At 43.1% G+C, this 57,671-nt stretch carries 40 protein-coding genes and 1 other RNA gene (1 of these 41 only partly in view); 28 read left to right on the plus strand and 13 right to left on the minus strand.

Going from position 1 to position 57,671, the window contains the following annotated elements; genetic code table 11:
* The 5 genes from AB6811_RS09460 to AB6811_RS09480 all read left to right on the plus strand — a co-directional run.
* Window positions 1-42 carry the final stretch of a TonB-dependent receptor gene (locus AB6811_RS09460; protein WP_369490211.1) on the plus strand. 2,412 nt of this gene lie to the left of the window's left edge, so 42 of the gene's 2,454 nt are visible here — the last part of the coding sequence; the start codon falls outside the window, past its left edge; it ends in the stop codon at window positions 40-42.
* 137 nt (window positions 43-179) lie between these two features.
* On the plus strand, window positions 180-773 hold the full coding sequence (pnuC, locus tag AB6811_RS09465) for a nicotinamide riboside transporter PnuC (protein ID WP_369490212.1): 594 nt from the start codon (window positions 180-182) through the stop codon (window positions 771-773).
* Window positions 774-805: 32 nt separating this feature from the next.
* The gene (locus tag AB6811_RS09470) at window positions 806-1,420 is read left to right on the plus strand and encodes a thiamine diphosphokinase (protein ID WP_369490213.1); all 615 of its coding nucleotides are present in this window, start codon (window positions 806-808) and stop codon (window positions 1,418-1,420) included.
* Between the two features lie 127 nt (window positions 1,421-1,547).
* Window positions 1,548-2,624 (plus strand): 3-oxoacyl-ACP synthase III family protein, encoded by a 1,077-nt coding sequence (locus tag AB6811_RS09475; RefSeq protein WP_369490214.1) that lies wholly within the window; start codon window positions 1,548-1,550, stop codon window positions 2,622-2,624.
* Window positions 2,625-3,107: 483 nt separating this feature from the next.
* Window positions 3,108-3,347 carry a hypothetical protein gene (locus tag AB6811_RS09480; protein WP_369490215.1) on the plus strand — a complete coding sequence of 80 codons (240 nt, stop codon included), beginning with the start codon at window positions 3,108-3,110 and terminating at the stop codon, window positions 3,345-3,347.
* A gap of 441 nt (window positions 3,348-3,788) precedes the next feature.
* Here AB6811_RS09480 and AB6811_RS09485 read toward each other — a convergent pair whose 3' ends face one another.
* Together AB6811_RS09485 and AB6811_RS09490 are read right to left on the minus strand one after the other, a co-directional pair.
* Window positions 3,789-4,853, minus strand: coding sequence for an endonuclease/exonuclease/phosphatase family protein (locus tag AB6811_RS09485; RefSeq protein WP_369490216.1), 1,065 nt, complete (start codon window positions 4,851-4,853; stop codon window positions 3,789-3,791).
* An 11-nt stretch (window positions 4,854-4,864) separates the two neighbouring features.
* Window positions 4,865-6,307 (minus strand): hypothetical protein, encoded by a 1,443-nt coding sequence (locus tag AB6811_RS09490; protein WP_369490217.1) that lies wholly within the window; start codon window positions 6,305-6,307, stop codon window positions 4,865-4,867.
* A 108-nt stretch (window positions 6,308-6,415) separates the two neighbouring features.
* On the opposite strand from AB6811_RS09490, the gene AB6811_RS09495 reads away from it, so the two are divergent.
* Both AB6811_RS09495 and AB6811_RS09500 read left to right on the plus strand, forming a co-directional pair.
* Window positions 6,416-8,008 (plus strand): amidohydrolase, encoded by a 1,593-nt coding sequence (locus tag AB6811_RS09495; protein ID WP_369490218.1) that lies wholly within the window; start codon window positions 6,416-6,418, stop codon window positions 8,006-8,008.
* Window positions 8,005-8,475 (plus strand): GNAT family N-acetyltransferase, encoded by a 471-nt coding sequence (locus AB6811_RS09500; protein WP_369490219.1) that lies wholly within the window; start codon window positions 8,005-8,007, stop codon window positions 8,473-8,475. Before AB6811_RS09495 ends, AB6811_RS09500 begins: the two co-directional genes overlap by 4 nt.
* Before the next feature lie 68 nt (window positions 8,476-8,543).
* Here AB6811_RS09500 and AB6811_RS09505 read toward each other — a convergent pair whose 3' ends face one another.
* The gene (locus AB6811_RS09505; protein WP_369490220.1) at window positions 8,544-9,527 is read right to left on the minus strand and encodes a PorP/SprF family type IX secretion system membrane protein; all 984 of its coding nucleotides are present in this window, start codon (window positions 9,525-9,527) and stop codon (window positions 8,544-8,546) included.
* Window positions 9,528-9,534: 7 nt separating this feature from the next.
* Window positions 9,535-16,800, minus strand: a complete 7,266-nt coding sequence (locus tag AB6811_RS09510; protein ID WP_369490221.1) for a PKD domain-containing protein — start codon at window positions 16,798-16,800, stop codon at window positions 9,535-9,537.
* Window positions 16,801-17,013: 213 nt separating this feature from the next.
* Here AB6811_RS09510 and AB6811_RS09515 point away from each other — a divergent pair, with 213 nt between their 5' ends.
* Together AB6811_RS09515 and AB6811_RS09520 are read left to right on the plus strand one after the other, a co-directional pair.
* Window positions 17,014-23,463: a T9SS type A sorting domain-containing protein gene (locus AB6811_RS09515; RefSeq protein WP_369490222.1), complete on the plus strand. Its 6,450-nt coding sequence runs from the start codon at window positions 17,014-17,016 to the stop codon at window positions 23,461-23,463.
* 164 nt (window positions 23,464-23,627) lie between these two features.
* Complete coding sequence (locus tag AB6811_RS09520; RefSeq protein ID WP_369490223.1) at window positions 23,628-26,861, plus strand: FAD-dependent oxidoreductase; 3,234 nt, start codon at window positions 23,628-23,630, stop codon at window positions 26,859-26,861.
* A 62-nt stretch (window positions 26,862-26,923) separates the two neighbouring features.
* Here the strand turns inward: AB6811_RS09520 and AB6811_RS09525 are convergent, their stop codons facing one another.
* Window positions 26,924-27,595 carry a hypothetical protein gene (locus tag AB6811_RS09525; protein ID WP_369490224.1) on the minus strand — a complete coding sequence of 224 codons (672 nt, stop codon included), beginning with the start codon at window positions 27,593-27,595 and terminating at the stop codon, window positions 26,924-26,926.
* Window positions 27,596-27,768: 173 nt separating this feature from the next.
* Here AB6811_RS09525 and AB6811_RS09530 point away from each other — a divergent pair, with 173 nt between their 5' ends.
* On the plus strand, window positions 27,769-29,145 hold the full coding sequence (locus AB6811_RS09530; RefSeq protein ID WP_369490225.1) for a DNA/RNA non-specific endonuclease: 1,377 nt from the start codon (window positions 27,769-27,771) through the stop codon (window positions 29,143-29,145).
* Between the two features lie 71 nt (window positions 29,146-29,216).
* Here the strand turns inward: AB6811_RS09530 and AB6811_RS09535 are convergent, their stop codons facing one another.
* From AB6811_RS09535 to AB6811_RS09545, 3 genes are all read right to left on the minus strand, one after another.
* A complete protein-coding gene (locus tag AB6811_RS09535) occupies window positions 29,217-29,972 on the minus strand; it encodes a nitroreductase family protein (protein WP_369490226.1) in 756 nt (251 codons plus the stop codon).
* A gap of 96 nt (window positions 29,973-30,068) precedes the next feature.
* A complete protein-coding gene (locus AB6811_RS09540) occupies window positions 30,069-31,022 on the minus strand; it encodes a glycosyltransferase family 2 protein (protein WP_369490227.1) in 954 nt (317 codons plus the stop codon).
* Between the two features lie 15 nt (window positions 31,023-31,037).
* Window positions 31,038-31,583 carry a DUF4199 domain-containing protein gene (locus AB6811_RS09545; protein WP_369490228.1) on the minus strand — a complete coding sequence of 182 codons (546 nt, stop codon included), beginning with the start codon at window positions 31,581-31,583 and terminating at the stop codon, window positions 31,038-31,040.
* A 97-nt stretch (window positions 31,584-31,680) separates the two neighbouring features.
* On the opposite strand from AB6811_RS09545, the gene ffs reads away from it, so the two are divergent.
* The 13 genes from ffs to AB6811_RS09610 all read left to right on the plus strand — a co-directional run bounded on the left by ffs (window position 31,681) and on the right by AB6811_RS09610 (window position 47,302).
* Window positions 31,681-31,780, plus strand: an RNA gene (gene ffs, locus AB6811_RS09550) — signal recognition particle sRNA small type.
* 57 nt (window positions 31,781-31,837) lie between these two features.
* Window positions 31,838-32,623, plus strand: a complete 786-nt coding sequence (gene truA, locus AB6811_RS09555; protein ID WP_369490229.1) for a tRNA pseudouridine(38-40) synthase TruA — start codon at window positions 31,838-31,840, stop codon at window positions 32,621-32,623.
* Window positions 32,624-32,714: 91 nt separating this feature from the next.
* Window positions 32,715-33,845 (plus strand): tRNA guanosine(34) transglycosylase Tgt, encoded by a 1,131-nt coding sequence (tgt, locus tag AB6811_RS09560; protein ID WP_369490230.1) that lies wholly within the window; start codon window positions 32,715-32,717, stop codon window positions 33,843-33,845.
* 9 nt (window positions 33,846-33,854) lie between these two features.
* The gene (locus tag AB6811_RS09565; protein WP_369490231.1) at window positions 33,855-34,931 is read left to right on the plus strand and encodes an LptF/LptG family permease; all 1,077 of its coding nucleotides are present in this window, start codon (window positions 33,855-33,857) and stop codon (window positions 34,929-34,931) included.
* Window positions 34,932-35,105: 174 nt separating this feature from the next.
* Window positions 35,106-36,650 carry an acyl-CoA carboxylase subunit beta gene (locus tag AB6811_RS09570; protein WP_369490232.1) on the plus strand — a complete coding sequence of 515 codons (1,545 nt, stop codon included), beginning with the start codon at window positions 35,106-35,108 and terminating at the stop codon, window positions 36,648-36,650.
* 41 nt (window positions 36,651-36,691) lie between these two features.
* Complete coding sequence (locus tag AB6811_RS09575; RefSeq protein WP_369490233.1) at window positions 36,692-36,925, plus strand: biotin/lipoyl-containing protein; 234 nt, start codon at window positions 36,692-36,694, stop codon at window positions 36,923-36,925.
* A 422-nt stretch (window positions 36,926-37,347) separates the two neighbouring features.
* Window positions 37,348-40,431 (plus strand): type I restriction endonuclease subunit R, encoded by a 3,084-nt coding sequence (locus AB6811_RS09580; RefSeq protein ID WP_369490234.1) that lies wholly within the window; start codon window positions 37,348-37,350, stop codon window positions 40,429-40,431.
* 2 nt (window positions 40,432-40,433) lie between these two features.
* Window positions 40,434-40,895, plus strand: a complete 462-nt coding sequence (tnpA, locus tag AB6811_RS09585) for an IS200/IS605 family transposase (protein ID WP_369490235.1) — start codon at window positions 40,434-40,436, stop codon at window positions 40,893-40,895.
* A gap of 407 nt (window positions 40,896-41,302) precedes the next feature.
* Window positions 41,303-42,946 (plus strand): HsdM family class I SAM-dependent methyltransferase, encoded by a 1,644-nt coding sequence (locus AB6811_RS09590; protein WP_369490236.1) that lies wholly within the window; start codon window positions 41,303-41,305, stop codon window positions 42,944-42,946.
* Window positions 42,943-44,157, plus strand: a complete 1,215-nt coding sequence (locus AB6811_RS09595) for a restriction endonuclease subunit S (protein WP_369490237.1) — start codon at window positions 42,943-42,945, stop codon at window positions 44,155-44,157. The genes AB6811_RS09590 and AB6811_RS09595 overlap by 4 nt, the downstream gene beginning before the upstream one ends.
* A complete protein-coding gene (locus tag AB6811_RS09600) occupies window positions 44,154-45,656 on the plus strand; it encodes an ATP-dependent nuclease (RefSeq protein ID WP_369490238.1) in 1,503 nt (500 codons plus the stop codon). The genes AB6811_RS09595 and AB6811_RS09600 overlap by 4 nt, the downstream gene beginning before the upstream one ends.
* Before the next feature lie 9 nt (window positions 45,657-45,665).
* Window positions 45,666-46,796 carry an ImmA/IrrE family metallo-endopeptidase gene (locus tag AB6811_RS09605; RefSeq protein WP_369490239.1) on the plus strand — a complete coding sequence of 377 codons (1,131 nt, stop codon included), beginning with the start codon at window positions 45,666-45,668 and terminating at the stop codon, window positions 46,794-46,796.
* 5 nt (window positions 46,797-46,801) lie between these two features.
* Window positions 46,802-47,302 carry a DUF4411 family protein gene (locus AB6811_RS09610; RefSeq protein WP_369490240.1) on the plus strand — a complete coding sequence of 167 codons (501 nt, stop codon included), beginning with the start codon at window positions 46,802-46,804 and terminating at the stop codon, window positions 47,300-47,302.
* A 130-nt stretch (window positions 47,303-47,432) separates the two neighbouring features.
* Here the strand turns inward: AB6811_RS09610 and ispE are convergent, their stop codons facing one another.
* Window positions 47,433-48,254, minus strand: coding sequence for a 4-(cytidine 5'-diphospho)-2-C-methyl-D-erythritol kinase (gene ispE, locus AB6811_RS09615; RefSeq protein WP_369490241.1), 822 nt, complete (start codon window positions 48,252-48,254; stop codon window positions 47,433-47,435).
* A gap of 165 nt (window positions 48,255-48,419) precedes the next feature.
* On the opposite strand from ispE, the gene AB6811_RS09620 reads away from it, so the two are divergent.
* The 3 genes from AB6811_RS09620 to AB6811_RS09630 all read left to right on the plus strand — a co-directional run bounded on the left by AB6811_RS09620 (window position 48,420) and on the right by AB6811_RS09630 (window position 51,571).
* A complete protein-coding gene (locus AB6811_RS09620) occupies window positions 48,420-49,085 on the plus strand; it encodes a porin family protein (protein WP_369490242.1) in 666 nt (221 codons plus the stop codon).
* A 16-nt stretch (window positions 49,086-49,101) separates the two neighbouring features.
* Window positions 49,102-50,769, plus strand: coding sequence for an NAD+ synthase (locus tag AB6811_RS09625; protein WP_369490243.1), 1,668 nt, complete (start codon window positions 49,102-49,104; stop codon window positions 50,767-50,769).
* Between the two features lie 94 nt (window positions 50,770-50,863).
* Complete coding sequence (locus tag AB6811_RS09630; protein ID WP_369490244.1) at window positions 50,864-51,571, plus strand: Crp/Fnr family transcriptional regulator; 708 nt, start codon at window positions 50,864-50,866, stop codon at window positions 51,569-51,571.
* Window position 51,572: 1 nt separating this feature from the next.
* Here AB6811_RS09630 and AB6811_RS09635 read toward each other — a convergent pair whose 3' ends face one another.
* From AB6811_RS09635 to AB6811_RS09650, 4 genes are read right to left on the minus strand one after another with little or no spacing between them, the layout of a single operon-like run.
* Entirely contained in the window at window positions 51,573-54,041 is a 2,469-nt protein-coding gene (locus AB6811_RS09635) for a bifunctional UDP-N-acetylmuramoyl-tripeptide:D-alanyl-D-alanine ligase/alanine racemase (protein WP_369490245.1), read from the minus strand.
* A 49-nt stretch (window positions 54,042-54,090) separates the two neighbouring features.
* Window positions 54,091-54,513 (minus strand): DUF3592 domain-containing protein, encoded by a 423-nt coding sequence (locus AB6811_RS09640; protein WP_369490246.1) that lies wholly within the window; start codon window positions 54,511-54,513, stop codon window positions 54,091-54,093.
* A 23-nt stretch (window positions 54,514-54,536) separates the two neighbouring features.
* Entirely contained in the window at window positions 54,537-55,007 is a 471-nt protein-coding gene (locus AB6811_RS09645) for a hypothetical protein (protein ID WP_369490247.1), read from the minus strand.
* A 32-nt stretch (window positions 55,008-55,039) separates the two neighbouring features.
* Window positions 55,040-55,627, minus strand: coding sequence for a thymidine kinase (locus tag AB6811_RS09650; RefSeq protein ID WP_369490248.1), 588 nt, complete (start codon window positions 55,625-55,627; stop codon window positions 55,040-55,042).
* A gap of 86 nt (window positions 55,628-55,713) precedes the next feature.
* On the opposite strand from AB6811_RS09650, the gene AB6811_RS09655 reads away from it, so the two are divergent.
* Entirely contained in the window at window positions 55,714-56,433 is a 720-nt protein-coding gene (locus AB6811_RS09655) for a DUF8457 domain-containing protein (protein WP_369490249.1), read from the plus strand.
* A gap of 12 nt (window positions 56,434-56,445) precedes the next feature.
* Window positions 56,446-57,138: a 16S rRNA (cytidine(1402)-2'-O)-methyltransferase gene (gene rsmI, locus AB6811_RS09660; protein ID WP_369490250.1), complete on the plus strand. Its 693-nt coding sequence runs from the start codon at window positions 56,446-56,448 to the stop codon at window positions 57,136-57,138.
* The last annotated feature ends 533 nt before the right edge of the window (window positions 57,139-57,671 follow it).

Below are 57,671 nucleotides of genomic sequence, written 5' to 3' on the forward strand. Positions count from 1 at the left end.
GCCGAAAGACATATTATGGTTAGGGTTGGCATTGAGTTTTAATTGGAAAATATGATTACCGGGAAATGCAAACGTTATAAGATAGGGATTTGGTTTTGGCATTCCGGAACTAAGGTATTCAAAATCCTGAACTCTAAAACCAAACTCCCTATATTTGCCCTTTAACCTTTATCATTAAAATGAACTGGCTACAAAACAACTACATAGAGCTAATTGGTGCAATCACCGGTCTCATATACCTATACCTGGAGATTAAGCAAAGGGTATGGCTCTGGCCGCTGGGCATAATAACCTCGGCATTCTACATCTACATTTTTTACGAGTCGAAGTTTTATGCCGATATGGGCCTGCAGTTCTACTACCTTTTCATAAGTATTTACGGCTGGTACCACTGGTTGTTTGGCGGAGCCGTAAAGGCTAAAAACTCATTACCTGTTACAAACACTCCAAAAAGCAACTACTTACCTTTACTTGCGGCAAGTGTTGCTTTCTTTGTAATAATCCGGTACATACTAGTTCACTACACCGACTCACCAGTTCCCACAGGCGACGCGTTTACCACAGCGCTTAGCATTATTGCAACCTGGATGCTTGCCCGGAAATACATTGAGCATTGGTGGTTATGGGTTGTAGTCAATTCCGTATCGCTAGCGCTATACCTTTACAAGGGACTCTACCCAACATCGGTGCTGTTTGTTTTTTACACCACCATGTCAGTTGTAGGGTATTACCAGTGGAAACAGGAGAAATCCAAAACCATTGCTCAACCATAAGAACAAATCTTACTCATTTAAAAAACAATATTATGAAAGCAGTTATACTGGCCAACGGAGAATTTCCCTCGCATCCAAAACCACTCAATGAGCTGCTAAATGCCCCATTGCTGGTATGCTGCGATGGCGCCATCGATAGGCTTGAAAATCTTGCCATAACACCCAACGCCTTGGTAGGCGACCTTGATTCCGTTAAGGAGCATCTCAAGCGCAAGTACGAAAGCATACTCTACTACGATCCCGACCAAAACACCAACGACCTTACAAAAGCCGTTAAATGGTGTTTGAACCATAGGATAAAAAACATTGTAATAGTTGGCGCAACCGGAAAGCGTGAGGATCACACGTTGGGAAATATCGGATTGCTATGTAACTACGCCCGAATGGGAGTTAATGTTACCATGCTTACCGATACTGGCATGCTACTACCCTTACTGGCATCTAGCAGAATTGACAGCTATGCAGGCCAACAGGTGTCAATCTTTTCGCCAAACAATCAAACTGTAATTTACACCAAGAACCTAAAATATCCGATTGTAAACCAAACTTTGCCGGAACTATGGATGGGAACGCTGAACGAGAGTTTAGGCGACTGGTTTGAGTTAACCTTTTCACCCGGCCCAGTAATAATTTACAAGAAATACTAAATTTTAATTTATAACCATCCTATCATTCTATATATCATTATATTAGTAATTTTAATCTTTAATTAATTTTGATTTTAGTTTCATTTTATTATTTTTACAGCGGGACTAATCAAACGTTTATTGTATTATGAAACACTTAAATTCCGTAATCACCGGAACGGGTAGTTATGTGCCAACCGTTCGGGTTAGTAACCGTGAGTTCGCCCGCCATACATTTTACAACAAGGACGAAACCGCCATTGAAACGCTGGTGGACGAGGTAATTTCAAAGTTCAAAGACATTACCGGCATTGAGGAGCGACGCTGGGTAACCGACGATTTATGTGCATCGCACATAGGCGCCATAGCAGCTGAGCAGGCAATTGCCGCAGCCGGAATCGACCGTGAAACCATTGACCAAATTATTGTGGCCCACAACTTTGGCGATGTAATGCATGGAACCATTCAAACCGACATACTGCCAAGCTTGGCGTCCAGAATAAAGCACCATTTGGGTATTAAAAACCCAGCGTGTATCCCATACGATATACTTTTCGGCTGCCCGGGATGGGTGCAGGGCGTTATTCAGGCCGATTCCTACATTAAATCGGGGCTGGCCAAACGCTGCCTGGTAATTGGAGCCGAAACCCTATCGAGGGTGATTGACAAGCACGACCGCGATTGTATGATATTTGCCGATGGAGCTGGCGCCACCATTGTTGAAGCACTGGAGGAGGATGAAAAAAGAGGCGTTATATCAACAGCAATGATGTCGCATACGGTTAATGAGGCATTTTACCTTTACCTGGGCAAATCGTACCACCCAGAGGCCGACCCTACTATACGCTATATCAAAATGGAAGGCCGAAAAATATACGAGTACTCGCTTGTTAACGTACCAGTAGCCATGAAAGTGGCTATGGATAAATCGGGGATTGATCCCAAGGAACTTAAAAAGGTAATTATCCACCAGGCAAACGAAAAAATGGACGAAGCCATTGTTCAACGTTTTATCCGCCAGTGCAAGATTGACAAAACCACAACCGAGCTCATGCCTATGATGATAAAGGAATTGGGCAACAGCTCAGTGGCCACGGTTCCCACCCTTTACGACCTAATCCTGCGAGGGGAACTACCCGAACATAGAATAGGGAAAGGTGATGTCATAATGTTTGCATCGGTTGGCGCAGGAATGAATATTAACGCAATAGTTTACAAACAGTAATAAGTATTACAGCCGGGCTAATTGCTAGAGGAATGAGGCGGAATAAGTGGAATGTGATGGAGTTAGAGGAAGTTTTAATCCGTTAGACGTGAACCGTGAACCGTGAACCGTTAAACGGGATAGAAAAATATGTAATACCCACAGTTATTCCGAAGGATAAAGGATAAAGGATAAAGGTTAAAGGTTCTTTTACGAACAATGGTTTACGAACAACGGTTCACGAACAACGATCAACTAATCCCCTCATCCCCTCTTTTGGCGAATCACCTTCATGTAACTTGCGACCAGCCCCGTAGGGGCGTAATATTTGTAACACCTAGATTATTCTTAAATGTATAGCGATGCACGCAATACATATGCCAAAGAGCAAGGGTGAGGCTTTGCATCGCAAAGGAAAAGCATTGCAAAGAGCCGTTTACACGTTCTTTCTTGTCTTGATACAAGATAGAACCAAAGAAAATCAAGGCTGAAAAGCCCAACCCGATGGGTGCTCCGTGGGTGGAACTGCCACGTGATACAATTCGCCACGCCTTCGGCGTGACTCATGTGGTATCGCTTACTAGACCCACCGCCACGTTCCACCCCCGACCCATTGTCGGGCCGGGCTTTTATGCCAATGCTTTTAGCATTCCTTTTTGGATGAGGAATCCTATTAATGAAAAGCTGAAGAAACACAGAGATGCTTCGGCAAAGTCTATCCCGAAATATCGGGACTCAGCATAACAAAGAGCGTAATTATACAAGGGGTAGTGTCATTCCGAGCTAGTCGAGGAATCTTCTTCAAGTATACCACGTCCAGCCCCGTAGGGGCTAAACTTTTGTAACCCCATGGCTACTCCCACTAGCATAGCGATGCACGCAATACCTTTTCCAAAGAACAACCCTGAAACGTTGCATCGCATTGCGAAAGTATCCCGAAGAACAATAAAGAATAAGGTAATGAAAGTACAAAGGGATGCTTCGGCTAGCTCAGCATGACAATGGGAGTAAGGAAAAAAGGAGATTGTCATTCCGAGCATATCGAGGAATCTCTTTTGCTAGGGAAAGTTTGAGGAATAGTGAAAAGTGAACAGTTAAACCCAAGTACAATGAATTAACAGATTTTTTCTATTGATTTACCTAGGTTAAAAGAGAGAGGAAGCACGCAGCACTGGCGTGCTTTTCTTATGGCTGATTCTCGAGCAGGTCGATATAAACTGGGAGGTGATCACTAAAACCGCCATGGTATCGGAACCCAATGAATGTTCGGAAAGGCCTATTTCCACTGTACTGCTTATCGGGTTCAAGCAGATGATCGCTTTCAAAAACCGCCGCCTTTTGCGGCGTGGTGTATAACCCATGTTTTCCGCTTAAAAGGCTTTGCGACACAATAATTTGATCAATAATTCCCCATGTACCCTGATACTTATAGCTTCCAAAACCACGGCTTTTGAGAATAGCAGCAATGTTAATTAAGCCCGATGGGCAGTTGGGGTCGTTCCGTTCACATGCTCCCAAGCCTTCAACCACCGGGGCGCTTTCTGGCTCATCGTTCAGGTCGCCCATTACAAGTATTCGGGCTTGAGGGTAGAAAACCCTTATTGAGTCGATCTTGCTCTTGAGAGTACTTGCAGCGGCAAACCTGCCACTTTCCGATTCCAGCTCGCCACCATACTTGGATGGCCAATGGTTTACAAAAACATGTAGAGTATCGCCTCCCAGCATACCGCTTACATAGAGAATCTCACGCGTTTTACGAGCCGAATCATCAGGAAAAATAACTGGGACAAACTCACGCTCCTGAATCTTGAATCTATCGGGGCGATAAAGCAGGGCCACGTCGATTCCGCGAGGGTCAGGCGACTCACGGTGAACCACTCTGTACTCAAACTTGCTGAGCGGGGTGTCGTTTACAAGCTTGTGGAGCACAAAACCATTTTCAACCTCGCAAAGGCCAACCAGCACAGGAGGATCGAGTTCACCAACGGCCATTATCACCTTGTAAATACCATTGATTTTTGTCTCCATCTTGTTCCATGTCCAATAGCGCTGGCCAGTGGGGGTGAATTCATCGTCGCGGGTTAGCGAGTCGTCGAATGGGTCAAAAAGATTCTCGACATTATAGAACATCACCCTATGCCTTGATGCTGCCTGGTTTTGAGCAAGCATTAAAACGGGCAAGCCTGCCAAACAGACTAAAAAAACAAGCCTAAACAGGCAAAAAGCTCGGTGTTGTAGGCTGCGTTTCATTCTCCAGAGGTTTACTCAACACGTTCAAAGGCTCCCAAATCGGGTTTACCATCGGCAAGTCGGTTAACACCCTTTAAGTCGACTGGAAAACCTGTGGCAATAGTAATGTCACCTATATCCTTTGCTGGGCTAAGGGTATCGAGCTCAAAATTCCACCTGACAATATCCTTGAACCTGGGGTCTTCGCGAATAACCCGGGTAAAATGCTCAGGGTCATTCAAGTTGTAGGTTGAAGGCACCCTAAGGATACAGTCCGAGAAAGAATAATTGAAATTAGCATTAACCGGTTGGCCATTATACTTATAATCCAGTCCTAACTCATTGGATATGCTACCATAAATAATAGAATTAAAGAATGATGCCTCGTTCAAATCGCGGGGTTCAACCAGAACCGGCCCACCAGGAACAAGTTGGTATGTATAGTAGTTGTTGAGCAGGAGCGCAGGCCCTTTCCGGAACATGTAGTCGCCCCAGTAGTTAGATATTGTGGTATGGTAAAACCGGTAAGCCCCCCCAAGGGTAAGAGCCACACTTGAGTAGGCAGCATTGTAAAAAAGGCAGTTGTCAACCTCCAACTTTGCCCCACGGGCAAGCAGGTTAACGTAACTGGAATTGCCTATTTTGGAGTGTGAGAGCACAAGGGTTGGCACACCCGGTGTAAAGCAGGTATCAACCATCAACCCAATAATGGCATTCCTAATATCAGCCCAAGCAATTGAGTTATTCCGGGAACCTGCACTCAACCACACCCCACCCCATTGTCCGCCTTTGTCGGTGTAATACTTTTCCAGTCTATCGCCCTGCATGGTTACTGGCAAGCTAGCCGAACCTTCAACCTTTAGGGTTCCCGCTACTACAAGCTGTGCGTTGTTATGGAAGTGTAATCGTGCTCCAGCAGGAATGGTAAGGGTAGCATTCTTATCCACAAAAAGGTAATCGTAAATCAGATGGGGTTTATTAACGGGGAAAACCGAATCGGTTTCAATGGTTACCCCGTTATGCATGTAAACATCCTGCCCCCAGGCAACCAGCTTAACATCCTGGACGTTAGTATTGGTAACAAAAACTATGGAATCAGGTATTAGCAAGGGTGCATCGCCAAGGGTAGGATTAACGGTTACCTCAACCATAACAAAAAGGCTATCGCCGGAACGTAAAGGGATATCGTTCACCAATGGGCCTGGGCGTCCATCAACATTTATTCTGTATGCCGACGTGCTGCCACCAGCCAACGACACTGACGAAATCCGCACATCGTTTTTACTCCTGTTGTAAACCTTTAGGTAACGGGTTGATGAACCAATGGTGGTAAACACGGTATCGAACAGCACCGTATCGGTGCTAAAGGTTAGCTTGATTGATGGGCTGGACGAAAAGTTATCGTTTTCGCACGACCACAGCGCCAACAAAAACAGAATGACAACCCAAAACCGATTTAATCCCTTTTTAAACATCAACAAAAAAATATTTTTCTACTTTTGGTAAAAACTCACAACAAAGATAGCTTAACGGAAATGAAGACAAGTTCATTATCAATATTTTTAACTTTAAGTATAGCTGTTATGGCATGCACTAAACGGCAAAAAGCCGATTTAATTGTTACCAATGCAACGGTTTACACGGTTGACTCTGTATTCACAGTAGCTCAAAGCTTTGCTGTTAGCAATGGCAAAATAGTAGCCGTGGGAACAAACAATGAGACACTCTCAGCTTACTCTGCCGACAACATATTGGATCTAACTGGTAAATTTGTATACCCCGGATTTATTGATGCCCACTGCCACTTTTTAGGTTACGGGCTAAACCTACCCAAGGCATGGCTTGCGGGGGCAAAATCGTGGAACGAGGTGGTTAACCGGCTGGTTGAGCACCAAAACAAATACCCAACGGAATGGGTTGAAGGCAGGGGATGGAACCAGAACGAATGGGAAATCAAAGAGTTTCCAACCAACGAGTTACTCAATAAAGCTTTTCCAAACAAACCAGTTTTTATAGTTAGGATTGATGGCCATGCCGCCATTGCAAATAGGAAAGCGCTTGAATTAGCTGGCATAACTGCCAGTACTAAAATATCGGGTGGCGAAATAGTAGTTAAAAATGGCACACCCACAGGGGTTCTCATTGATAATGCCATGGAACTGATACGCATGCATATACCCACACCAAGTAAGGAACAAAAAGCGCAAGCTCTGCTAAATGCTCAGCAAAACTGTTTTGCCGTTGGGCTAACCGGCGTTCACGATGCCGGCCTCCATGCCGATGAGGTTGAACTTATCGACTCGTTGCAACAAGCAGGAAACCTTAAAATGCGCATTAATGCCATGCTTAACCCTACCCATGACAATTTTGAAAAGTACATCAGCAAGGGTATATATAGCACAGAGCGATTGACGGTTAGGTCGATAAAAATTTATGCCGATGGCGCATTGGGTTCACGTGGCGCACTGCTACTCAAGCCCTACACCGACAATCCTAAAACCCGCGGTATTCAGGTGGAACCAACTGAAAAACTTGATTCGGTTTGCAGCTTGGCATACAAGCATGGCTACCAGGTATGCACGCATTGCATTGGCGATGCAGCCGTTAGGTTGATGCTTGATATTTACAGCAAGTACCTACCCAAAGGCAATGACCTAAGGTGGCGCATTGAGCACTCACAGGTGGTTGATCCAGCCGATTTGCCGCGTTACGGTGAGTATGATGTAATCCCATCGGTTCAAACCACCCATGCCACATCGGACATGTTTTGGGCTGTTAACCGTCTGGGCGATAGGGTTAAGAATGCCTACGCCTACCAAAACCTTTTGGCGCAAAACGGATGGCTGCCCAACGGCAGCGATTTCCCGATTGAGGACATCAACCCGCTATATGGTTTTTACGCTGCCGTAGCGCGCAAAAACCTGAATGGTGAACCCCAGGAGGGATTTCAGATGGAAAATTCACTTACCCGCGAACAAGCCCTCCGAGCCATGACTATTTGGGCTGCTAAGGCATGCTTTGAGGAAGATGTAAAGGGAAGTATTGAGGTTGGAAAGTTTGCTGATTTTGTGGTACTTGACCAGGATCTAATTAATTCCGAAATTAGTAATGTCCCTAAGGCTCAAGTTTTGCAGACCTTTATTAGCGGCAAGAATGTATTTACTAAAAACCAATGATGATAGAAATAGTAAAAGCAAACAAAAGCAACCTGCTTGAGGTACTTTACATCATAAGGGAGTGTTCCAGGCAACTGATAGAGAAGGGAGTTAAGTACTGGAACAACAGCCTGGCCGACAGCTTTGAAATATCCACCGATATTGAATCGGGCTACATCTACCTTATCAAATACAACTATGTACCAGTAGGTACTATTACCTTGAGGTTTTTATCTGAAAATGAGAGTTTACAGCTTGAAAGGCTTGCTATATTCCCGGCATTCCAAAAGAAAGGGCTAGGTCAAAAACTCATCGAATTTGCAAAGGAAACTGCCAGGAAAAAAGGAGTAAAAAAGATACTTGGCTCAATTCCAGTTGACGATGCCGACCTAATACACCTTCTGGAACAGAATAATTTTGTAAAAAAAGGCGAAAGTATCCCAGTTGAAATAAGTCCAATTGCAGTTGAACTTGAACTATTACAATAGTTCAAAAAAAGGAAATTCCACCAACACCTGAATTGAAAAACCCGAAAGTAGTATTATTCAAAAAAATGCTAGAATGTTGGGCATGGTAGTGCCTTCCATCGCTTACGGACAACTGTTTTAAAGGTCATGGCCAACGATATCTCATGCGACCCGCCAGAACCTATCCCTAACCTCGATATGGTAAAGTCATAGCTGTAACCTACGCTCAGATTATCAAACTTGTATCCAACCATAAAGGCCAGGGCATCGATACGTTTATTCACTTTACCCTTGGGCATCCCTCTCCACCAAAACCCAAAACTCAACGGCTCATTCATGAAGTATAGCCCCAAATCGAGCTGCTTATACTCGCCTTGCACCCTAAAGTTAAATGCTCCGGTTATACTTTGCTCTATTTTACTCATCAAAAACCCCTTGGTAATATACCTGTAACCGCCGTAGAGGGAGAACTTGAAAGGAGTTCGAGCCTCATCGTTGTAAAATGAGTTTACCGGCTTAAGCATATGATCCCAGGTAAAACCCACCCAGGTGTTATAGGAATACATCATGAGCGATGATGAAACATCGATATCCCAAACAACTGATTTACCTGGATATATCAGCGATGTAGGCGGAGCAGGATCAAGGGCTAGCTGATCGCCAAAAGTTAGGTCGAAGAAGTTTATCGAAATCTGCTGGATGTAAAAGCCTAAACCGGGTCGCAGGTGAATATCGGGAGTTGGGGTAAAATCGTATGAGTATAGCGTACCCATTCGGGTATTGCCGTAATTACCAGCACCAGCCTGATCGCGTTGTGCAATAAGCCCGAAGCCGCTATGAAAAACACTCATATTGTAATCCCATGAAACGCCATAGGTATGAAACCCCTTTGGCACGCCCATCCATTGGTTGCGGTAGTTAGCAACCGCTCTTTGTCCGGGTACACCTCCAGCAAACGAAGGGCCTAGATACAATGGATTGGAATAGAACTGGGTAAAATGCGTATCCTGTGCATGCACTCCGATAGCACCAGCACTCAAAATCAAAATCAAACCAAAAAAAACTCTTTTCATAGCTCAACTACCTTAACAATGTAACAGTTCCACGCTGATCAAATACTTTTCCGTTTGTAAATGTTCCTATTGCGCGCCAAACATAAACTCCCTGTTCAGCCAAACGGCCGTTAATATAGCCATCCCATCCCACTTTCACGTCGGAAGAGGTAAACACTTGCTCACCCCATCGGGTAAAAATCATCAGCTTGTACTCAACCACACCGTAGTGAATGGGGTGGAACACCTCATTCTTCATATCATGCTCATCGTAAGCGCCACCATTTGGCCCACTGGGGTTAGGTTTAAATGCATCAGGGAACTTCACGTAACCAATACCCTCAACCCAAACAGCAGGATACTTTGATATTGAATCCATACAAATGGCATCGCTATACTTTCTTTCAGCCCAAAGTGAAATTCGGAATTCACCCATTTCCTTGTAGGTATGAGTAGGATCTTTCCGGTTGATATACTTTGTTCCATCGCCCATATCCCAATCGTACGAACATGAATCGCAATCGGTTGTAAGATTCTGTAACCGTACGGTAGCATCGGGCAACATTACCCGTGAAGGGTAAGCATCAAAATCGGCATTGGGCATTGGGTAAACGTGAATTATCCCGTAGGAAAAGCTTTCACCACCCTCGCCCGATGCTCTTAGTTTAACCCTGTAGTAACCCGGATTCTGGAAAACATGAACAGGTTGGAATTCCTTTACTGTTGGACTACCATCATCAAAATCCCACTCGTACTCCTCACCGTAAAGCGAGTTGTTAACAAAATGAACCTCGTGGGGTGCACATCCGTTAGCCATGCTCTGTGTAAAACTGGAAATTGGCTTTGGCGGCATCAGGTACACAATCTTTGAGGTTGAGTCCTTACAGTGAGGGCTGTTTATTACAAGTGAAACATCGTAGGTAAACCCTTTTTCCTTATGTCCCCAACGGGTATAGGTATGTGTTCCGGGATTTTTCTCTGTGCTTGTAGTATTGTCGTCAAAATACCACTTGTAACTCCAGGTATCGGCTGCAGGGGCCGATTGGTTAATTATGGTAAAGGTATTATCAGGAAACTCCTTGAGTGGGGGCTCAACACCTATTAACGCCCTAGGTGTAGCCCAAACGGTAATTTGCTTCACGGTATCGTCAACACAGTCGAACTCAGAACGGGCGGTTAGCTTTACATTGAAAACCTTATCGTTTTCAGTTTCATTCAGGAACGACTGTGATGGGTTGGTGGATGATGAGGTAAACCCATCGTCAAAATCCCATGTAAACAGCATTGCATTGGTGGACAGGTTGGAGAACTGCACGTCGTGTGGGCTACAGCTTTGGTAACCCGGGGTAACATCAAAATTGGCAGTAACATGTGGAAATACCTGAATGGTTTGCGACACGGCATCGTCGCAGCTGTAATTATTTATGGCATGCAGCCAAATTTGATACGATTGGGTAATACTTTGGTTATTATCGAATACATGTACCATGTTCAGCGGCGAGGTTGTTGTACTATCGGCACCATCGCCAAAATCGTAATGGTAGGTTAGGTTTGAACCCAACGTTTTATTCTCAATTTCAACATTAAATGGTGGGCAAGAGATGTAATTACTTTTTAGTTCCATGGCTGCAACTGGACGAGGGAATACTGTTACATCCTTTTTAACCGAGTCGGTACATCCGTGCTCACTGGTTGCTTTAAGCGTTATGGTAAAGTTCTTTTCATTTTGGGTTGATGTATTCCTATACTCCTGCTCAACATTAGCAGAATAGGCATAATTGCCATCACCAAGGTTCCAAACATATTGGTTATTGGCGCTAAAGGATTGGGTTTGATTGATAAACTGAACCAGATGCGGAGTACAACCGGTTGGGTTATAGGTAAAGTCGGGGTAGATACGTGGGTATATGCTTAGTGGCAACTCAAGGGTATCGGCACAGTTCGTATCGTCCTTATACTGTGTTACTAGAGTAACCGTGGGGTTTTGGATGGTTAATCCGGAGTTGGTATAGGTATGCATTCCGGGTTGCTCATCATTGGTTGTGGGGGAGCCATCGCCAAAGTTCCAGCTATACTGGTATAAGGATGAAGTGGAAGTGTTATTAAAACTAATATTAACCGGAGAGCAACCGGCGGTTTTATCCCACGTAAAGGCTGCTTCAACCTTGGGGTTTACTGTAATTGTTCGGCTTATACTATCGCTACAACCTATTGCATTTTTGGATTTGAGCCATACTGTATAGGTAGCGAGATTATCCTTACTAGTATTGATAAAACCTATTCCCTGAGGGGAGGTTTCCGTTGATCGCATTCCGTTGCCAAAATCCCATGTATAGCTACCCAAACCAGTAGAACTGTTAGCAAAATTAACCGTTAGCGGAGTACATCCCCTATCGGAATCTAAATTAAAATCAGCAATTACCTTGGGGTAAATATCAATAAATGGGACGCTTTTAGCGCTAGAGCAGGTTAGTCCGCTATTGGTATGCGACTGCGTTGCGGTTAGAGTTATTGTTGGTTTAATAATGGTGTTAGGTAAGTCATTATCGAAGGTATATACATGGGAAAGGGTTGGACGTGCAGTGGTTTGCTGCTGGGGCACACCGCCCAATGAGTAACCATAGTCCCAGCTAAAATTGGTCCCATTAAGCGATGTATTGGTAAAGTTCACATTGAAAGGCACGCAAATACTATCATATAGCATTGTAAAATCTGCCTCAACCCTAGGATGAATGGTTACTGGAACTTCTACTGATTTTGAGCACCCATTAGCATTAGTTGCCCACAGGGTAACGTTGAACGGCTTATCGGTTGATGTTCTATTATCAAAATCGTGCGTGATATTATCCTGTAGGGTTGTGGCAAACGATTGTCCATCGGCAAAATCCCAGTAGTAGAGCAAATTGCCCCCGGTTGAACTATTGGTAAACTCAATAGGTGAGCCAGGGCATGCAAACTGCGATAAAGCACTTGCTTGAGGTACAACATGGGGATAAACAGTTAAGGTTTTGGTAACAGGTTGACTCACACAATTACCATTTGCATTTGAGGTAATCAGTGAAATTGTATGGGTTTTAATATTGTCGGGGTCTGAGTTATCGGCCTGGTATGTAAATGGAGTTCCATTGGTGCGATTCTCGTTGGGGAAAAGTCCGTCGAATGTCCATTGGTACTGGGTAGCACCAACGCCTGTGGGCGTAAAGGTAACATTGAATGGAGTACAATTACCATCCATTTGCATGGTAAAACCATTGGTAAGCTTGGGGTGAACCGTAACCGTTCTGGTTTCGGAATCGGAGCAGCCGTGAATGTTTGACACGGTTAGGTTAACAGTATATGGTTTACTATTTTGCGTATCGTCGTTATTAAAGGTATGCGAAACCGTTTGAAGGTTTGAGGTAAGGCCATCGCCAAAGCTCCAGCTTGTGAACTGGGGGTGATTGGTTGTTCCATTTACATAACTGTTGCTTACAAAATTAATCGATGCACCCTCGCAAATGGTTTGGTCAACACTAGGAGTAAAGCTGGCGGTTACAGCCGGGTAAACCCTTACCGGTATCGCAGAGTTATCGGTACAACCAGCATTATTGCGCACCCTGAGCGATACGTTGTATAGCTTCTCGGCGCCTGTTAGGTTGTCCTGGGTGCGCGGAATAACTGATGGTACATTTGCCGATGTATAGGTTTGATCAGTATTGCCATCGCCATCAAAATCGAACTCGTACTGGCTTATACCAGGGTGAGTGGTTAAATATATATTGTAGCTATGAGGGGCGCATCCTGCAAGGTTATCGATACTAAACTCTGGTTTTATATAGGGATAAACGGTAAGCGTTTTGGTAACTGCCGATTGGCAACCATGTTCCGAAATTGCTATTAATGAAATGTTAAAAGGTTTATCGGATCCGGTAGTGTTAGTAAATACATGTGAAGGCGAAACCTCCATTGATGTTGATCCATCGCCGAAGCTCCACTGGTATGAACCGTTGGTTAATGCTGAACCTCCAGTGTAGGTGCTAGTATTAGTCAAGGTTAGCGATGCTGGGTTACACTGTGCACCTGCAGGTAAATTGAAATTGGCAGTAACTTCAGGGTAAATAGGTATGGGCAAATCTAACTGCTTTGAACGTGTGCAGCCAGCACTGTTGGTTACGGTAAGTACAGGCTGGAAGTTTCGGGAAGTACCGCTTTGGTTTACTTCCTGGCGTGTAAACACGCTTTGCTGACCAGTCTGAGTGTAGGTTGCATCTGGTGTACCATTACTATCCCAATCCCACTGGAACTGGTTAATACCGGGAAACTTCTGAACGGTAAAATTTAAATCGACTGGCGAGCAGTTACCTGTGGGTGTTACAGAGAATTGTGCATCGACAAATGGCTGAACCGTAACCGGGAATGGACTAGAGAGGTACTCGCAACCATACTGGTTTAAAGCCTTAAAACGAATGTTGTAGGTATGGGCAAAAGCATCGTTATTCTGCAGCTGGTATGTTGTACTTTGCTGGGTTGATATAATGTTTGTATTTGCGCCGTCAATCAAATGCCACTCAAAGGTAGTGGCATTGGTTACATTGGTTGCAGCAAGATTTACATCTAAGGGGGAACACGTTAAATCGCCACTTGCGTTTACGTTAACATTTGCTGCAGGAGTGGGATTTACTGTTATGGTTTGAGGGTACTCGTCAATGCAGCCTCCGCTATTCTGAACCCTCAACCTGATGGTAGTGTGTAGCGGGCTGCCCCCGCTATTTGTTTTACTGAAAGTCCAGTTTGCAGGATCGGTGCTATCAAAAGCACCATCACCATCCTTATCCCACTGCCAGGAGGTAATCCCTCCTGTGCTATTGTTTGTTACCAAAACACTAAATGGCGAGCAGCCTGTTACCCGCTCAACAGCAAAGTTTGCCCTTATGTAGGGTTGCACGGTAACAGGTACTGGCTTTGTAACTGAGCAAAAGTTATACTTGTCGGTAAGGGTAAGCTGAGCGTTGTAAGGAGTTGGAGCACTATTGTAGTTGTAATAGGTGTGAGCCGGGTCGGGTGAAGCCGAAGTTGCCCCATCGCCAAAATCCCAGCGGAACGTTGCCGTTCCATGGTTTCCGGTTGGATTTGCCTTAAAGTTCACAGTAAGCGGATGGCAGTTATTGGGGTCGGACTTGCTATCAATTACCGGACTAATATCGATGTGCGGGTATACCAGAATATCTTTCTTAAACGACTTAACACAGATACCCGTATTATCGGTTACTACTAACGATAGGGTATATCGCAAGGTATCGGTAGTATTATTTAAGAATGGAGCTGATGGGGTAAATGTTACATTGTTGTTTGTCCCCTCGCCCGGATCATCTATATCGCCATCGTTGTTAAAGTCCCAAACGTTACTGGCAGCACCTACTGAATTGTTAATGATTTGAGGGCTAAAAGGAGCACAGCCAGCAAACTGGTCGGTTGTGAAGCTTGGAACTACAGGTTCCGAGACCAGAAAGTTAACCTCGCGGGTATCAGAAAGGCCGCATGCCCCACTAACAGTAACGTTATACTTTATGGAATGTGTAATGTTGGAGGCAACTGGTGTTGGGCTTGAAGGATTATCGAGAAAATCGTGAGGCGTCCATTGGTATTGGGTTCCTCCACTGGCATAGAGCTGACGCGACTCGCCCCAGCAAATTTTATTACCACCAGCCTCATTAACCACCACAAATGCATTGGGGTTAAATGAGTTAAAATCGGAAAAATACCCGTAAAAAGCATCGGCATTAGGGTGTCCGTTTAGAATACCTAAATGGAAAACATCCTTTTCATTGGCAAGCAGGTATGCCTCATCGACCCCAGCCTGAATGTTATCGGCCTTGAACCGGGCAAAACGCCACTGATTGAACGGAGCGGTTGCTCCCACATCCTGATAGCTGGCAGGGTCATTGATCCCTGGAACTATTGCAGTAACATCGTTGCCGTTCTTGTCGTATAGCTTAAAGCCATCCTCGGCTCCCTTGCGGACAAGGATGTTCATGTAAAATTCATAGTACTTACTGCCGAATCCATTGTCGTAATTAGCCTTTGTCCTGTTAAACCCAACCCTGGTTGACCCGGTACATGTTGATATGGTTGGTATAATTGCACCGGCCACCTGGGTATTAATGCCGTTTCCAAAGCCCGATAGATGGTAAACATACACAGGCTTATCGGTTTCAATATTGGTAATTAGATTTGCTGCTGGAATTTGAACCGGTTGAACGCCACGCTCGTTTATTGTTGCAACCACTGCCCCATTCACCTTTACCTGTGTGTTGTTCTGGGTGGCAACAACGTAAACATATTCCTGAGCATTATCCAATACCCCTCTTACCACAGCGTAATGAGTCCCAATATGATCAATTGGCACAAGCTGATCGCCAACAAAATCGACTCCACCACCCGGGCTAACCATATCGTGCCTTGTATTTATGGCAATATCACCACCACTAACCACCTCAACCTTAGTTCCTGCAAGGGTATTATTAGGGTCAGTTTTGTAGTTAACATTGCTATCGTTTTTATAGGGAGCAATAATTGCGGTTTCGCCCCTATTCAGGGTTATTGTAAAGGGTATGTTAGCTGGCTTAAAACTATTAGGCCAAACAAAAACGTCTTTGGTTGGAGTAATGGTTATTTGCGTATTATCCTCCGTGGCAACTATATCGAATGAACTATAGGGCCTGTATAAATAGTTAGAATTATTAGCTACATATGAACTAATTGGATAGCTAGTTTCGAAAGGAATGTAAAATGATTTACCTAATGCATTCTTTCCTTTCAGGGCAAGTAATTCCATATTGTAAATAGCACTAATCTCATAGTAAATGGTTACCGGAGTAGTAGCCTCAATGTGTAAACCCTTGTTGTTTCGGTTTATGGCTGAAGCATTGGAGGTTGTCCAACGCAAACGGTTTTCAATGGATGTAAGAGCAGTTGTTTTGTCGTCGCCTATCAGGTTTAAGGCTGCCAGGTCAATGGTTTGGGTCTTATTTGCAGGAATATTGAAAACCAACGGGCTCCCACCATTGAAATTAGCTTGATTGGCTGGCATGGTTATGGTTACCGTGCTCGATAACGACCCTGTAGTAATTCGCAGGTAAACCGGATATCCTTTATTACCTGGGCTTGCCTCTGTACCACCCCAGTGATATCGGTTTATTTCCGGAACACTGAACCAAAACTCGGTATCGGTTTGTGCAGCTATGCTAAAACTTAACAAAAGCAGAATTACCGGAAAAAGCAATCTAAATCTGTAAACCCTCATTACTAAATCCATTAAAAAATTTTTCAAAATTATTTAAATGAACCTTTTGAGTCAACCCTAAAAAAATAATCATCTCTATCAATATTCCATTTTATCATATTTTTAGGGCATTGGCACATTGTAAAACTGCTAAAAAAATGTTATAAAACATATTTTTTGATGTAACCTTTATTTTTGCCTAACTAAAAAAGTTGGAATTTTGTATCGATTTTTAAAAATATTGCAATGAAGCAACTTGTCACTGTATTACTTCTTCTGCCAATACTAGGCTACTCACAGGTAAAATACTTAAGCGAGGGATTTGAGGCTGGGGTAAAACCCACAGGGTGGAGCGAGGAAAAAGTAAGTGGGAATCGATACTGGCGATACCAAAATGGCGGTTACGCATCGAGCAGTGCCCCTCAATATAGACATCCAAGCAATGCCCATAGCGGAAACTACAATGCCCTTTTCCAGATTGAACAGGTAGGGCCAACTACAAAGCTTATCACTCCTGAGATTGACCTACGCTACTCCACAAAACCTGTACTGGAGTTTTGGAATGCACAGGAGTCGTGGGGAACAAATGACAAGCTGAAGATTTACTACAGAATATCGCCAACCGCTGACTGGAATTTTATTGTTGAATACCCAAATGCAACGGTAGGTTGGGTAAAACGTGAAATCATATTGCCCACTGAGGCAAAATCGGCAAAATGCCAGATTGCCTTTGAGGGTATCTCCAACTGGGGTTGGGGAGTTTGCCTCGATGATGTTGAGATTGTTGAACGAGGGAATGTCCCCCGTGTGGTATACTCCATTGGCGCATTCCAAAGGAATAGCACCATTCCTACTGGAACCACGTCGAACCCAGTTATGGCATTAAACATTGTGGTAAAGGGGAACACCGGGGAGCTAAACCTTACATCGCTAACGGCAACCTATACCGGTACCACCATAGCTGATATCAGCAGCTATAAAATTTACTACTCAACCGACACCCTTAATGTAACTCAAAACCCAATTAATGCCGCGGTTCAGGTCAACGGAAACCAAATCACCTTTAATAACTTCAATAAAACCCTTCAAACCGGTGAGAACTATATATGGATTACCCTGGGTGTTGCAACAACCGGTACACACGGCAATACAGTTGATGTTGAGGTGCAACCTAACAGTATGACCATTAGCGGAAGCACTTACCCATCCACAACGCTAACCCACGAAGGGAAAAGCATTATTGCACAATCAATTTTTACCGATGATTTTGAAGATGGTGGTACACACTGGAGTTTAAATGGCGTTTGGCAAGTCGGCACTCCCCAAGGCGGCGGGATAAACGATCCAACATACACCTACCAGGGTAACAATGTTCTTGCAACAAACCTCAACGGGAATTACCCCGCTGGAATTTCCACATTAACGCCACACGAGGCAATTGTCGGCCCTTTTGATGCCACTTACTTTCAAACCATCAACATCAACTTAAAACGCTGGCTTAATATCGACTTCTTTGATAAAACGCGAATTTATGTCAGCAACAACAATAAATCTACCTGGAATCCTATTTGGTATAATAACAACATTGTTCTTGACAACAACTGGCGGTCGGTTACCCACAACATATCAAACCTTGCCACCCGAAAAAATAACCTGTGGATAAAAATTAGCATCGACACCAGCGACAATTCAACCGAGTATGGCGGCTGGAATATCGATAATTTTGCCGTTACTGGCGACTTTATTGCTACCGATGTGGGGGCCATTCAAATGCTTACACCACAACCCTACTGTGGATTAACAGACCAGGAAGAAATTAAGGTAAAGGTTCGCAATTATGGTGGTGCTAACATTTCCACACCATTTGAGGTGGGTTACTCACTCGACGGCGGATCGACCTTTACACGCGAAACATTTAATCCAACCCTACCGGTTGATGGGGAAGCAACTCTTACTTTTTCCCAGAAAGCCGATTTTAGCACACCCGGCGCTAAAAATATTGTTATAAAAACATTTCACCCAACCGATGAGGACAATAGCAACGATGCCCTTACACAAAACTTTTACGTTTACCCACAGGTAAACACACCCTACTCCACCTCATTCGAGAATTCTACAGCGTACTGGAACGGACATGGCATAAACAAAAGTATTACTTGGGGTATTCCACAGGGCAACGTGCTCAATGGTGCAGCCAATGGTCAAAAAGCATGGGTAACAAACCTGAAATACACCCATAACAACAATGAAACATCGTACCTTGAAAGCCCTTGCTTTAACATCAGTTCCCTGAACTATCCCGTTTTCAGCTTTTACTACAAAATGCAAATTGAGGAGGGCATTGATGGACTAAACCTGGAGTACAGCACCGACGGTGGACGTAACTGGACCCTACTCAATGCCCATTCGGGCTACAGCATAAACTGGTACGATACCCCTGCAGTTACTGCCTTAAATTCAGCAGGATGGAGCAAAAACACATCGGACTATGTAAAAGCAGCAACGCTGCTCCCTTCCGATGCAATCACTGCTGGCAACATAAAGTTCCGATTTGTTTTCAAATCGAACGAGGCCAATAACTATGAGGGAGTCGCCATTGATATGGTAGAAATTTATGAGTTGCCATACGATATTGGATTTACCGCGCTTTACTCCCCTACCGACGCCTGTGAAATAGGTCAGAGTAACCTTACCATTACGCTCAAAAACTTTGGCTACAAGCCTCTACCGGAAAACCTTAAAATTCCTTATGCTGTTAAAATTGATGGCGAGGAACTAACCGATACCATAACCATTTCCTCGGTTCTGAACCAGGACCAATCATCAAACTTCACATCCTCATTTAGCTTCAGCTTTGGTACTGCCAAAACCTATGAGCTGCAGGCATTTAATAAGCTCCAGAACGAACTAAACCGCAGTAACGACACTCTAAAAACCACCCTTGAGGTTTACGGTATGCCCGGGTATACACTAGGTCCCGATATCGGAACACTGCAAGTTGATACGGTGGTGTTAGATGCTGGTAATGGTTTTAGCACCTACCAGTGGAAAACAAAGATACCCGCAAGTTCTCCGGATTGGTCAACCGGTAAATCAACCCAAACCTATAGTGCTGGTGAGGTACAATTTGGACTTTACGCAATTGAAGTGCAGAATACGCGTGGATGTACTGCACGCGATACCATTGAAATTATACAGTCCGATAAGGATTTAAGTGTTATAAGCATCAATAATATTGGTGACGACTGTTTCCACCCCTTACCAATTAACCCAAGTGTTACAATTAAGCACAACGGGAATACACCATTCAATGGTAGCCAAAGCGTTACAGTAGGCTTTAGCGTTAACAAACAAGAGGTTCTTTCTGAAACTTTTACACCATCGAATGGATGGACAACCAATGACACCTATAATTTTACATTTACCGGAACAATAGATATAAGCAACAAGGGGGACTACACCCTTGCAGCTTACACAAAATTTCAGGACGATATCAATAAAACCAACGATACAACTAAACTTAACGTATCAACCTTTGGGTTGCCTGACCTTACACTCAACCCAGCCGACACTCTAACCACCTCGAATGTCGATACCGTTATCCTAACTGCTACAGCAGGCTATTCAACCTATACCTGGCAACGCAAGTTTGTAGGCTCAACCTCGTGGGAAACACTAAGTAACACAACCTACCAGTTGCCCCTACATGGCCTAACCTACAATACACGCTCAGCAACTTACCGTGTTTTAGTGAACAGCACTCAAGGTTGCGGAATGGCTAGCGATTCAGTGTTTATTAACACCCGCGACTTAGGGGTATACAGCATAGAGCACCCCAGCGATACAACATGTTTCTCACCCGATGGGTTTAAGGTAAAGGCGGTTATTCAAAACTACGGCCAGGATGTTTACCCTGCCGGAACCATCATAAATACAGTGGTTACCACCGAGCTGGGACAACAACAGCAAAGCTTCACCTTGACCTCAGAGCTAACACCCGGCGATAGAACAACAATTGAGATGAGCGAATTCACCATTCTGCCTGCCGGCGAACATACCATAACAGTTTCAACGGCTGTAAGTGGCGACCTTAACCCCAACAACGATTCTAAATCGATTGCCGTAAAACTAGTACCTGCACCAACTGTTGAAATTAGCCCCGATACTTTGCGCCAATACTTTACGCCAACCTCAGTTTACACAATTACACCTACATACTCATCCGATTGCGATAGTTACCTGTGGAACGACAACTCAACAGATTCCACCTACACAATTTACGGATTTCCGCCATTTTCAAAATATTATGTTACTGCACAAAATGCTTACAAATGCAGAGCCTCGGATACCCTTTGGGTAGTTAGCAACGATATTGCGCTGCTGCAAATCCTATCGCCTAAAAATGACTGTGAACTTAGCGGTAGCTACGATATTAAATTCCGAATCCAAAATCTGGGACCTGTTATTATCGAAGGAACCCGATTTAATGTTAAGGTTTGGTTAAACGGAAACCTTGCGATTACTGAAACTGTTACCCTTCAAGCTGATTTATCCTACCAAAATGTTAGTGATATTACATTGGTTGCAAAGGCTAATATCACTCACCATGCAGAAATAAGGATTGAAATTATGCCAGAGGATGGAACCGAGGAAATATCGTATGCCAACAATAGTGCTACTCTATACGTAACCTCAACCGGATATCCTACAATTAACTTAGGTCCGGATAGAGATGTTTACGCCTTTACCGATACCATTAAGGCTGGAAACGGTTTCGATGAGTACCTCTGGACAACCGGCTCAACCGACTCAACAATCGTTGTAAACCAAACAGGCACCTATGGCGTAACTGTTTCCGACTACTACGGGTGCACCGCTTACGATGAGATTAATATCACATTCCATCTGGAGGATATTAAAATCAACTCATTGCTATTGCCCCAATCCGGATGCAATATGAGCAATGCCGAAACTGTTCGGGTATCCATACAGAACAGTGGAAACACAACCATAAGTTCAGGCACTCAGTTGATAGTTGGTTTTAAGCAGAACGAAACTGATAAAACCGAAACCGTAACGCTGAACCAGGACTTAGCTCCAGCATCAACCCTAGAGATTTCCCTAACCAACACCATGGATTTTAGCGTTCGTAAAACTCATTCAGTTTGGGTTTGGGTAAAGCTTGCATCCGATATGGTTTCAAGTAACGACACAATCTATCAGGAAATAACAGCCTACCCTGACCTTCTCGTAAACCTTGGCCCCGACGAAACTGCCTGCCAGGGCGCAACGGTTACCATTGATGCTGGAACGTACCCCGGGGCTAGCTACCTGTGGAGTACCGGACAAAACACGCAAAGCATAAGCGTTACCAGCTCTGGGAATTACTCAGTCACCGTTACCGATGCAAATGGCTGCACTGCTACCGATTCAAAAACGGTTAGTTTCTCTGCTTTACCCGATGTAACCCTCAATAACTTTGCCCCTGTGTGTGCCAATCAACCAGAGGTTACCCTTACCGGAGGTTCACCTGCCAATGGAACATGGAGCGGAACTGCTGTTACAGGCAATATTTTCAAGCCAATCGAGGCGGGTGTCGGTGCCCATCAAATTACTTACACCTACACCGACCCAAATGGCTGCACAAATAGCGCAACAAAACCCATTACGGTTAATCCTACACCTGTTGTCAACCTAGGAGCAGACAGAACTATTACCACACCTATAACCCTTGACCCTGGCGAATTCCCCTCGTACCTATGGCACGATGGCTCAACCAGTCGCACCTATTACGTTGATAGAACAGGCACATTTGGAGTGACTGTTACCGATAACAATGGCTGCCAAGGCTACGATGAGGTTTATATCATTTACAATGAGATATTTGATGTTCAGGTTACCGCCTTGAATCAACCCACATCGCACTGCTACGATGAGCAGCCCGACAACGTTAGCGTAACACTCACAAATAAAGGCGGAAAAACCATAAACACCAATGAATCCATTGCCTTATCAATGAATGTAGCAGGCCAAAATGTATCCGAAAATATCACCTTTGATACTCCATTTAAACCCAACGATACAAAGCAGCATAATTTCACCCAAAAGGTAAGCCTTAACAAAGGGCAAAATACATTTACTTTTATTTCAAGGCTAAACAGCATTAACGGAACACAAACCACATACAATATTGATGTTTACGACCTGCCAACCCTTAACCTTGGCGATGGGAAAGACACGCTTAAGGTGTCGCTGCCCTATGAGCTAACCTCAGGCGTTGGGGGTGTAACCTACTCATGGAGTACTGGTGCAACCAGCCCAACCATTACAATTACGGCCGGTTCATGGGGGAAATACTGGTTAAAGGTGACTGACTCCCACGGATGTTCAGCAACCGACACCATTGTTATCTGGTGGCCTGTTGGTGTTACTACCAATGCCATCGATGCAAAAATTGCAGTTTTTCCAAATCCTGCCAATAGCTGGTTTACCCTGAAAATTGAATCCCCTGAGCCAATATCCTACAACATTGAATTGGTTGCACCCCTGGGGCAAACCATCTGGCACGTAAAAACCGAATCGGAAATGCTATGGGAAAGGGTGATAAACTCTTCAAGTTTGCCCAATGGCATATACCTGCTTAGAATTTCCAACCGGATGGGTAGTAAAACAATCAAAATAAATATTTCCCATTAAATAAACGCATCAGTATAACCTTCAAATTTTGATATCAAAAAATAGCAACCATTAGGTTGCTATTTTTTATTCCCTGACATTAGTCATTGTATTACACACGCTTGGAAAATACTTTCGCAAAAATTTCCAAAACAATCCAAGTAACAATAAAAGCATTTTAAGCCATGCATAAAATAGATAAACACCCAATCCTTGAGGTACCTCAGCGCGAAACCGTTACATTCATGTTTAATGGTAATGAGGTTAAAGGAGAAAAAGGATTCACCATTGCCGCAGCGCTACACCAGGCTGGCTTTCCGGTTCACAGCCATAGTATCGAAAACCGTGAACGAAGCCTCGAATGCGGAATTGGCAAGTGCGGCGCTTGCGAGATGCTTGTCGATGGACAAATTAAGCGTATATGTATTACTCCAGTCGATGGGGTAAAGGAAGTTAAGGAAATTCCTCACGAGTACACCCCCGATGTAAAACCAGCAAATAAAAAGGAAAGTACAAAGGTTTACAAAACCACTGTTACAATCATTGGTGCAGGCCCGGCAGGTCTTGCAGCCCGTGAAATACTTCTTGAACATGGTGTTGAGAACATAGTAATTGACAACAACTCAACCATTGGTGGTCAGTTCAACATGCAAACCCACCAGTTCTTCTTCTTTGAACGTGAAAAGAAGTTTGGCGGCATGCGAGGCTTTGAAATTGCAAGTACGCTTGCAGGAGCTAACCACGAAGGTATTTTCCTGAACAGTACCGTTTGGGATATACTTGAAAACAAACGCATTGCCATTAAAAACATTAAAACCGAGGAGATTTACTACGTTGAATCCGATTACCTGGTAATTGCTACGGGAGCCGTTCCGTTTATGCCAACCTTTGAGAACGATGACCTGCCAGGAGTTTACACCGCTGCAGTGGTGCAAAAAATGATGAACCAGGAATTTACGCTACTGGGCAAGAACGTACTCACTGTTGGAGCTGGTAACATTGGCTACCTCACCAGCTACCAGTTAATGCAGGCAGGTGCCCGGGTAAAAGCCATTATTGAAGCTATGCCCCGTGAGGGCGGGTTCCCTGTTCAGGCAAATAGGGTTAGACGATTGGGAATTCCTATCATGTTAGGCAAAATATTAGTTAAGGCGATTCCCAACGAGAACCATACCGGAATTATTGGGGCAGTTATTGCCGACGCCAAGGACTTTAAACCCATTCCGGGTACTGAGCAAATTATTGAAGGCATCGATGCCATAAATATATGCACCGGCTTAGTTCCTGACGATCAGCTCCTGATTAAAGGGAACGAGGTGTTCGGTCGCAATTGCTACGGAGCCGGCGATGCCATTCGCATTGGCGAAGGAACCAGTGCCGTATTAAGAGGAAAGCAAGTGGCCTACGAAATCTTGCAGGATGCTGGAATACGTTGCAGCTACGACACATACCTTAACATCAGCAAGGAATACATCGATAGCCAGCAGCATCCGGTACGGATAATTGAAGAGCCCTTCCGCCCGTCGGAGGAACGACGCAACCGTAAACCCTTTGTTCAAATCGATTGCCTTTATGGCTTTGCCTGCAACCCCTGTACCTTTGCTTGTCCGCATGGTGCAATAACCAAAAACTCAACCAGCACCGTACCCCACATCGACTTTGAAAAATGCGTGGGTTGTATGGACTGCGTTTACCAATGTCCGGGCTTAGCCATTTTCGGATACAGCTACGCCAAGGATTGGCTTTTCCTTCCCATTGAGTATGAAGCCCAGGAGGGCGCTGAGGTTTACCTCGTTGATAATAACGGTAATATCCTTGGCGATGGGGTTATTGAAAAAATTCTCCGAAAACCCAATAAAACCAATGTGGCAAGGGTTAAATCATTGAACCTGCATGGCGATGATATGCTTGCAGCTCGCGGTTTTATTGTAAAATCCAACTACCCTGAGCCTATCCAAATAAAACCATACGAGTATAAACCGCAGGAAAAAATTTATGTGTGCCACTGCGACGATGTAAGTCTCGATGAGATACTTGAAACTATAGGCGACCGCAAGTTTATTTCGGCCGATGAAATAAAGCACACCACACGACTGGGCATGGGGGCATGCCGCGGTAAACGCTGTATTAAGCGTCTGAAAACTACCCTTGCCCCAATGGGCATTCAAATAGTTGGCGATGCCACTCCCCGTGGTCCACTTAGCAACCAGGTAGCAATGGGCGAACTTTACCCAAAGGATGTTCCTGAAACGTACATTACTGGAATCAACGGCAAAAAAGCAAGGGTCGAAAAGGTATCGGCGCTCATAGCTGGCGGTGGAATTGGCGGTAGCGCACTGTTCCGTTACATGTCCGAAGCCGGACTACGGCCCGTTATGCTAAATTACGGTCGTGGGGCAAGCTGGCGTAATATTGCTGGTGGTCGCACAGCCTTCTCGCTACCAGAGATTGCCGACATTGCCCGTCAAAACCACGAAATTTTCAAGGAACTCCATAAAGTTTCGGATATCGACTACCGCCCCATCAACTATGTAACTTTTGCTCACGACGATAACATGCTAAAGGCACTGGAGGCATCAATGGCGTGGAGCGATGCATACATGGTTCAACCTTCCGATTTCCGCAAGGAAATATCACCCTTCATGAACGATAAGCTAAGCACCTACAAAGCAGCACTCATAACCCGTGGGTGTTGGCAAGCCACACCGGGTAAGGTTGTCGACCTACTCCGTAAAATAGGCATTGAGCATGGTGGTACGGTTAAGGAGGATACCGAACTGCTAAGCGTTCACCGCAACGGAAACGGATTTGTCGCCCTAGTGCGGGATCACAATAAAGAGTACATTGAGTATCATGCCGATAACTTTGTGAATGCCCTTGGCCCCGAGGGCGAAAAGTTTAGCCGTCAGCTGGGAATATTCACAGGCATTTACCCGGTTAAGCATCAGGCTTTCATTACCCGTCGTTTGCCATGGCTGGGCATAAACGGTAATCCGCTTGGAATGCTCATCGATAGGAGGAACTACAAAGGCTTTGTGGCAGTTTACGGGCAGCAGCTTGCTGAAACAGGACAAATTATTGGATGTGCTTCTCCGGCAGTTGACCCACGCGAAGCCGATAAAAACCTCAAGATTAACTCGCAGGACTTCCTCGAGATTGCCTCGGAGATATTCTCAAATTGGATACCGCAACTTAGTTCCGTTGGCTTCCAAGCTGTTTGGGCAGGTTACTATGTGGAACCCCGCATGTTTATCGACACCAAGCATGGTCTGTTCACTGGCTTACGAGGACAGGGCTTTATGCTGGGTATGGGGTTGGCCAAGATGTACGTTGATGAGTTAATGGGTCGACAGGTACCCGAGTACTTCAAACGCTTAAGCCTTGAAGGCGATGGCTTACCCGAAAAGGCATTCAAGTAGAAACCAGTAAAAATCGATATGTTTGGGACTCCCCGTTTGGCTTATGCCAACGGGGATTTTTTTTAAGGAGTTGATGGTTGAATTGTTTCAATTACAATCTCCTGTTTCACCCAACGCTTCTGTGTTCGATCCCATAAGTACTTTTCGCCCATGGAGTCTTCAACAGTCCTCTGTGGGTATTGGTAGGTTATTTTCCAGGCAGGTTCATTATCGGGTTCAAAGTGGATCACGGTATCGTACCAGTACATGCTGGCACCCGGATTGAAATGCTCATTTACCCTCTCCAACGATCCATCGGAACGGAAATGAAGAGTGTTTGACACATTGTAACTCAGGTTGATGTTTTCAAGCGTAATAACCACCCCACCCTTCAGGCTGTAAACCTCAATTAGCTGCTTACTATCCACCCAAGGGTACACCTTAACAGAAATGCCTCCTCCTGCAAAGTGGTATAACAATGTGTCAGCAATTTTAGGTTTTTCCTTTTGCTTAACCCGTAAAGTATCCTTTTTGATGATTTTTGGAGGTTTGGGCTTAACCCTTACAGTCGCTTTAGTAACTGTATCGTTAGGCGGGAAAACCTTCTTTCTCCCTAGTGAATCCCTACTGTTCAATTCATTCCGCAGTTTGGCTATTTCGCTCGATAAGGTATCGATTGAGCGGGACAACCTTTCGGTATCGCTCTGCCTTGTGCATCCAACCAATGCCAAAAACGAAAGTACAATATATCTCATGGCAACAATTTCTTTCAATAAAACAAACCATGTGCCAAATACGGATTTCATAGGGGCTTTAACAGCCAAATGCGCCTGGTGATAAAATGTTAATAAAATGGTAACGCGCAACTTGCCAATCATTAACATATCTGCCTTACATTTACTGCACCAACCCCCTAAAACCTAAAGCCATGAAACAAAAAATCCAAATCTTAAAGTTTATAACGGCAACGTTTCTGCTAGCCATTGTATTAGGATTTACAGCATGTGAAAAGGATATTCCCGTTAATCCAAAGGACAAAACATTGAATGTGGAAACCGCCATGCCACAGGACACCTTTGACATGGCAACAGGATATTTACTGGAGAACTTTGAAACCGGAACAAAAACAGCTTATGCCGGAGCAACAGTAACACTATCGACCGGTAAATGGTACCTGAACAATGCCCTAATTGGTACATCAACCAGCGATAGGAAAAATGGCACCAAATCGGTACGAATTGTCAACACGGGTAAGGTTACCATGCAGTTCAATAAGGCCAATGGTGCAGCAACCGTTGAGGTTTACCATGCCAAATATGGAACCGATGGAAATAGCACATGGGAATTATGGGTGTCAACCAACAGCGGAAGCACATGGAGCAAAGTGGGTTCAACGGTAACCACCTCATCAACCACGCTTACCAAGGCAACCTTTACGGTTAACCTTTCAGGCAATGTTCGGTTTGAGATCAGAAAGGTTTCCGGAGGGTCGTACCGGATTAACATTGATGACTTCAAGGTTTACGATTACTCAACCTCACCTACCCGCGACGATAATATGGCGTTGGGCAACCCATCGGGGGCTGTGGCAAGCACTGCATATCCCAATAACTACCTGATGGTTAAACCCCAGTATGTGCTATCGTACAACAACAGCAAGCTTACCTGCAACTGGGTTTCGTGGCATTTGAGTAGTGCATGGATTGGCTCTGCCCCAAGGCAGGACGACTTTAGGGCCGACAACACCCTACCCTCAAGTTGGGTTTGGGTTGGCGGAACCGACTACAGCGGTTCAGGGTTTGACCGCGGCCACATGTGCCCCAGCGCCGACAGAACAGGCTCAATTACCGATAACTCGGCCACTTTCCTAATGACCAACATGGTACCCCAAGCTCCCAAAAACAACCAGATTACCTGGGCTAACCTTGAGAATTACTGCAGAACTCTTGTTGATGCAGGCAACGAGCTATATATCATTTCTGGTCCATGGGGGCAGGGCGGAACCGGTTCAGCAGGGTATAAAACCACCATATCCACCAAAAAAATTACCGTTCCTGCATACGTTTGGAAAGTAATTGTAGTGCTACCGGTTGGCTCAAATGATATTTCGCGAATCACTACCTCAACACGAGTAATTGCCGTCTGGATGCCTAATACCCAAACCGTTAACAGCCAACCCTGGGGCTACTACCGAACCACGGTTGATTACATCGAAAGCCAAACCGGCTATAATTTTCTATCGAACGTATCAACATCAATCCAAAGTGTAATTGAATCAAAGGTTGATAGCGGACCAACAAACTAATCCTAAAAAAATCACCATAAAAAAAGGGTCGCAATTGCTTGCGGCCCTTTTGTCTTCTATTCTTTAACTCTCTACTCTGTTCTTTCGTTATTCATAAACCCCTGCATTTCCAAAACCCTCAGTAAATTCTTTGAGAATGCCACATTGTCCTTCAGGGTGTAACGCTTATCGGTAAAAATTTGAGCCAGTGTTTCCTTTTGGTTCTCCTCCAGCAAACGCTTGGTTAGCGGTAACGACTCCTTATGCTGATAAATTTGATCGATATCACCCTCAGAGTAATCGTGGTAAACATCGTAGTGCACAACACCTGCAAGCGGCAACCTATCGGTTAAGTCGGGGTGCTCATCGGGATAACCCATTACCACTGTTGTTACAGGCACAACACCCTTGGGTAATTTCAGCACCTCAATAATCTTATCGGCAGTATAGGTTGTAGTTCCAAGGTAACATATTCCAAGACCCTTCTCCTCGGCGGCAATGCATACGTTTTGGGCTACCAAAAGGGCATCAATTGCAGCGGTAAAGAACGACAAAAAGTTATCGTACCCCGGGTTGGCCTTACGCTGTAAGCACCACTTGTTAAAGCGGTTAAAATCCGCACAAAAGGTGAGCACCACTGGTGCCTGCACTACCATCTGCTGGTTAAAATGCAATGGTAAAAGCTTACGCTTCACCTCCTCATCGCGTGTAACAATTATGCTGTACACCTGCATATTACCAGTGGTAGATGCACGAGTTCCTGCGGTTAGGATTTCCTGAAGTAGCGAATCGTCAATGGGGTCGCTCTTGTACTTTCGAATTGAACGATGCGATAGCAATGCTTTCATCTCATTCTTGATTTATCAACTTACAAATAAAATAAAATAGCACTACGGAAGTGCTATTTTGATGTATGTTATTGAACAACTTTTTAAAAGTAATGGTTATCCTAACTCCTTCTCAATGAGGTAATGGTTTCTGTCGGCAGAGCTGCGCGACACCAACTCACCAATAAAACCTGCCGTAAAGAGTTGGACACCAATTATGGCAACCACAAGAGCTATGTAAAAAAGTGGTTGATCGGTAACAGGCCTGTACTTTAAATGATGAAACTGTGCCCAAAGCTTACTACCTACCAACCATACGGCAATAGCACCACCGGTAATAAACATAAGGGTTCCAAGGGTTCCAAAGAAGTGCATAGGCTTTTTACCAAAGCGCGACACAAACATCACCGATAGAAGGTCAAGAAATCCATTGATAAACCTTGTCCAGCCAAATTTTGTGGTGCCGTACTTGCGCTCCCTGTGCTGCACAACCTTTTCGCCAATTCGCTTAAATCCGGCCTGACGGGCAATTACAGGAATATACCTATGCATTTCGCCATAAACCTCAATGCTCTTAACCACATTGTGGCGGTAGGCCTTAAGGCCACAGTTCATATCGTGTAGCTTTATACCGCTTACCATACGCACGGTGGCATTGTAAAGTTTACTGGGGATCCGCTTGGTAAGCAAGGGGTCGAACCGCTTCTTCTTCCAACCCGAAACAAGGTCGTAGCCTTGTTCCTTGACCATACGGTAAAGCTCAGGAATTTCATCGGGGCTATCCTGCAGGTCGGCGTCCATGGTAAACACCACATCGCCTTGAGCGGCTGTAAAGCCAACCTGCAGGGCAGCCGATTTACCGTAGTTCCTCAGAAACTTAATCCCCCTCAGGGATGGAAACTTGAGCCTCAGGCTCTCAATTACCGCCCAGCTGTTATCGTTACTACCATCGTCAACCATAATTACCTCGTAGGTAAAATGGTTCTGGGTCATAACCTGGGCAATCCATTCCATTAACTCGGGGAGCGACTCCTCCTCGTTGTACAGAGGAACTACGACAGAAATATCCATATTGATGTTTGGTTACTATTCAATAACTTCACTGTCACCAGCAAAAGACGATTTTTCCTTCTTCAGAAAGATAGAAGTGATCAGTGAGAATATGAATCCCATCACAACCATTCCGAGTAACGATGAAATAGTCATAATTAGCGGAGACATAAACTTTTTCTGCATCTCTATGGCCATTTCAATTTGCTCATCGGGCATACCCCTCTTTACAAGCTCCTCCTCAGCAATGGCTAACATCTTACTTACAAAGTCGGGATCAATAAGGGTAATTTGAATATAAGTAAATACAGCCACAATTACTCCCGCAAAAAGTGTAATTAAAACACCAAAGCCCAAGGCGTTACCATAGGTAATTGCACCCTCTAACACCTCATCGCGATACTTTTTAGTACCCCATACGATAATACCAATTATTATGGCATAGTTTATTATGCTTACCCAAAACGGCGGTTTTACAATACCTGCCAGGTAAGTAATCAGGCTTAGAATTATGAGTGCAACACCCATTATTAAACCGTAATTCATTGAATGCTTAAGCATAGGGTTTCCTTGTTTTTCCATATTTGTATTAGGTTTAGTTTCATTGCAAATATATGAATTTTGCTAAAAAAAGCTAGTAGGTTCAACAGGTATTGTAAAGTTTAGCTATCTTTGCAGCGGGTAAGTCTTATACGACCAGCTCCTGCTGAACCCCCCCAGGACCGGAAGGTAGCAAGGGTAAGCGGTTGTAGCGGTGCGATATAAGTAGCTTACCCACTTTTTTTTATACCTTATTTTAAGCGTAACTTTGTAAAAATTTCAAAGAAAAATCGCAAATGCCTCGATTTAAGTTAACCATAGAGTACGACGGTTCAAGGTACCGCGGGTGGCAATTCCAGCGCGAAGCCGCCACAGTAATGGGCAAGCTAATGGATGCCATCAAGGAGGTTTACAAGGTAAGCAGCTATGAGCTTTACGGAGCAGGACGTACCGATGCCGGCGTGCACGCGCTGGGGCAGGTTGCCCACCTCGATATCGACTCGGCAATGCCACCCTACGTTGCCATGGAAAGGATGAATGAGGTTCTTCCTGCATCAATCAATATCCTTGATATGGCAAAGGTTTCACCTCGCTTCCACGCACGCTACGATGCCAAGCACCGCAGCTACGTGTACCACATATCGCGCAGGCGAACAGCCTTTGGCAAGGACTACTGCTGGTGGGTTAAGGAACCGCTTAACGTTGAGGCTATGGCAGCCGTTACCCATCACTTTACCGGGATGAAGGACTACAAATCGTTTGGCGCACCCGAAAAGGAAGGAGAATCGACCCTTGTAAAAATTGACCACCTAAAAATATTTGAGGTTGACGATTCAATCCTCATACACATCGTGGGGTCACACTTCCTTTGGAAGCAGGTACGCCGAATGGTGGGCACACTGGTTCAGGTTGGTCTGGGCAAATTATCGGAGGCCGATATCGACTTGTTCTTCAGTGAGTACTCAACCCTTCCGGCAAAGTTTACCGCTCCCCCATCGGGGTTGTACCTGGAACACGTTTACTATGCCGGCGAAAGCATAAACCAGGAGCCAACCTGGTTAATAAACATTGGCAAGTATTAATTTAGAACCGGAGCATTTACCGTTAACAAATCAAAATAAACCCTTAACCTGTTAGTATTTAGGTTATATTTGTGCGGATTTTTATAAGCAGATGGATTTCAAGTTACTCAAAACCGATTCACAAACCTCGGCGCGTGCAGGTATTATAACAACCGATCACGGTCAAATTGAAACCCCAATATTCATGCCTGTTGGCACGGTGGGGAGCGTAAAGGGTGTTTCGCACAGGGAGTTGGAGAACGACATTAACGCCCAAATCATCCTGGGCAATACATACCACCTTTACCTACGTCCGGGACTCGATGTACTAAAGCAAGCCGGCGGGTTACATGAATTCTCGAGCTGGAATAGACCCATTCTTACCGATAGTGGCGGTTATCAGGTATTTTCCCTTGCCGATATGCGAAAGCTAACAGCGCAGGGCGCTTCGTTCCGCTCGCATATCGATGGCTCACCCCACCTGTTCACCCCAGAGAATGTGATGGACATTCAGCGCATTATTGGGGCCGATATTGTAATGGCATTCGACGAATGCCCACCGGGCGATGCCGATTACGAGTATGCCCGCAAGTCGCTCGATCTTACCGAGAAATGGCTTGAACGCTGCGTGCATCGGTTCGATACCACCGAGCCGCTTTACGGCCATAGCCAAACGCTATTCCCTATTGTTCAGGGTTGCGTTTACCCCGACCTCCGTAAGCGTGCTGCCGAAAACGTTCAAAAGTACAACCGCGATGGCTACGCCATTGGTGGGCTATCGGTTGGTGAACCTGCCGAGGTGATGTACCAAATGGTTGAAGTGGTGAACGGCATACTGCCCAAGAGTAAACCCCGCTACCTGATGGGTGTAGGTACACCTGAGAACATCCTGGAATCCATTGCCCTAGGCATTGACATGTTCGATTGCGTAATGCCCACCCGTAACGGACGTAACGGCATGCTTTTCACCTCTGAGGGAATTATAAACATCCGAAACAAAAAGTGGCAGGCCGATTTCACACCTATCGATCCTTTTGGCCCAACTTTTGTTGATAGTAGATACACAAAGGCTTACCTCCGCCACCTTTTTATTGCGGGCGAAATGCTAGGCCCACAAATCGCCAGCATTCACAACCTAGGGTTTTACTTATGGTTAGTGGGGGAAGCACGAAAACATATTGTTGAGGGCGATTTCCTGCAATGGAAAAACGCTATGGTTAAAAAAGTGTCGAAACGTCTATAAAACACCTCTATGAAGTTACTGGACTGGTATATAATCCGAAAGTTTATTGGCACATACTTCTATGCCATAATACTAATAGTTGGCATTGCAGTAATATTTGACCTTGCCGAGAAAATTGACGACTTTCTGGAGAAGGATGCCCCAATGTACGATATCATTTTCAGGTATTACCTCAACTTTATACCCTACTTTGCCAACCTGTTCAGCTCCCTTTTCGTATTCATTGCCGTTATTTTCTTCACTTCAAAAATGGCCTATAATACTGAGATTATTGCCATCCTGAGCAGCGGTGTTAGCTTTAAGCGTATGTTATACCCCTACTTTATCTCCGCAACAATAATTGCCATTTTCTCATTTGTGCTCAATAGCTTTATAATTCCACCCGCCAATGCTGTAAGGTTAGACTTTGAGAACAAGTACATCAAACGACCCTATGTTAATACCGACAGGAACATACACCGACAGGTGCGTCCGGGAATGTTTGTTTTCATGCGCTCATTCAACACTTACAACAACACCGCCTACAACCTTTCCATTGAAAAATTTGATGGGAATAAGCTGGTATCGAAACTCATAGCCGATAATGCACAGTGGGATTCCACCAAGGAGAAATGGACTATAAACCGCTACTACATCCGTAATTATACTGACAGTGGCGAAGAAATTATCAAAGGCGATAAAATTGATAGCACATTCTACCTCACCCCATCCGACTTCAACCAGAGGTTGAAGATCATTGAAACCATGAACCTATTTCAGCTAAACGATTTTATAGCGGAACAAAAGCTCCAGGGCGCCGATACCATTGAATACCTGCTAATTGAAAAGCACGGGCGATTTGCCTACCCCTTTTCGGTGTTCATTCTTACCCTGATAGGTGTATCGCTTTCATCGCGAAAGGTACGCGGTGGCATTGGCCTGCATATTGGACTGGGGCTGGCACTTAGCTTCTCGTACATCCTGTTCATGCGATTTTCAACCATGTTTGCCGTTGGCGGACATCTGCCACCAGCCATCTCGGTATGGGTTCCCAACTTCCTGTTTGCAATCATTGCAGTGGGTCTTTACAGGATGGCTCCCAAGTAAACATTAAACAGGTGTTTACTGGTGTAGTATTTTGATATTTAGGCTAATACATTATAGCGGGTCGAAAAAACGGCCCGTTTCTTTTATATTTGCACCCAATTTCGTAACCTTGCACAAAACTTTACCACGATGCATGGTAATGGTGGCAAAAATTACTAACCAACAAAAACAGCTATGCCTTTAAAAAACAAAATTGAAGAGCTAAAAAAACGCAAAGAGGAGGTTCTGCAGGGTGGTGGCGAACAGGCCGTTGCCAAGCAGGTTGCTATGGGTAAGCTCACTGCCCGTGAGCGTATTATTGCCCTCCTCGACGAGGACTCGTTCAACGAGTACGACATGTTCGTGGAGCACGATGCCCGCGACTTTGGGATGGATGGTAAGGTTCTACATGGCGATGGTGTTATTATTGGTACCGGAACCATTTTTGGTGCTCCTGTGGCTATTTACGCTCAGGACTTTACCGTTGCCGGTGGTTCACTGGGTTCAATGCACGCCCGTAAGATTACCAAAATCATGGATTACGCACTCCGCATGCGTATCCCCCTAATCGGTATCAACGACTCAGGTGGTGCCCGTATTCAGGAAGGGGTTAACTCGCTTGCCGGTTACGGCGAAATATTCTGGCGAAATACCCTCTCAAGCGGTATTATTCCGCAAATATCAGTAATCCTTGGCCCTTGCGCCGGTGGTGCAGTTTACTCCCCTGCCCTAACCGACTTTGTGTTTGTGGTCGATAAAATCTCAAAGATGTTCATCACTGGCCCCGAGGTTATTAAATCGGTTCTGGGCGAGGAAATCTCCCAGGAAGACCTTGGTGGCGCAAAAGTTCATGCCCAAATTACTGGCAACGCCCATTTCTACGCTGAGAGCGAGTACGAGTGCTTTGAGCAGATTAAAAAGCTTATCACCTACATTCCTTGGAACAATACCCGCAAGGCTCGCAGGTTTGAGCCCAAAGAACCAAAGGTAAACTTCAATATCGAGGATATTGTACCAGGCGATCCAAAGGAGCCCTACGATGTACGTGATGTTATCCGTGCCATTGCCGACGATTCCGATTTCTTCGAAATCCAGGAGAAGTGGGCTGCCAATATTGTTATTGGCTTTGGCCGACTGAATGGCGAAACCGTTGGCTTTGTGGCTAACCAGCCACTAGTTATGGCCGGTGTACTCGACGTTGACAGCTCCGACAAGGCTGCACGCTTTGTTCGCTACTGCGATGCATTCAACATTCCGCTGGTTACCCTGGTTGACCTACCCGGTTACCTACCCGGTATCGATCAGGAGCATGCAGGCGTTATACGCCACGGAGCCAAGCTGCTTTACGCTTACAGCGAGGCAACCGTACCCAAAATGACTGTAATTCTGCGTAAAGCCTATGGTGGAGGCTATATAGCCATGAGTTCCCGCCACCTACGTGCCGATTTTGTATTTGCATGGCCAAGCGCCGAGATTGCCGTTATGGGCCCCGAGGGTGCCGCCAACATCATCTTCCGCAAGGAGATTTCCGAAGCTCCCGATCCGGAAGCTATGCGTCGCCAAAAAGTTGAAGAGTACAAGGAAAAGTTTGCTAACCCATACGTAGCCGCAGCCAAAGGCTATATCGATACCGTGATTGAACCGGCCGAAACCCGGAAGCTGCTGCTGCACGCCCTTGAGGTTTCCAGCACTAAGGTTGCCGACCGCCCCTTCAAGAAACATGGTATTCCTCCATTTTAGTCAACCCAACAATCCTTTTGTAAACTAAAAAACTTGTAGCTATGATACATCCAAAACTCGACGATAAAAATGTAACGGCCTTTATACCCGGAACCATTATTGATGTTAAGGTTAAAAAGGGTCAGGAGGTTAAGCAAGGCGATGTGCTGGTGATACTTGACGCCATGAAGATGCACAACCGCCTGATAGCCCCCTCGGCCGGGAAAGTGAAAGAGGTTAAGGTAAAACCCGGCGACAGGGTAAGCAAAGGCGCCCTGCTGGTAAGCATTGAGTAAAACCGATTCTAAGCATAAAAAACCTCCGCAATGCGGAGGTTTTTTTGTTACGGAAAGGGTGTTATTCAAAAGCCGTTATGCGTTTTATGCAAAGCGAAATCATATATAAAAACAAAGTGGCTGGTTTATGAATTTAATTTTTTACTACTTTAGTTACATGAAACAGGGCTAGTTCCAATCATAGCTATACACATAATCATAGGTGTATTAGTATAATTCTTTAGGATATGAACTAATAAACTGTAAACAAAAAAATAGAAGTGAACAAATAACGAAACGACAATGATAAAAATTTTCCCACACATATGACGCATTTGATTTCTACAAGCACTAAAGCAAGCCTATAGCTAAACCAAAAGAACCTTTTTTACTAATTCACTCAAAAAACCGTATTTTGTACTATTAAATTATTAAGAGATAAAATGACCTTTAATGAAGATTCAAGAGTAAAAATTCCTGCTATCGTGCATTTGACACGATTGGGATTTACTTATGTTCCAAAGTCTGGCATTACAAATCTTCATGCAGACACAAATATATTCAAAGACCTGTTTAAACAAGGACTTTCAAAGATTAACCGGACCGAATATTCGGACAGTGAAATTGACTCTTTCATTTCTGAACTCAGTATTAAACTGGATAATTCTGACCTTGGAAGGGCGTTTTACAAAAGCTTGCTGGGTGACTTTGCTTGCAAACTGATTGACTTAGAGAATTTCGACAACAATCTTTTTCATGTTGTAACCGAACTGACTTACAAAAATGACGAAGAAGAATTCAGGCCTGACATTACTTTGCTCATTAATGGAATACCTTTGGCTTTCATTGAAGTAAAGAAACCGAATAACCGAGAAGGAATTTTAGCAGAACGAAGCCGAATCAATACCCGATTCAAAAATCCGAAATTCAAAAAGTTCATGAACATTACTCAATTGTTGGTTTTCTCCAACAATCAGGAGTATGATGAGGAAAACATCACACCCATTCAGGGAGCATTTTACGCAACACCCGACCCTGAACAGGTAAATTTCAACTGTTTCAGAGAAGAAGACAATTCATTAATTCATAATGTTCCGCAAGAGGACAGCGAAATAGAGAAACAAATACTGCTCGACAATAACATTGTTTCCATTCTTGGAACTAAGGAGTATGAAACGGCAAAAGGTCCAAACTCTCCTACTAACCGTATCTTAACATCACTATTCAGCAGACAACGTTTAAAAATATTGCTTCGTTATGGCTTTGCTTATGTGAACACCGTTAACAATGGAATAACAAAGATTGAAAAGCACATCATGCGGTATCCGCAGTTGTTTGCAACTTTAGCTATTGAGAAAAAATTAATAGCAGGAGTAAAAAAAGGAATCATATGGCATACACAAGGAAGCGGCAAAACAGCTTTGGCATACTATAATGTAAATTACCTGAAAGACTATTATCAAAAGCAAAATGTAATAGCCAAGTTCTATTTTGTGGTCGACCGTTTGGACTTAGCTACACAAGCCAAAAACGAATTTGAAGCAAGGGGGTTGAAAGTCGAAATGGTCAGTTCTAAAGAGGACTTCATAAAAAACATTAAAACTGCAGGAGCAACCTCAGGAAACACAGGTGCACAAACCATAACCGTTGTAAACATTCAAAAGTTTTCTGCTGAATCCATCTCAAAAGTTTCTGATTACGATTTGAACATTCAACGAATTTATTTTTTAGATGAAGTTCACAGAAGTTATAATCCAAAGGGTTCTTTTCTTTCAAACCTAATTTCTTCCGACCGTAATGCTGTTTTAATAGGTTTAACCGGTACTCCTATCATTTCCAAAGAATATAAAAGCAAGGATATTTTTGGGGATTATATTCATAAATACTTTTACAATCAATCCATTGCGGATGGCTATACGCTGAAACTTATAAGGGAAGCCATTGAAACCAAATTCAAAGCTGAAATCAATCAGGTGTATGATGAAATTGTGAAGCAAGGCGAGTTCACCAAAAGCCAAATTTTTGCTCATCCCAAATTTGTTGAGCCATTGGTTGATTACATCATTACTGACTTCAAAAAAAGCAGAGTGTTGCACAACGACCAAAGTATTGGGGGAATGATTGTTTGCGACACTTCTGACCAGGCGAAAATGATTTTTACTGAAATTCAGAAATACAATAAACGACTGGAAGCCCAACAGACTGTATACCATGAACCACAAACTGATTACTACATCGCAGCTGAATCGGGAGTGGGCTATCTAACACCTGAGTTGGCTCCAATTTCAATTGCTTTAATACTGCATGATATAGACACCAAAGAAATCCGCAAGGAACATCAAACCGATTTCAAACAAGGAAAAATTGATTTGTTGGTGGTTTACAATATGCTACTTACCGGTTTTGATGCCAAACGACTGAAAAAATTGTATCTGACCCGCGTTGTGAAAGAACACAATCTTTTACAGACCCTAACAAGGGTAAACCGACCTTATAAGAATTTTAAATACGGCTATGTGGTTGACTTTGCCGACATTCGCAAAGAATTTGATAAAACCAACAAGGAGTATTTCAAAGAATTACAGGAAGAATTGGGCGATGAAACTAAGAACTACTCCAACCTTTTCAAATCTGCCGAAGAAATAGACAAGGAAATTCAGGAAATCAAAGAAAAGCTATTTCTTTATGACTTTTCTAATATAGAAGAATTTCAACAAATTGTAAGCCAGATAACTGACAAAAAGGAAATTATCGAACTGAAAAAGTGTTTGGAGAACTTAAAAAGCTTATACAACATCATCAAAATAATGGGTTACACTGAACTGTTAGACAAATTCTCATTTGACAGGGTGAACAAGTTGTATAATGAAGTGGCAAACCGTATTGATATCCTTAACCTGAAAGAGAATTTAGAAAACGCAGCGGACAATACAAATCTTTTGAATTTAGCACTTGAAAACATGCAGTTTACATTCAGGAAAATTGCTACGCATGAATTGCAAATTGCCGATAAATTCAGAAGCGAACTGGAAAGAACAAGAAAAGAACTAGAGAGAAATTTTGATAAAAAAGACCCGAAATTTATATCTCTTTTTGAAGAGCTAAAAAGGCTTTTCAAGAAAAAGAACATTGAAGAATTAACATCTGAGGAGATGGATGAGGCTATCAATGATTTGAAAAAGATTTACGAACAAGCCAATGCGCTTAACAATAAAGATGCAATGCTGGCCGCCAAATATGAGAACGACATCAAATTTGCCCGCATTCACAAACGCATCAAGGAACAAAACATGAATGTACTGAACAGCGATTTAGCATTACATGAAACTTTGATTTTCATTAAACATGAAACCGACAAAACAGTAGTAAACAATCAGGCAATACTTAACAACCCAGATTATTTTGCCGAAATTACTAAACGTACCATTCTGGAAACATTGGAAAATAAAGGCATCCGTGACCTGAATGTAGTTCGATTTTTCAACAACGCTGTAGTAAACGAATATTTCTATCAAAGAGCCATATAAATATGCCAGGAACATTTTCTCAGATATATATTCAAATTATTTTTGCAGTTAAAGGCAGAGGAAGCTTAATTTATTCTGATTGGGAAGAAAGATTGTATCAATACATTACTGGAATTGTAAGGGGAAAAGAACAGAAAATGATTGCTATTAATGGAATGCCAGACCATATTCATATTTTTATTGGTATGAAACCATCTTGTTGTCTATCAGATTTAGTGAGAGAGATTAAAAAGGCATCAAACGAGTTTATAAATGAAAATAAACTCTCCAATTTCAGATTTAGTTGGCAGGAAGGATACGGTGCATTTTCATATAGCCATTCGCAAATTGACAATGTTGTTAAATATATAATGAATCAGAAACAACATCATCGAAAAGTGAGTTTCCGGGAAGAATATGTTGATTTTTTGAAAAAATTTGAAATTGAACATGATGATAAATTTTTATTTGAATGGGTTAAATAATGTGATACCGAAGGTATCAAAGATTTATAGAAAATATATCATTCATCCATCTACGCCCCCTGCGGGGTCGCACCATTTCGCATATCAAATTTTCTATAAACCTGTAATCCCTTCGGGATTAGATGATTATGTAGCCCCAATGCCGAAGGCATTAAAGGTCTATAGCATTAGCGACAATCAATTACCTACGACCCCTGCGGGGTCGTATTGCAAACCATATTGCATTACCTATAAACCTGAAATCTCTTCGGGATTAGATGACGATGTAGCCCTAATGCCGAAGGCATTAAAGTCTATAACTTCAGCGACAATCGATTACCTACGACCCCTGCGGGGTCGCACAATAAACCCTATTGCAACACCTATCAACCTGCAATCTCTTTGGGAATAATAAAATAAATTATTCTATGACTAAACACCTTGAATACACTCAAAAAACAAAAGATCTAATAGACGGCCTTAAAACCGTTTGCAGCAATTACGGTTTGGCTAATTCCGGGAATGAATACAAAATCATTACGGAAGTTTTCCTGTATAAATTTCTGAACGACAAATTCCTGCACGAAGCACGGAAAGCCAATAAAGATTTAAAGAACAGCACCAACATTGAAACCGACATCCAGAAAATGAGTAACAGCGACTATGAATGGATGCTGGAAAAAATCGGTGAACGTAGCGCCAAACTGCAAAAGCATCATTTCATCAGCTATTTGTTCAATAAACAGAACGAGCCCAATTTTCACGAATTGTTCGACAAAACATTACTGGAAATTGCCGATTTGAACATAAAACTTTATTCTGTTTCAACCATTGATAAAGAAAGGGTTCGTTTGTTTGATAGAATTTCCCCTTACATCATTGAAAGCAATCAAAAAACACCTTTCTGCAAAGCCATTATCAACAAACTGGTAGCGTTTAGCTTTGAGCCAATTTTTGAAGAAAAATATGATTTTTTCTCTACCATTTTTGAATACCTGATTAAGGACTACAACAAAGACAGCGGACAGTATGCCGAGTATTACACACCACCGGCCGTGGCAAAAATCATGGCGAAGATTTTAGTGCCTGAACCCACCAGAAATGTTACTGTTTACGACCCCGCAGCAGGTTCAGGAAGTTTATTACTGGCGCTGGCTCACCAAATCGGAGAAAACAAATGCACCATTTATTCGCAGGACATTTCGCAAAAATCATCAGAGTTTCTTCGCTTGAATTTGATATTGAACAATCTGGTGCATTCGCTGCATAATGTAATAAAAGGTAACACACTTACCAATCCATACCATGTAAACGATGCCAAAAACGACCTGAAAAAGTTTGACTACATCGTAAGCAATCCACCATTCAAAATGGATTTCAGCGATGACCGTGAAACCCTTGCCAGCGACCAACATAGAAAACGCTTTTTTGCAGGCGTTCCCAGCGTTCCAAAAAAGAAAAAAGAGTCCATGGCTATCTATCAGTTGTTCATACAACATATCTTGTATTCGTTGAACGACAAAGGGAAAGCCGCCATTGTGGTACCTACCGGTTTTTGTACCGAAAAAGCCGCCATTGCGTTAGCTATCAGAAAAAAAATTGTGGATAGTAACTGGCTGCACGCTGTGGTGCAAATGCCGCCCAACATATTTGCTACTACCGGAACAAACGTTTCGGTCATTTTTATAGATAAAAGTAAAACGAGAGATACGGCTATACTGGTTGATGCAAGTAAGTTAGGAACAAAAGTAAAAGACGGTAAGAACCAGAAAACCTTATTGAGCAATGAAGATGAAAAACGGATAATAGACACCATTAAGGGATACAGGCAATTGGATGATTTTTCGGTGATTGTTAATAATGAACAGATGAAACAAAAAGCATATTCCTTTGGTGCAGGACAATATTTTGAAACTAAGATTGAATATGTTGAACTAAGTCCAGAAGAATTTGAAGAGAGAATAAATGAGTTTAAAAACAAAATCTCTTTTTATTTTAATAATTCAAGAGAATTAGAAATACAAATTTTGAAAAACTTTAATAAACTTGATTATAAAAAAAATAACAAATGAAAAAAGAGTTGCTTGGCGATAGAGTAGAATTAATTTACGGATTTTCAGTTAGAACTGACAATGAACCAAAAGGTAAATACCCAGTATATGGTTCTAATGGAATCATTGGTTTTATTGATAGTTTCAAGGTAAAGGGACCTGGTATTATTATTGGAAGAAAAGGAACAGTAGGTGCTGTTACCTACTCATCAGAAAACTTTACACCAACTGATACAACTTATTATGTTGCTTTAAAAGACAATACTAAAGACGACCTTAAATTTTGGTATTATTATCTTCAACTAATTGGATTGGATAAACTAAATTCCCATAGTACAGTGCCAGGTTTAAGCAGAGATTTAGCTTATCTAAAAGAGATTAGAGTTCCAGAAAAAGCTGAGCAAAAACTTATAGCAGATTTTCTCACAGTTATTGATGATAAGATAGCCTTGAATAAAAGAATCAACACCGAGCTTGAAAACCTTGCCAAGACCATTTACAACTATTGGTTTGTTCAGTTTGATTTTCCCAACAATGAAGGCAAACCCTATAAATCCAGTGGCGGTGAAATGGAATGGAATGAGGAATTGAAAATGGAGATACCGAAGGGATGGAAAACTAAAAGCTTATATGACATTGCTATTTATACGAATGGTTTAGCAATGCAAAAGCATCGTCCAAACGGTGATGAAAAATTGCCTGTCATTAAAATCAAGGAAATGAATGAAGGTTATTCAGCTGCAACTGAATACGCCAGACCGGATATTGAAGATGCATACTTAATTCGAGAAGGAGATGTACTTTTCTCTTGGAGTGCGAGCCTTAATGTCATGATTTGGGCTGATAAAGTTGGAGCACTAAATCAACATATTTTCAAAGTAACATCGGAGTTTTACCCCAGATACTATTTCTATCATCAGATTTCAAACTATTTGAATCATTTCAAATTAATGGCTGAGAATAGAAAAACCACAATGGGACATATCACAATAGACCATCTCAAAGAAAGTAGAATTGTAGTTCCTGATGATGATTCGTTAATTCTTAAATGTGGAGAAAGAATTGAGCCGATTCTTGATTTGATTGTAAAAAACCGAATGACCAATATTGATTTAATGGAAGTTCGTGACTTTCTTTTGCCCATGCTAATGAATGGCCAAGTGAAAGTAAAAAGCGAAGCAAAAGAACAATTATCAATAGCAGCCGAGCCGCAGGTAAAATATGGGAAATGATTAAAAAGCTATCTATAAAGAACTTTAGAGGTATTGAGGAAGTCAAAGACTTAGAAGTTGACCAATTCAATATTTTCATTGGTGACAATGGAACGTCCAAAACTTCTATGCTTGAAGCAATTCATTTTTGCTTTTCACCTTCGTTTCTTTCAGGGAGAATAAAACACACGGATTTTCCAAATGGAAACGATAACCCTATAGAAATCATAGTAGAACTTAAAGAGAGCATTAAGGTTGGAATTCCCGATGGCTATGCAGAGCAAGAGATTACGTGTAACAAAGTGCTTTTACAAATTAAAAAAAGAGAACGTAAAACACCCGGTAAAGTTTTTTCTGACCTCGTAACTTTAAATCATATCTTGATCCCCGACTTCCCTAAAAACAATGAAGGGTGGTCAATTAAAAGAAAAAATAACAGTGATTTTAATTTTACCGAACGTTCTTTAGGTATCAATCAAATAAGAACCGAAGAATTGCCTCGTTCATTCTTTTTTAATAAAGAAAGAGATAGACAAACTCAAAAAGGTTTTAATAGTTCCTTTTCCACCATTATTGATGATTTAAACTGGCGATTTTCAAGAAGTGTTAGGAAAGAATCTGAGGAAACAGGAAAGCCAGCCGAAATACTTGGTAAAATTCCTTTACTAACTAACGAAATAGCGGAAAAAGTTGGAATAAATAAATATGAAGTGTTCAAGGAATTTAATAATAGAACAAAAAAATTTGGACTTGATGAAATTAATCTTACAATATTAGATTCAATAGCACCGTATGAATCTGCTTTTCTTTCATCAAAGAAAGATGTTTTAGACCTGCCAATAAAGTATCTGGGTTCGGGAATTGAGATGATTGTCTCACTTCTTTTCCTTGAAACACTAGCCACAATGTCAAAAGAAAAACTAATTATCCTTATAGATGAACCAGAATTGCATTTGCATCCAAGACTGCAAGAACAGTTAGCCGACTATCTCTGGCAAATTTCATCAAGGAAAGACGGACATCAGATTTTTGTTACAACTCATTCTCCTGTGTTCTTTAAAAATTGTGTTGGCAGAAGTGGGGTAAAGACATTTGTAACAAATAGAGAAGAAAAGACAAACAAGATTTTAATTAACAAAATGACTTTTGCAAATCGTTTATTCCCATGGAGTCCATCTTGGGGTGAAATAAACTATTTTGCCTATAAGTATCCAACGATTGAATTTCATGATGAGTTGTATGGATACATACAGGAGAAAACAAAAAAACACTCTGAAAGAGAAATTGATGAATATTTCAATCAATGCGGTATAAAAAGAGAGAAGCAATGGACAAGAGAAATAAAAGGCACACCACAACCAACTATTAGTGTTACTCTCCCTGTTTTTGTCAGAAACAAGATTCATCATCCTGAAAACCAAACAATGAAAGATATTCTATTTACACAGGAAGAATTAAAACAATCCATTGAAGTTTTAATAGATATTGTAAAGAATGCTAAAGATTTTATAAATGACTAACTTTGCAGTATGGCAAATGAAATAAATATAAATCCCAACATCCTTACCTGGGCTATTACCCGGGCTGGGTATGATGTGCCTACATTTGCTGAAAAATTTCCAAAAATATTAAAGTGGCTGGAAGGACAAAAGAAGCCTACTGTAAAGCAGTTGGAGGAATTTTCTAAGAAGGTTTATTTGCCTTTTGGTTATCTGTTTTTGCCACAGCCGCCACAAGAAAGACTCCCCATTCCGTTTTTCCGCACCAACGGAAATCAAGGAGACCACATCAGCATCAATGTGTATGATACCATTTTGCTTTTGCAGCAAAGGCAGGATTGGTTGAAAAACTATTTACAGGACAATGATTTTCAGCCTTTACCCTTTGTTGGTAAATTCAGGAACAGCAATGATGTAACTGCCATAGTTGCGGACATTCGTCAAACCCTACAACTACCTGAAAATTGGGCAAGTCAATTCAAAACTTGGCAGGAAGCCCAAGACCATTTGGTTCTGCATATTGAAGACAAAGGAATCATTACCATATTCAACGGAATAGTTGAAAACAACACCCACCGACCCATTCCTGTTGACGAGTGCAGAGGTTTTGTTTTGGTAGATGAATATGCTCCTTTCATGTTCGTAAACAATTCCGATTTTAAGTCTGCTCAGATGTTCACTATAGTGCATGAGTTAGCACACATTTGGACAGGGCACAGTGCAGGTTTCGATTTCAGAAGATTGCAACCAGCCAACGACCCGATTGAAATGCTGTGCGATAAAGTAGCCGCTGAATTTTTAGTCCCTGCACAGGAATTTGATGAAGTATGGAATCACAGACCCAATAATTTCGCTTATGCTTCCCGATATTTCAAAGTGAGTGAAATTGTTATTGCACGCAGGGCATTAGACACAGGCAAAATCAGCAGACCGCAATTTTTTGATTTCTACGAAGAATATTCCAATCGGGAATTTGCCAAAAAAGAAAGTCAAGGCTCTGGTGGCGACTTTTACGCAACAACAAAAAAACGTATCAGTATCACATTTGCCAGTCATGTTCATCAGGCTGTAAAATCTGGTAGTTTATTATATCGTGATGCCTATAAACTTACGGGCTTAAAAGGCGACACGTTTGAAAATTTCTTCTCTAAACACTTGTAGCCCGAATGCCGGTATATGTCTTAGATAGCAACTTTTTTATTCAGGCTCATCGGTTCCACTATCCGATAGACGTTGCTGCGGGATTTTGGAAAAAGGTTCGACAATTAGCAGAAGAAGGCAGAGTTATCAGTATTGACAAGGTAAAGAAAGAGCTTTACGACAAAAACGATGCACTTGAAGACTGGTGCAGAAATAATTTACCCGAAGACTTTTTTAAAGACACATCAGTAGTAATGGGTGCTTATGCCCAAGTGACAGGTTGGGCAATGTCGAGAAGTGGGCATTACTTACCAAATGCCTTAAATGAATTTCTGAATGCAGACGAAGCAGATGCTTTCCTTGTAGCTTATTGCCTTGCTGACAACGCTAATAGATTTGTAGTTACACAAGAAGTAAGCGAACCCAACAGACAGAACAAAGTAAAAATACCAGATGCTTGTATTGCTTTGAATGTTTCGTATGTAAACACCATTGAAATGTTCAGACAATTAGGTGAAACATTTTAGCCCCGCAATAGTCAAAAGTATGTATGCCCTGTTGTCGAGAAATTGCACTGAGCATATAACCCATTAAATCGACTCACTGTATCCAATAAAAAAACATTTTTCTACCAACCATCACCCAATCCGCTTACGCTTACATTTCAGAGGTATGCGTAAAATACTCATTAAATGCATCAGGAATTGCGGGTTTGCTTTTAAATATTCCGAACACTGTAGAGCCACTGCCGGACATGGATGCGTAAACCGCTCCCATGCTGTAAAGTTCTTCCTTTACCCTTTCAATTAACGGATACTTTGGGAAAACGGTTTTCTCAAAATCGTTAACTAATCTGTTTGGCCAATCGTTTACTGGTAGGTTAACAATGTTGCCTATGGGGTTTTCCCAAGGTTTGGGGTTGCTACCCTCATAGGCCTCCCTGGTGCTTACATGGATACCCGGATTAACCAGCAAAATCCAGTAACCAGTTAGATTAATGCTTATGGGCTCAAGCTGCTCGCCGCGGCCCCTGCCAATAGCGGGCGTGTTATGCACAAAGAACGGGCAATCGCTACCTAACTCCAAAGCCAACGGTAGAAGATTTTCTGGGCTAAGCGGCTTGTTCAGAAAGGTATTCAAGGCTCTCAAAGCAAATGCGGCATCGGCCGAGCCGCCACCTAACCCTGCCCCCATGGGTATGAGCTTATGCAGGTGCATCCTAACATGGGGCATTCCGTAACGCTGCGCAAGAAGGCGGAAAGTCTTAACACACAGGTTGTTCTCGGTATCGCAATCAATGCCTATTCCGGTTTGGGTGAATTCAATGGTGTTCACCTCGCCATCGGTTGCCACTACCTCAAGAATATCGCATAATCCCTTTACAGGGTAAAACAGAGTTTCAATATCGTGATAGCCATCGGGGCGCTTACGCACTATGTTTAAACCCAGATTAACCTTGGCATTTGGAAACAGAATCATTGTTTTAGCATAATTTACTTCACAAAGTTAATACTTAGGCGGTGTTATCATCGTTACATTTAGAGCTAAAGTGAAATATGGTTTTACTTTTTGGAACAGCAATCCGAAAAGTCGCTTTAAAAATAATGGTTACCTTTGCAAGGTAAGACAAAAAATGATGAAACAATGAAGTTGAATAGCCTTACACTCTCAATCGGTTTAATTCTAATTGGTAATCAGCTGTCAAATGCCCAGCAATACAGCTTTGGAGTATTTGCTGACCCGCAACTATCGTGGTTCAACTCCGATACCAAACGTTACGATCCCAACGGCCCTGTTGTGGGCTTAAACATTGGCTTTACAGCCGATAAATTCTTTGCCAAACGGTACGCCTTTTCCTCAGGACTCTCGGTTAACGCCCTTGGCGGGAATATCAGGCTTATGCAATCCACCTATACCCTGAAAACTATCGATAGCACCTACAACATCGCCATTGGCGACAATATCAAATTCAAATCGCAATACCTTACGCTGCCCATTGGCTTTAAGTTTCGGACAAACCAGATTGGCTATACCACATACTTTGCCAATGTTGGCGTTAGCGGAAGCCTCAGAATAAGAAGCTACGCATGGAACGAAACCAACCAAGTTGACCGTGAAACCACCAAAACCGATATGGCATGGGGGTTTGCCTCATACCAAATAGGAATTGGAGGTGAATACTCACTCGGCGGCGAGAGCGCCATTCTGTTTGGCATAACCTGGTGCGATGGTTTAACCAGAATTATCGAACTGCCTAACTCAACCATTACATCGCAAAGCCTATCGTTGAAGGTTGGTATAATTTTTTAACTCTGGATAATACAAAATGAAAGTAGCGCTTGCACAGCTGAACTACACCATTGGTCACTTTGACAGTAATGCCGATAAAATAATTGCATCGATAAACCGGGCTAAAGCCGACGGTGCAAGGTTAGTTGTATTCTCGGAGCTATCGGTGTGTGGATATCCACCCCACGATTTGCTCACCCACAAGCATTTTGTGGATAAGAGCATAGCTACCGTAAACCAGATTGCACAGCAATGCAATGGAATTTATGCTATAGTTGGGGTCCCCAGCATCAATACTGATACTACGGGCAAGTTGCTTTTTAACTCCGCATACCTTTTGGGCGAGGGAAAAGTGCTGGATGTTTACCACAAAACACTACTTCCTGATTACGATATTTTTGATGAGTATCGCTACTTTGAGCCCAACCCCGGCAACTACCGGGTTGCCGAAATTGATGGAATAAAAATAGCCATAACCATATGCGAGGATATTTGGGATGACCAGCCCACCACTACAGCTTTTTCCAGAAGCAAGCTTTACCGCGATGCGCCCATGAATCACCTGGTAAAGTTGAACCCCGATATGGTGATAAACATATCGGCTTCGCCATTCAGCTACAACGTTGAGGAGCGCAGGTTACAGGTTTTCCAAAGCAATGTGGCAAGGTATTCCAAGCCCGTAATATATGTAAACCAGGTTGGAGGTAATGCCGATCTGCTTTTCGATGGTGGCTCCATGGTAGTGAACGCCGGGGGCGATATCATAGTAAAGCTGAAAAGCTTTGAGGAAGATTTTAGGGTAATTGACACCAACGTATTGGAGCGCAACCAATCCATATCCCCTGAAATATCGGCAACTTCAGAACAACGGATTGAGCGTATTCACAATGCCTTGGTTATGGGCATTAGGGATTACTTCGGTAAGTTAGGGTTTACAAAGGCCACCCTTGGGCTTTCAGGCGGTATCGACTCGGCAGTTGTGTTAGCCCTTGCTGCACAGGCTCTTGATGTTAACAACATCCGTGTTCTGCTGATGCCATCGCAGTACTCATCGCGGCACTCCATTGACGATGCTGTGGCGCTTGCGCAAAAACTTGGCGTGCAATACGACATAGTTTCCATACAGCCCATTTTTGAGTCGTTTAAAAGCCAGCTAAGCTCTATTTTTGAGGGTAAACCCGAGGATATCACCGAGGAGAATATACAGGCAAGGGTTCGGGGAACCCTGTTAATGGCCATCTCCAACAAGTTTGGTCATTTACTGCTGAACACCAGCAATAAGAGCGAGGCTGCCGTGGGTTACGGTACGCTTTACGGCGATATGTGCGGTGCGCTTAGCGTTTTAGGCGATGTTTACAAAACCGATGTTTACAGGCTGGCCAACTACATTAACCGCAACGATGAAATAATCCCTATAAACACCATCCAAAAACCGCCTTCGGCAGAGCTCCGACCCGACCAAAAGGATTCCGACTCGCTCCCACCCTATGAAATACTTGACCCCATTCTTTTTGCATACATTGAGCAAGGCCTCTCCGCCGAAGAAATTGTAGGTTTAGGCTTCCCCAGCGATACGGTAAACCGTACCCTAAGGCTTGTTAACATGAATGAGTATAAGCGCTACCAGTCGCCACCAATACTTAGGGTTTCATCAAAGGCGTTTGGCTATGGACGGAAAATGCCCTTGGTTACTAAATGGAGCTAAATAGCCCGTAAATATTAAAAAACACAACCATCCATGCTAAAATTATGTTAATTTTATGTTTGAAAGCATAAAATGACGTATTTTTGAAAAAAAAATGTCCAGAAATTCCTACAACATCGATATTGAAAGCGTATTTGAAGGGGTGTGCGGACTTTTCCCTAACCTAAAACCAGAGGAAAGGGAGATAATGCGCAATAATATCACCTGTCAGTATTTCCGCAAGGGTGAGATAATTTACAAGGAAGGCGATACCCCACAGGGTTTGGTATGCCTCTCAAAGGGGAAAGTAAAGCTTTACAAGGAGGGAGTTGGCGGTCGCGACCAGATTGTTCGCATGGCCAAGCCTATCGGTTTTATAGGATACAGGGCATTATTTGCTGAGGAGAACTACTCCGCTACAGCCGAAGCTCTTGAGGATTCCGTGGTGTGCATCATTGAAAAGAATGCCTTTATGGGGATTCTCCGGAACAACGCTGAACTTACGCTAAACATTCTCAAATCGGTTGCCACTGAGCTGGGATTCTCCACCAACCGCACCGTAACCCTAACCCAAAAGCATATCCGTGGACGGTTGGCTGAATCACTTATATTCCTGCGCGATACCTACGGGCTTGAGGACGACGGTAAAACCATAAAGGTTTACCTATCGCGCGAGGATTTGGCAAACCTCTCCAACATGACTACCTCAAACGCAATCAGAACCCTTTCGGGCTTTGCTGAGGAAGGTGTAATTGAACTTGACGGTCGCAGGATAAAAATCCTTGACCATCACAGGTTGGAACGCATTAGCGATTTGGGATAGGCTACTCCTGAAAGTAAACCCGTTTCACACGCTGCGAAATTGAGGTGAGAACCTCATACGGAATAGTTCCCATGGCCTTTGCCATGTCGGTTATGGTAGGTTTATTTCCAAAAACAATTACCTCATCGCCTTCCTTAACCTCAACCCCGTTTGCATTGAGGGTACACGTATCCATGCTAATATTGCCGATGGTTGGCACCAAGGTACCGTTCAGCATCATGCTGTAATTGCCATTACCCAGCATACGCGATAAGCCATCGGCATAACCAACCGGAATGGTTACAACCGTTGTAGGCGTATCTACTATTCCCTTTCGGCTATATCCTACTGTATCGCCGGGTTTGATTTGCTTCACCTGAATCACCTTGCTCCTTAGCGTACTAATGGGCATTAGCTTATCGCCATGCGTAGGACTTATGCCGTATAGGCCAATCCCTAAGCGAACCATTTCGAACTGAGCCTCGGGATACCGCTCTATACCGCCAGTGTTCAAAATATGTCGTATGGGTTGATACCCTAACACATCACTTAACACGTTACAAGCCTTCTGGAAGGTTTCAATTTGGCATTTTGTAAATTGATCGTGATGTGGCTCATCGCTGGCTGCCAAATGGGAAAATATGCTTTTTACCCTAACCGAATTGGTTGATTTTAGTATGGCTATAAGCTCATCCAACTGGTCGGGAGTAAAACCCAGCCTATGCATTCCGCTATCAATCTTGATATGAATACCGTACGAGCTTACCCCAACCCTGTTCAATACGTTGATAAACTCCTTTAAGCCTGTAATGTTATAGATTTCAGGCTCAAGGTTAAACTCAACCATCAGCTCATAAGTCCCAAACGATGGGTTAAGCACCACAATAGGCAACGAAATACCAGCCTCCCTGAGCGATACACCCTCGTCGGTGTAGGCCACACCAAGATAGTCGACACGTTGGAATTGCAGTAGGTTAGCTATTTCGTAGGAGCCACTGCCATACGAAAAAGCTTTCACCATAGCCATCACCTTAACACCGGGGTTCAGCAAGCTGCGGTAGTAGTTCAGGTTATGGGCAATTGCATTCAGGTTAATTTCGAGTGTGGTTCGGTGAACCTTTCGTTCAAGCGCTGCACTAATCTGCTCAAAGTGGAACTTTCGGCTACCCTTAACCAGTATAGCGGCATCGCGAATCTCCTTACGCTTTAGATCGAGCAAAAACTCATGTGTGCTGCTGTAAAACTCGGCCTCAATCTCAAAGGCATAATCGTACCGGCTAATTTCAGGCCCAATGCCTATGAGTAGATCAACCCCTTTATCCTCGAGCATTTGGGCAACCTTTGAGTAAAGCTGTTCAGGTGCATAGCCACTTTCCAGAATATCGGAAAGTATTACTACATGCCGTTCGTGCTGCTTTTGCTGCATCAAAAAGTCAATTGCAATGGCTAACGATCCCAAATCGGAATTGTAGGAGTCGTTAATGACTGAACAATCGTTTATACCTTCCTTTAATTCAAGCCTCATTGCAACGGGTTGCAGGCGCTGTAAGCGCGTATCGATATCCTGTAAACTATAACCTAATAGCAGCATGGTTGCCACGCAGTGCATGGCATTCTCAAACGAGGCAGCATCGGTAAATGGAATCGTTATTGTGTGCTCGTGATTGTTATAGTGAACATGAACTAGTGTCTTCCCAGCTTCGCGCTTTACGCTCATTATTTGAACCTTCGACTCCTTATTTTGTCCCCAGGTAAGCAACTGGTTATCGGCAAGCAAAGTGTTATCCTGAACAACAGCATCAATTACAGCGTGATCCTTGCAGTAAATAAGCGTTTTAACTTCGCGGAACAGCTTCAGCTTCTCGTTAACCTTTTCATCAATATCATCGAAATTCTCCTGATGGGGCATGCCGATGTTGGTAAAAATACCAATAGTGGGGTCAATTATAGGCTGAAGTTTAACCATCTCACCCGGTTTGGATATGCCCGCCTCAAAAATTGCTAAATCGAAATGGTTATCCATTTGGAGAACCGACAGGGGAACACCAACCTGTGAGTTATAGCTCCGCGGGCTGCGCACAATTTGGTATTCCGAGAAAAGAAGTTGGTTGAGCCACTCCTTAACTATGGTCTTTCCGTTGCTTCCGGTTATACCAATTACTGGGTAAACGAATCGGTTGCGGTGGTAGGCAGCAAGTTTTTGTAGGGCCTGGAGGGTATCGTCAACCTCAACAAATGTAGCATTCGGATAATTTGTGTAGTCAACCTCACCCTTTTCAACAAGGTATGCCTTTATGTTTCGAATATTATAAAGTTCACCGATAAACTCGTGTCCGTTGTGATTTGGGCCAACTAGAGCAATAAACATGGAGCCGTTTCCCGATACAGGCACTCTACTATCGGTAATAACGTTTCTGATAGTAAAACCCGAATCGCCAATTACTTGACCCAGAACAATTTCAGCAAGCTGTATAGCAGTTAGGTTAATCATCAATGTTTAAAATTGATTGGTGCAATATAATTCAACAAATTTACAAAATCTATTTTTTGTTTCTAAAAGCAAGGTAGAAAGCCATCCAAAGTAAAAAAAGTATTCCTGGGATTATGGCTTTTCGGTCAGTATATAAAGCCCCGAAGCTAAAAACCCTGCAATCGGTGGGGTTATTGGGACTGTAAACCACCTTTAATATAGTACCTTTGGGATACTCAAAATTTTCAAGGCCGTAAAACTGAACTGATTTGCCTTCAAGCGTAGTAAAAACTATTATAGGATACTTATCGGGGCCAAAAGCCGATATTCCTAGTGTTTTTTCATACTCCACTCCAACAACCTCACCGGTAGTGTACTCCCCAAAAATCAACAAACGGTATTGTGTGGTTATAGGCAGAGTTATTATCATCAAAGTAACAAACCAAAAAAGTTTTGGCGATATTCGATGCGATATGTCAACCTGGGTTTTCATCGATGCAGATGATAAAAAATCCTCTAACTTCCTTGCTTAACGATAGGCAAACCTAACTTTTCGGAGTAATAAACCAGTGTCTCGTTTGCCTTTTCAAGGCTTTGAACTCGTTGGATATCAGCAAGAGGGTTCACTTGTTTATCAACAATCACAATACGGTAATCGCTATCAGCAATATCGAACGACCTATTGCTTGAGCTGTACGTCCTCCATGCCCTATTCAACCGATTAACACTCAAACCCATTGAGCTATCAATGCTTTGCCATTTCCCAACAGGAATTATTCCAAAAAGCAACAATGCGTTCCGAAACCTTTTATTTCCAAAATCAACCTGGGCAGCAAAAGAGGTAAAACCAATGAATAGTCCAATGATAATCAAAACTATTGCTAGGAAGGAGCTAAAAAGTTGAATAATTCCCACCAAAGCAATAAAATACCCAGCAACGGATCCAACTGGCCCTAGCAATTTCCCCAACCTGTTAATTTTTTGCATGGTGCTGATGTTATACATCGGGTCGAAAAAAACTACTTTCCACCCTTACGGGTTACCTCGTTGTAACAAAGTCTACATAGCGGCTCATAGATGTCGGTCTCGCCCAGTAGAACCAACTTGTCGGCATCGGTTTTACGGTGTGAGTATTGGGCAAGGTCGCCACACTTAACACAAATGGCATGTACTTTAGTAACATACTCGGCAATGGCCAAAAGGTTTGGCATTGGGCCAAAAGGTTTACCGCGAAAATCCATGTCGAGCCCAGCCACAATCACCCTTATCCCCATATCGGCAAGCTGGCTACAAACATTGGGTAGATTCATATCAAAAAACTGCGCCTCATCTATTCCCACCACATCGACATTCTGTGCCAGAATAAGAATGTTCCCCGACGATGAAACCGGGGTAGAAAGTATTGAATTGGCATCGTGCGAAACAACCTCCTGCTCAGAGTATCGGGTGTCAATCATGGGCTTGAAAATCTCGACCCTCTGTTTGGCATACTTGGCTCGCTTGAGCCTACGAATCAGTTCTTCGGTTTTGCCCGAAAACATTGAGCCGGCAATAACCTCGATATATCCCTTACGTTTCCCACTAACGGGGTTTTCAAGAAAAGGCATTGGTTCCGAAATAAATATTTTGAGTTAGTTTTACAGACAAATGTAATAAAACTTATTTTTGAAATGCGAACAAAAAACAATTTGCAATGCAATACCTAAAGAATGCACGGAATCAACTAGTTGAAGCAGTTGCCTTGATCGATAAGGCGCTTTCAGCCGGAAAACTACCTTCCATTGAAAGCGATATAATACTTGCCAAACTGGCTTCAATATATGAAGACCTTCTGCTTGAGAGGCAACAAGTTGCTTCCAGAACCCATGAGAAACCACAAGTAGTTCCGTCCGGAAAAATGGTTGAACCACATGAGAAAACTATAGCAAGCATACCTGAAACTAAAAAAACAACAGTAGTTGAGGAGAGCGAAGAACCTTCCAGCATTCCGATAGCTAAGCAGGAACCAAATCCTGTAAAGGCTGACATAAGTCCATCCCCAAAACCCACTCCGGCTTCCACACAGCAATCGAACGAGGAAAGTTCAGCCATACTTGCCGATAAGTACCAGGGTAAGCGCAAGTTCCGCAACGAGGTAATAGCCGAGCAACACCAAAAGGTTGACATGCAGAGCAAACTGCAGAATAAACCCATAACCGACCTTGCCAAGGCAATTGGCATTAACGATAAGTTCCTATTCATCAAGGAACTTTTTGGCGGCGATGCCGACCTTTACAACCAAACCATTAAACACCTCAACCAACTTACTGATTTAAACGAGGCCATTATTTACCTCCAGGAGAATTTTAGCTGGGACCCCACTAATGAGGTTACCACTTTGTTTGTCGATTTGGTTCGAAGAAAACTATCGTAATAATTCTGCTCCATGTCAAAACTCTTTATAGTTCCCACTCCCATAGGCAACCTTGCCGACATTACCTTGCGAGCACTCGAAGTGCTTAAAACCGTAAACCTTATTCTTGCCGAGGATACACGCACTAGTAGCAACCTGCTCAAGCATTACGGAATTGCTACTCCACTTAAATCGCACCACAAATTCAACGAACACCAAACGGTTGATTACATTGCAAGCCGAATAGAGGCAGGTGAGTCGGTAGCCCTAATATCCGATGCAGGAACGCCCGGCATATCGGATCCCGGTTTCCTGCTGGTTCGCACTTGCGTTGAGCGGTGTATTGAGGTGGAGTGCCTACCCGGAGCAACAGCGCTTATTCCTGCACTTGTGCAGAGTGGCTTCCCCTGTGACAGGTTCATATTTGAAGGATTTCTCCCCCAAAAAAAAGGACGCAATAAAAGGCTTGAAGCACTAAAGGACGAGGAACGAACCATAATACTTTACGAATCGCCATTCCGTATTGTTAAACTGCTTGAACAAATGCTCCCCATTTTTGGAGCCGATAGGCAGGTGTGCATTGCGCGCGAGCTTACCAAACTGCATGAGGAGAACTTTCGCGGATCGCTTGCCCAAGCCAAGGAGCATTTCAGCTCCAAAACTCCCAAAGGGGAATTTGTAGTGGTGGTGAAGGGGAAAACGAATAACGAAAAGGAAAAAGATTGAAACGGAGCAATAAAAAACAAGTGCACTAATACAACATCTAAATAATTTTCAAGCTAAAACCAATACACGTTTCAGTGTAGTTCATAAAATCAATTCAACATTCAATGTCGTTTAGTTAAGGGTATTTGTCATGTTACGCGCAAGCGAAACATCGCGCTGTCGTGATTTATCGGGATAGACTTCGCCGAAGTATCTCATTGCTCTTTTCTCTTCAATCCTTTGAAGAGATCCCTCGACTTTTTTGGGGATGACAAAAACCCTATCTTCCTTTCTGCTACTTGTCATGCTGAGCTAGCCGAAGCATCGCTTTACCTTTAATCCTTGTTGTTTTTTTTGGGTAACCGCTCTTTTCCATGCTTTTCTATTGCGATGCAACGTTTCCCCCTTGCTCTTTGGATTATGTATTGCGTGCATCGCTATACATGTATGAGTAATCATGGTGTTACAAATATTACGCCCCTACGGGGCGGGAAGCGTTGTTAGTTATTCGTGAATCGTTGTTCGTGAAACTATTGTCATGTTGAACTAAGCGA

The organism is Tenuifilum sp. 4138str (assembly GCF_041102575.1).
Taxonomy (GTDB): Bacteria; Bacteroidota; Bacteroidia; order Bacteroidales; family Tenuifilaceae; genus Tenuifilum; species Tenuifilum osseticum.

What these genes read in the sequence shown, in the direction of transcription:
- pnuC (WP_369490212.1), top strand. Translation starts at nt 180, where the DNA reads ATGAACTGGCTACAAAACAACTACATAGAGCTAATTGGTGCAATCACC.
- AB6811_RS09470 (WP_369490213.1), top strand. Translation starts at nt 806, where the DNA reads ATGAAAGCAGTTATACTGGCCAACGGAGAATTTCCCTCGCATCCAAAA.
- AB6811_RS09475 (WP_369490214.1), top strand. Translation starts at nt 1,548, where the DNA reads ATGAAACACTTAAATTCCGTAATCACCGGAACGGGTAGTTATGTGCCA.
- AB6811_RS09480 (WP_369490215.1), top strand. Translation starts at nt 3,108, where the DNA reads ATGGGTGCTCCGTGGGTGGAACTGCCACGTGATACAATTCGCCACGCC.
- AB6811_RS09485 (WP_369490216.1), bottom strand. Translation starts at nt 4,853, where the DNA reads ATGAAACGCAGCCTACAACACCGAGCTTTTTGCCTGTTTAGGCTTGTT.
- AB6811_RS09490 (WP_369490217.1), bottom strand. Translation starts at nt 6,307, where the DNA reads ATGTTTAAAAAGGGATTAAATCGGTTTTGGGTTGTCATTCTGTTTTTG.
- AB6811_RS09495 (WP_369490218.1), top strand. Translation starts at nt 6,416, where the DNA reads ATGGCATGCACTAAACGGCAAAAAGCCGATTTAATTGTTACCAATGCA.
- AB6811_RS09500 (WP_369490219.1), top strand. Translation starts at nt 8,005, where the DNA reads ATGATGATAGAAATAGTAAAAGCAAACAAAAGCAACCTGCTTGAGGTA.
- AB6811_RS09505 (WP_369490220.1), bottom strand. Translation starts at nt 9,527, where the DNA reads ATGAAAAGAGTTTTTTTTGGTTTGATTTTGATTTTGAGTGCTGGTGCT.
- AB6811_RS09510 (WP_369490221.1), bottom strand. Translation starts at nt 16,800, where the DNA reads ATGGATTTAGTAATGAGGGTTTACAGATTTAGATTGCTTTTTCCGGTA.
- AB6811_RS09515 (WP_369490222.1), top strand. Translation starts at nt 17,014, where the DNA reads ATGAAGCAACTTGTCACTGTATTACTTCTTCTGCCAATACTAGGCTAC.
- AB6811_RS09520 (WP_369490223.1), top strand. Translation starts at nt 23,628, where the DNA reads ATGCATAAAATAGATAAACACCCAATCCTTGAGGTACCTCAGCGCGAA.
- AB6811_RS09525 (WP_369490224.1), bottom strand. Translation starts at nt 27,595, where the DNA reads ATGAGATATATTGTACTTTCGTTTTTGGCATTGGTTGGATGCACAAGG.
- AB6811_RS09530 (WP_369490225.1), top strand. Translation starts at nt 27,769, where the DNA reads ATGAAACAAAAAATCCAAATCTTAAAGTTTATAACGGCAACGTTTCTG.
- AB6811_RS09535 (WP_369490226.1), bottom strand. Translation starts at nt 29,972, where the DNA reads ATGAAAGCATTGCTATCGCATCGTTCAATTCGAAAGTACAAGAGCGAC.
- AB6811_RS09540 (WP_369490227.1), bottom strand. Translation starts at nt 31,022, where the DNA reads ATGGATATTTCTGTCGTAGTTCCTCTGTACAACGAGGAGGAGTCGCTC.
- AB6811_RS09545 (WP_369490228.1), bottom strand. Translation starts at nt 31,583, where the DNA reads ATGGAAAAACAAGGAAACCCTATGCTTAAGCATTCAATGAATTACGGT.
- truA (WP_369490229.1), top strand. Translation starts at nt 31,838, where the DNA reads ATGCCTCGATTTAAGTTAACCATAGAGTACGACGGTTCAAGGTACCGC.
- tgt (WP_369490230.1), top strand. Translation starts at nt 32,715, where the DNA reads ATGGATTTCAAGTTACTCAAAACCGATTCACAAACCTCGGCGCGTGCA.
- AB6811_RS09565 (WP_369490231.1), top strand. Translation starts at nt 33,855, where the DNA reads ATGAAGTTACTGGACTGGTATATAATCCGAAAGTTTATTGGCACATAC.
- AB6811_RS09570 (WP_369490232.1), top strand. Translation starts at nt 35,106, where the DNA reads ATGCCTTTAAAAAACAAAATTGAAGAGCTAAAAAAACGCAAAGAGGAG.
- AB6811_RS09575 (WP_369490233.1), top strand. Translation starts at nt 36,692, where the DNA reads ATGATACATCCAAAACTCGACGATAAAAATGTAACGGCCTTTATACCC.
- AB6811_RS09580 (WP_369490234.1), top strand. Translation starts at nt 37,348, where the DNA reads ATGACCTTTAATGAAGATTCAAGAGTAAAAATTCCTGCTATCGTGCAT.
- tnpA (WP_369490235.1), top strand. Translation starts at nt 40,434, where the DNA reads ATGCCAGGAACATTTTCTCAGATATATATTCAAATTATTTTTGCAGTT.
- AB6811_RS09590 (WP_369490236.1), top strand. Translation starts at nt 41,303, where the DNA reads ATGACTAAACACCTTGAATACACTCAAAAAACAAAAGATCTAATAGAC.
- AB6811_RS09595 (WP_369490237.1), top strand. Translation starts at nt 42,943, where the DNA reads ATGAAAAAAGAGTTGCTTGGCGATAGAGTAGAATTAATTTACGGATTT.
- AB6811_RS09600 (WP_369490238.1), top strand. Translation starts at nt 44,154, where the DNA reads ATGATTAAAAAGCTATCTATAAAGAACTTTAGAGGTATTGAGGAAGTC.
- AB6811_RS09605 (WP_369490239.1), top strand. Translation starts at nt 45,666, where the DNA reads ATGGCAAATGAAATAAATATAAATCCCAACATCCTTACCTGGGCTATT.
- AB6811_RS09610 (WP_369490240.1), top strand. Translation starts at nt 46,802, where the DNA reads ATGCCGGTATATGTCTTAGATAGCAACTTTTTTATTCAGGCTCATCGG.
- ispE (WP_369490241.1), bottom strand. Translation starts at nt 48,254, where the DNA reads ATGATTCTGTTTCCAAATGCCAAGGTTAATCTGGGTTTAAACATAGTG.
- AB6811_RS09620 (WP_369490242.1), top strand. Translation starts at nt 48,420, where the DNA reads ATGAAGTTGAATAGCCTTACACTCTCAATCGGTTTAATTCTAATTGGT.
- AB6811_RS09625 (WP_369490243.1), top strand. Translation starts at nt 49,102, where the DNA reads ATGAAAGTAGCGCTTGCACAGCTGAACTACACCATTGGTCACTTTGAC.
- AB6811_RS09630 (WP_369490244.1), top strand. Translation starts at nt 50,864, where the DNA reads ATGTCCAGAAATTCCTACAACATCGATATTGAAAGCGTATTTGAAGGG.
- AB6811_RS09635 (WP_369490245.1), bottom strand. Translation starts at nt 54,041, where the DNA reads ATGATTAACCTAACTGCTATACAGCTTGCTGAAATTGTTCTGGGTCAA.
- AB6811_RS09640 (WP_369490246.1), bottom strand. Translation starts at nt 54,513, where the DNA reads ATGAAAACCCAGGTTGACATATCGCATCGAATATCGCCAAAACTTTTT.
- AB6811_RS09645 (WP_369490247.1), bottom strand. Translation starts at nt 55,007, where the DNA reads ATGCAAAAAATTAACAGGTTGGGGAAATTGCTAGGGCCAGTTGGATCC.
- AB6811_RS09650 (WP_369490248.1), bottom strand. Translation starts at nt 55,627, where the DNA reads ATGCCTTTTCTTGAAAACCCCGTTAGTGGGAAACGTAAGGGATATATC.
- AB6811_RS09655 (WP_369490249.1), top strand. Translation starts at nt 55,714, where the DNA reads ATGCAATACCTAAAGAATGCACGGAATCAACTAGTTGAAGCAGTTGCC.
- rsmI (WP_369490250.1), top strand. Translation starts at nt 56,446, where the DNA reads ATGTCAAAACTCTTTATAGTTCCCACTCCCATAGGCAACCTTGCCGAC.